Origin of the sequence: Nitrosovibrio sp. Nv6, assembly GCF_900110495.1 — a bacterium.
GTDB lineage: Bacteria > Pseudomonadota > Gammaproteobacteria > Burkholderiales > Nitrosomonadaceae > Nitrosospira.
On record NZ_FODX01000007.1, the window covers coordinates 113,613 to 171,283 of the forward strand.

Here is a 57,671-nt window from a genome sequence, read left to right on the forward strand (position 1 = left end):
CATCGCACGCTGGGTTCGCTCCCATTAGCTGGGTTGGTTGGAGGGGTGGAAGCTGTTACACTCCATAAAAGCGTCCCCCCAAGAGCCCCAAGAGGCGAGCGGGAAGAGGAGGAAGCTGAAACGCACCACTGCGGGGCGAATTCAAACATGACAATAACGCCAGGCAACCTATTCATTATCAGCGCGCCGTCAGGCGCCGGAAAAACCAGCCTGGTCAAGGCACTGCTTCAAACGGGTATCGATCTGAGCCTATCGGTTTCATACACCTCGCGCCCGGCGCGCCCTGAAGAAATCGAGGGGCGTGATTACCATTTTGTGAGCCGGGAAGTTTTTGAGCAGAGATTGAAGCAGGATGAATTTCTGGAAAGCGCCGAGGTTTACGGAAATTTCTATGGAACTTCGAAAAAATGGATTAATGAAACCATAGTGTCGGGGCGTGACATACTGCTGGAAATTGACAGTCAGGGCGCCCGTCAGGTACGGCGTATATTTCCTGGGGCAGTCGGGATTTTTGTCCTTCCGCCATCGCGTGAGGTGTTGGAAATGCGCTTGAGAAACCGGGCCCAGGACTCCCTTGAAGCGATTGGACGCCGCTTGGCTGCGGCGCGCGACGAAATCAGCCATTTGGGCGAATATGACTATGTTATCATCAATGACAAGCTGGACAAGGCATTACAGGATATGAAATGTATCGTACACGCCGAACGCTTGAGAATGACGAAGCAACTCGCCCGCCATCATAGCCTCATAACACAACTCGGCAAGACGCCGGTTTCCTGAATAGCAATAATTCGCGAGCATCTGGCACTCCCTGACGGCGTGCCGTGCATCTTTTATGTAGAGTTGCCTTTATCGGATCGGGCATTCTATACTGATATTTCTTATAGTTTAGGTGGAATGAAAACATGGCACGCATTACTGTTGACGATTGTTTGAAAAGAATTCCCAACCGCTTCGATATGACCCTGGTCGCCACCATTCGAGCAAGGCAGCTTTCAATCGGGGGCAGCCCGATGGTGGAGTCCGCGCGAGACAAGCCCACAGTCATAGCATTACGCGAACTCGCTCAAGGAAAGGTGGGACTGGAAATTCTCACCACCGTGCCACTTTAATCGTCATAAGCGGCTGAGCTTTATAAAAAAGTCTCGTTGAATATGTGTAGTCAACCACCCATTAGCCAAAAAACCGGGTTACATTGGATAGTAGAAGGGGTGTCGGCAACCGTCCTGAAAAACTGATACTGATACAACAGAGAGATGAAGGAAATTACGATGCAAGCAAGAGGTTTGCCGAGTTCTTCTGCTACCTTGCCCGAGGCGAATTTCCTATTTCACGAGCTATCCAGCTACCTTAAGCGCGAGGATGTTTCCGAACTCCAGAACGCATACCTTTTCAGCCAAAGCGCCCATTCCGGGCAATTCCGAAAATCCGGTGAACCTTACATCTCTCATCCGCTGGCGGTAGCCAGCATACTCGGCAAATTGCGTCTGGACAGCCAGACATTGGCTGCTGCGTTATTGCATGACGTGATGGAGGACACACATGTCTCCAAAGCCGAGATCAGTGATAGATTTGGCAAGTCCGTTGCGGAACTGGTGGATGGTGTTTCCAAGCTCGACAAGATCGAGTTCCAAACACATGCCGATGCGCAGGCGGAGAATTTCCGCAAGATGCTGCTGGCGATGGCGCGGGACGTTCGCGTCATACTTATCAAATTGGCAGACCGGCTGCACAACATGCGTACGCTGGAAGCGATGCGACCCGAGAAACGGCGCCGTATCGCGCGCGAGACCATGGAAATTTATGCACCTATCGCCAACCGGCTGGGACTCAACAATATCTACCATGAGTTGCAGGATCTCAGCTTCCGCTATCTGTTTCCGACGCGCTACAGGGTACTGAACAACGCCACCAGAGCGGCGCGCGGAAACCGCCGCGAGATGGTGACAAAAATCCTGGATACGATCAAGCAGCGCTTGAAGGCGGCGGGATTGGATGCGGAGGTGACCGGACGAGAAAAGCAGCTCTACAGTATCTACAAGAAAATGGTGGAGAAGCACCTCACTTTCTCCGAGATTCTCGATATTTACGGTTTCCGTGTCATCGTCAAAGACGTGCCATCCTGTTATATCGCGCTGGGCGCGTTGCACAGTCTTTACAACCCCATTCCCGGAAAATTCAAGGACTATATCGCCATTCCCAAAGCGAACGGCTATCAGTCATTGCACAGCACTTTATGGGGACCGTATGGCACACCCATCGAAGTGCAAATCCGCACCCCCGAAATGCATAGAATTGCAGAGGCCGGTGTCGCCTCACATTGGCTCTACAAGAGTACCGACGCCGATCTGAACGATCTGCATATGAAGACCCATCAGTGGTTGCAGAGTCTGCTGGAGACGCTCAGCGATTCCACTGATTCACTGGAATTTCTGGAACATCTCAAGGTTGATCTGTTCCCAGGCGAAGTCTACGTATTTACGCCCCAGGGCAAAATACTGGCGCTACCCAAAGAATCCACCGCCGTGGATTTTGCCTACGCTGTACATACGGATATCGGCGACTGCTGCGTGGCGGCGAAAATAAACGGTGAAAATGCGCCGTTGCGCACGGTTCTCAGAAGTGGCGACCGTGTGGAAATTGTTACCGCGTCGCATGCAAAACCCAACCCGGCCTGGCTTAATTATGTGGTTACCGGCAAGGCACGCTCGCACATCCGCCGTTTTCTCAAGACCATGCAATACGAAGAATCGGCAAGACTGGGAGAGCGGCTGTTGAACCAGGCTCTAATGTCACTCAGGGTTGATCCCCAGACGATTAGCGAGGCCCAGTGGGATAAACTGGCGCGCGAAAGCGGAGCTAAATCCAAAAAGGATTTGCTGGCGGACATGGGGTTAGGCAAACACCTGCCGGCGGTAATCGCGAGGCGGCTCGCGGCGCCCGGGGAATCCGACTCAGGCCCGAACGGGATTAACGACGTCATTACCATACTCGGCACGGAGGGGATGGCAGTGCAGTTCGCCAAGTGTTGCCGCCCCATTCCGGGAGATCCCGTTATCGGCTTCATCAAGAAAGATCAGGGATTGGTGATTCATATCCATGACTGTCCCGCAGTTTCAAAAAACAAGGGCAACTCCGACAATTGGCTGGATGTAGCCTGGGGTAAAAGTATCGACAAGCAGTTCGAGGTCAGCATCAGGCTGATGGTTGCCAACGAGCGTGGCGTATTGGCGAGAGTGGCGGCGGCAATCGCCGAGGCGGGGTCCAATATCGATAACGTTGCGATGGAAGGAGATGGCGCATACACAACCATGAATTTCATGTTGCATGTCCGCAACCGCCATCATCTCGCACAAGTGATGCGCCGCTTGAGGCGTATTCCTGAGGTAGCGAAAATCAGCCGCCAGAGAGGCTAAGAGGCTGACCGGTTAATCGTTTTGCTTTACTACGGTACACGTACACACCTTGCCTGATAGCTGACGGCTTCTCGACCAGCATTCCACCATCCGCTCCCCCATCCCCAAGCTACGCTACCGTTCATACGCCAGAACCGGCGCCAGCCATTTTTCCGTCTCCTCCAGTGTCCAGCCCTTACGTTTGGCGTAATCTTCCACCTGATCCTTTCCCACCTTGCCCACAGCGAAATAGTCCGCATCGGGATGAGAAAAATAAAAACCCGATACCGCCGCGGTAGGCACCATGGCATATGATTCCGTTATGATGATTCCTGCATTTTCCGGCGCTTTCAGCAATTCAAACAGAGGTCCCTTCTCGGTGTGATCAGGGCAAGCCGGGTAGCCTGGCGCCGGGCGGATGCCGCGATACTCTTCGGCCACCATTTGCTCGCTGCTCAGGTTTTCGTCTTTGACAAAACCCCAGAATTCGCGCCGAACCCGCCAGTGCATATGTTCGGCGAAAGCTTCCGCCAGCCGGTCAGCCAATGCTTTCAGGATAATTGCGCTGTAGTCGTCATGCACCTCCTCGAAAGCTTTTATTCGTGCGTCTATCCCCATTCCCGCGGTCACCGCAAATGCGCCGATGGCGTCCCGGATACCGGTTTCCTTAGGGGCGATAAAATCCGCGAGGCACAGATTCGGCCGGCCAGCCGGTTTCGTGGTCTGCTGCCGGAGGTTGTGGAACGTCATCGCCACCCTCATGCGAGCTTTATCCGTATAGATTTCTATGTCATCGCTGTTTACCGTGTTGGCGGGAAAGAGGCCGAACACTGCATTTGCGGTAAGCCATTTCTGCTCGACAATTTTTTTCAGCATTGCCTGGGCGTCCCGGTAGAGACTACTGGCCGCCTCGCCCACCACCTCGTCTTCAAGAATAGCCGGAAAGCGCCCTGACAACTCCCATGCCTGAAAGAACGGCGTCCAGTCTATGAAAGGCACCAGTTTTTCCAAGGGGTAGTTTCGCAAGGATCTCACGCCGACAAAATCCGGCTCGGGCGGAGTGTAGTTCTCCCAATCCGCTTTAAATGCATTTTTTCGGGCGTCTGCTATGGATAGCATCGGTGCCGGTCCTCTTTTGTTTTTATGCTGTGCGCGGACTTTCTCGTACTCGGCCTGGAGTTTCTGTACGTACTCCGTACGCAACTCCTCCGACAGCAAATTGCTGCATACGCCCACAGCACGGCTCGCATCCGGCACCCATACGGTAATGCCGCTGTAATGAGGCGCTACTTTCACGGCGGTGTGCACTCGCGAAGTGGTGGCGCCGCCGATCAATAACGGGATGGTAAAGCCTTCGCGCTCCATTTCCTTTGCCACATACGCCATTTCCTCCAGGGAAGGCGTAATCAAGCCCGACAAACCGATCATATCGGCCTGCTCCTGTCGCGCCATCTCCAGAATCTTCGCACTGGGTACCATCACACCCATATTTACCACTTCATAATTATTGCACTGAAGCACCACCGTGACGATATTCTTGCCGATATCATGCACATCGCCCTTGACGGTGGCAATGACAATCTTGCCCTTGGGTCTGGAATCGCCCAGCAACTTCTTTTCTGCCTCGATAAATGGCAGCAGGTGCGCCACCGCCTGTTTCATCACCCGGGCCGACTTGACCACCTGGGGCAAAAACATCTTGCCCGAGCCAAACAGGTCACCCACCACGCCCATGCCGTTCATGAGCGGCCCTTCGATCACCTGGATCGGACGCCCGCCCTCTTTAGCTACTTGTAGCCGTGCCTCCTCGGTGTCTTCCACTATATAAGTCGTGATACCTCTTACCAGCGCGTGTGTCAGACGTTGCTGCAGCGGCTCGTCACGCCAGGCAAGGTCTTCAATATTCTCCTTGCTTTGTCCCTTGAAGCTCTCGGCAAATTCCACCAGCCGTTCGGTGGCGGTGGCTTCTCCGCCACCTTTGGGCGTGCGATTGAGCAGCACATCCTCCACCCGTTCCAGCAATTCCTGGGGAATATCCGAATAAACCCCCAGCTGACCGGCATTGACGATGCCCATCGTCATGCCAGCCTTAACCGCGTGGTACAGGAAGGCGGTATGAATAGCTTCCCGCACTGGCTCATTGCCGCGAAAAGAAAACGACACATTGGATACGCCACCGCTTATCTTGGCATATGGCAGGCCTTGCTTGATGAGGCGGGTCGCCTCGATGAAATCCACGCCGTAATTATTATGTTCCTCGATGCCGGTCGCGATCGCGAAAACGTTCGGATCAAAAATGATATCCTCAGGTGGAAACCCTAGCTGATCGACAAGAACGTGATAGCAGCGCTTGCAAATCTCCACTTTTCGTTCCAGCGTATCGGCTTGACCCGTTTCATCGAACGCCATGACGATTACCGCTGCACCATAGCGGCGCGCAAGTTTCGCGTGTTCGATAAACTCCGCTTCGCCTTCTTTCAGGCTGATGGAGTTGATGACAGATTTGCCCTGCACGCATTTCAGCCCCGCTTCGATCACCGACCACTTGCTCGAATCGATCATTATCGGTACGCGGCTTATATCCGGTTCGGCGGCGACCAGGTTCAGGAAGGTTACCATCGCCTTCTGCGAATCCAGCATCGCTTCGTCCATGTTGATGTCGATAATCTGCGCACCGTTTTCCACCTGGCTGCGGGCAACGCTTAGCGCATCCGCATAATTGTTATTCAGTATCAAACGGGCAAAGGCTTTCGAGCCGGTCACATTGGTCCGCTCACCCACATTCACGAATAATGAATCGTCACCGATGGTGAGCGGTTCCAGGCCAGACAGGCGCAATTTTTTTGGAATGTCAGGCACGGCTCTCGGCGGGACATTGCCAATCGCATCAGCGATAGCCTTGATATGCGCAGGCGTCGTACCGCAACAGCCACCGACGATGTTGACAAAACCGGACTGTGCAAAGTCCTTGATCAGGCTGGCTGTGTACTCTGGCGACTCATCGTAGCCGGTCTCGGCCAGGGGATTAGGCAACCCCGCGTTGGGGTGGGCGCTGACATACACCCCTGCAACCCTGGAAAGCTCCTCGATGTATGGGCGCATCAATTCCGCGCCCAAGGCGCAGTTGAGTCCTACCGACAATGGACGCGCGTTACTTACGGAATTCCAGAAAGCTTCCGGCGTTTGCCCGGAAAGCGTTCGCCCGGAAGCATCGGTAATGGTTGCCGAAATCATGATGGGAAGGCGCGCACCGTGCTTCTCGAAATATTGATCTATTGCGAACAGCGCAGCCTTGGCGTTGAGGGTGTCGAAAATCGTTTCCACCAGCAGAATGTCCGCGCCGCCATCGATCAAGCCGCGAATGGATTCAGAATAATCCGCCACCAGTTGATCGAAGGTAATACCTCGAAACCCCGGGTCGTTCACGTCCGGCGAGATAGAGGCGGTTTTAGTGGTCGGCCCCAGTACGCCCGCGACGAAACGGGGCTTCTCCGGCGTTTTTGCCTCCATTGCCTGCGCCGCTTCCCGCGCCAGTTTAGCACCCGCAAAATTGAGTTCGTACACCAGGTCCTGCATGTGATAATCGGACATCGAGGCGGCGTTCGAATTAAAGGTATTTGTCTCGATGATGTCCGAGCCGGCCTCCAGATAGCCGTCATGAATGGACCGGATGACCTGCGGTTGGGTCAGCGTCAGAAGATCGTTATTGCCCCTGAGGTCGTGCGGAAAATCGGCAAAACGGGTTCCGCGGTAATCCGCCTCGTTGAGCTTGTGGCTCTGGATCATGGTGCCCATGGCGCCGTCCAGCATCAGGATGCGCTGGGCGAGGAGGTCTTCCAGTAATTTGGCTCGGGGAATTTCGTTCATGATAACGCTGCGTTTGAGGTGGAGACTGGATTCTATCATGCACCTGCCTGGATTTCCTTTTGACGCCGCGTGAGCAGGGTTTCCGTCGTGGTTCCGATATAGCAGCAGCGGGATTCGATATGGAGTCGGGAAGAGGGATATTATCTACGACTCTTTTCCGCCAGCGGACTTTGCCTGCTTCTCAATAATGCGGAGAACACGTCTTGCGGATCGAAGCGAACCTTCTATGAAGCCCTGATAGTCTGAAAATGCTTCTCCGCAGACATGGATATTTTTTATTCCGTCGACATCCTGAGTCAATGAAAATGCCTCGAGGAACTCAATATGTTTCCAGGACATTACCCCTGGCAGCCATCCATGAGCGGCAGCGCCAAACGGTTTCTTGCCCCAGTCCCGCATACCGCATGCGAGGAGACGGTCCTCGGTAAAATCGTGGTGTTCATAGTCCCTCGCAAACTGTACAAAGCGCTGCCATAATCGAGGATAACCCGGCTCTTTCACAACGAGGGTATTTTCCTCATTAAAATATGATTCCCGGGGTGCATCTGACTGGAAAGATTCCTTTTCCAGCTTCAAAAACCAGGTCCTGGCTATTTCCTGGCTTTCAAGCTGGGGGGCTTCCGATGGCTCTTGATCCGGCTGGGCTTGGTTGGAATCCCTTGTTCTCAGATAGTCGGACCAGAATGTGATTGCCGGGCGATCTGTATAGACCATGATCAGTCCTTTTGTCCCATCGCTGCTTTTTACATATAGCAACTCTCTTGTCGGTATATCCGCAGCGCTGCGGTTAAGCGGTCTGTTGTCTTCCCACCAGGGTCTTTCGATAACGAAGAAGCACTTTAACAGCGGAAGGCAAGCGACGGCGTTCAGCGACTCTTTCAGGGTTCCCTGCGGTGGGCGGCCATTCCAGGACATTTCTTCGAGTGGTTGCTTGGGCAAAGCAAGAATAACCCGCCGTGCCTTGACGACGTTTTCCTCATTCTCGACAATGACATCTATCTCGCCGCCATTTGATTGAAGACCCAGTGCTTTCCTGCCTTTCTGAATGCACAACCCGGGATTATTTTTTCTTTCCTTGTGCAGCCTCTCCAGAAGTTTCCATATAATCCTGCTCATTCCTCCACGAATGCCGCGTAGCGATCCCGTACTCCGAATCGCTTTAAGCCAGAATATTATCCACTCCGCAGCATTCAAATTTTCATGTACGAAGTGATAATAACTTCCCCAGTCTCTGATTTTGATTACCGCGAAATGGCTTAACACATCACTGAGGACATTCCAGAAACCCAAATCCCATAGCGGGTGGCCCCGAAAATGGGCGCGCTCGCGTATTTTCTTGAAATCGGCTTCGGTCAGGTTCTGAATCCATTCGAGCAGCTGCCCCTTCCAATAATGGCGGTAGAAGAACGCTCGACGATGTAAATTTTCCCACTGCTTATTGGCAGCATCGGTACGCCATGGGCCTGAGAGTTTCGGGTCAGGGACGTTTCCAGCGGAAGTCCCTGATTCTTCCACAGCCTTGGAGTTTTTATCTTCGGGTTCAATACCTTCAACGATTTCAAATATGCGCCTGAGAGCCAGTATCATCAAGTCGAAGGGAGTTTTCTGCTGGGCCTCCTCTTCGCGAAGGGTAAACCGGGGCTCCATAGGATCTTCCGACGCATAGGAAGAGAATGGTACTAAATCATCCAGACTTTCTTCTTCGCCAGGGACGGGTTCTTTGATTCCCAGTTCGTCGAGGAGCCCTTGCAATAACGGCTGGTCACGCGGCTCAATTCTCATGGGCCCGAATTCAGCACGAAAATACTCGATCTTCGATAGCTTTTCTACAACATTGCCATCTTCTTCCACTGACTGTTTTTCTGTAGGGCCTCTGTAAGGAGATTGCTTATCGCCTTGCGGTGCAAGAGGATCAGGCTTGCCGCTGGCAAAGTCCCAATTGCAAGGGTCCCATGTATCCTGGAATCCGATGGCTTCCCCATGTTTCTCGTCAGCTCGCAGCAAGGACCAGGTTTCTATGCGACCTCCAAATCGATTCGAAGCTTCGAGAAGGAGAATGCTGTTAATTTTGAGCAATTCATGCTTTTTGATCAGTTCGTGGCAACAATACAAACCGGCAATTCCGCCACCTACAATCACGACATCATATATTTCGGATTCGTGCTTATGAGTTTCATTGTCCGGCATATCTTCTCCCGAAAATCTGGACGTTCTGTAGATTGAGGAAAATTTCATCTATCTCAATGGCTCGGCAATTGCAGCCACGCGATCCTGCTTTGATTCACCCACTCCTTGCCCACCGCGGCGCTTGAGGAATTGCCGGGCTTGAAATGCACGAATTTGTGAAACGAAATGGAGTACCGCGGTCAGGTGCGCTGTCACTTGTTGTAGCTCATCCTGCAAATAACGATAAACCGCCATTCGCGGCTTTACTTTCCGACAAACACACCTTGCCTGACAACGCATTTACCGGCTTTATATACTGAGCGATTCTTGGGGACTGAAACGATGGCTTCAGGTATATGTTCCGCGTTGAGCGTCACGAAGTCGGCACTTGCATTCCTGCGCAATCCGTAATCGACGAGCCCGAGCGCTTTCGCGCCCGCTTCTGTCACCACATCGAAGGCGACGCGGAGGTCCTCGTCGGTATAAAAACCTGAGCGATAGCCAATCATCATTGCCCGGCCCAGCATATCGCCGTCCCCGTAAGGCCACCAGGAATCCCGGATGTTGTCGCTGCCGCTAAAGACGGTAACGCCCGCTCTGCGCAATTCCAGAACGGGCGGAAAGGCGCGGTCACCTGGTGCATTGGTCATGATTGCAATGCCGGCTTCAGCAAGGAGCCGCGCAGTGCGTCTGGCAACATCGATTGGAACCTCGCCAAGCGCATAGGCATGGCTGACCGCGACGTGGCCTTGCATACCCAGCGCGCGGCTTCGGGCAGCTATTTCTTCCAGTTCGAATATGCCCAGCATATCGGGATCGTGAAGGTGAATGTCGATATCTACGCCGCGCTTTTCGGCAATACCGAAAACTACATCGAGATGTGCTTTGGTGTCTCTGTCGAAAGAGGCGGGATCGAGTCCACCGATTACATTACAGCCAGTATCAAAGGCCGCATCCAGCAACTCTGCCGTACCTTGGCAGTCAATAATGCCGTTCTGCGGAAAGGCGACGAGCTGGACATCGATGAAATCTTGATATTCTTCACGGACGGCGACTATGGTTTCAAGAGATTCGAGACCGACCCTTGCATCCACCATGACGTGGCTGCGCATATGCGTCGACCCGTTGGCAATGCAGAGCTCAAGCTGGCTGCGAGCCCGCTCAGCCATCGGTGCAGCCTGAGTCATGTTCCGACGCTGGAATTCGACACGTTCACGCACATCGAACCCGGCTGTGCATAATATGTGGGGCTTCCACGCATCTCCGTAAAAGCTGGTATCAAGATGGATGTGGCCTTCGACGAAACCGGAGACAACAAGCGCCCCGCCGAGATCGACGACATTGTGCGCCGAGATATTCGCACTGCCATCAGGCTCGATGGAAGTGATTTTTCCATCCTTTACCCCAATGGACGAAAGCGTTCCATCAAATAGCCTTGCGCCCCGGAACAGTATGTCAGCGTTATGCATCAAAAAGCCTTGCCATGGATCACAGAATCCCTTCAGTAGTCAGACTGTGGGAGTCAAACACTGTGCTAACCCGAATCCGAGCCATCCGGTAATCGGAGTGCCGTATTTCATGGAATTTTCTTCTGATTTTGTCCTTATTGACGGAGAAAGGAAGCTCATCACATTTATTATCAAGCCAATTCAATGCATTCTATCTTATGTGGGCGAGCTAGCGTCACCCCCTATGGTGCGCGACGAAAGCCGAATCAAACTCCATCCATGAAACCGCAAGGTTGTAACATTTAAATTTCACGATGCCGGTATAACAATAAAAAAGAAAAAACAGCTTGATCAAGATGTAGTTTTAACCTACAAAAAGTAAAGAATAGCCTTTAAATTCTGTTTCGTGGTTGCAAAACCGCCAGTCTGATGAGAAGCAGCTGTATTCATATATTTGATATTTGCAGTGTGAGCGGTAAGGCTCTACAGGTGTGACTGATGCGTAGGCGCATCGGAACTGCCCTGTAAACCAAGCTGCTCCCTGCCGCGACAATGCCTGGACTCTTCAATCATGCGCAATTCAGTCCATTTGCGGGGAACACGCCGGAAGAGGCTGCGTCGCCGTGGCTGGTGCGCGTGATTCATGCGTCGGTGAAGGGCCGCGCCAGACTTGAGGTCAAGGGTTTATATCGCTGCGAGCCGGTCAGGCTCAGGATCGAGTCTGCATTGGCCAGGCATTCTGGAATCAGGCAGGCCTCCGCAAATATTCTTACCGGCCGCTTATTGATTGTTTTCGATCCGGTGCAGGAAGTTGGAGAAATCACGGGTCTGGTGGAGCAAGTGTTGGCGGAGCCCACACTTGCCTCCGAATGGCCGGTTGCTTCTCGTGGCACTAGCCCAGCTCCGGTACAAGAAGGAGGCAACTGGCATGTGCTGCCTGGCAATGCTGTGCTGGCGGACCTGGAAACTTCCAGCGAGCGGGGCCTTAGTCAGGATTCCGTGCAGCTCAAGCTACGGCGCTTTGGCGCCAACAGCCTGCCGCGGATACCGCCCCGCTCCGGGCTGAATATTTTTTTGGGACAGTTCAAGAGCCTGCCGGTAGCTTTGCTGGGCATGTCCGCCGTGCTTTCTGTAGCTACCGGAGGCCTGGCCGACGCCGTCGTGATTCTTGGAGTAGTTCTAATCAACGCAGGCACTGGGTATGTCGCCGAGTCCCAGGCGGAACGAACGATTAATGCGCTCGGAGAAACGGCTTCCCGGAAGGCTTTTGTGATTCGTGACGCCCAGCTTGGCGAAGTAGGGGCTGAAGTTCTGGTGCCGGGCGACATCCTGGTGCTGACGCCAGGGACTCGTGTAGCGGCGGACGCCAGGTTGCTGGAGTCGCGCAATCTGATGATAGACGAGTCAGCGCTGACAGGGGAAAGTCTGCCGGTCATCAAGGCAGTTGAGCCGCTGGAGAAGCCTGATGTGTCACTGGGAGACCGCATCAACATGGTCTACATGGGCACGGTAGTTACTGGAGGCAGCGGACTGGCAGTAGTGGTCGCCACCGGGCGTCAAACCGAGATTGGCGCCGTTCAGGTGCTGATGGGTGAAACCAGGCCTCCGGAAACACCTATGCAACGCCAGCTCGCTACCTTGGGGAAGCAGATGGTGCTGCTATCCGTCAGCATCTGCGGAATGGTGTTTCTGATCGGGCTGGCACGCGGCCTCGGTTGGCTGCAGATGCTGAAGAGCTCAATTTCCCTGGCCGTTGCGGCAGTGCCGGAAGGTCTGCCCACCGTCGCCACAACCACCCTGGCGCTGGGTATCCGCAATATGCGCCGCCACCACGTGCTGGTGCGCCACCTGGACGCCGTGGAAACCTTGGGAGCCATGCAAGTGATCTGCCTCGACAAGACGGGAACGATCACGCTTAACCGCATGTCGGTGCTGACGCTACATAGCGGCGGGCGCCGCATTACACTTGTTAACGATGCGTTTTACGACAACGGGGTAAGAATGGACCCCTATGAGAGCGATGAATTGCTGCGCCTCATGCACGTGGCCGTTCTGTGCAACGAGACGGAGTTGAGCGGCGCCGCAGGCGATTATATGTTCAAGGGGTCCGCAACCGAGACTGCATTGGTGCATCTGGCAATTGCGGCTGGCGTGTCGGTGGACGCGCTGCGGCAGCAATACCCAAGAGTGCAAGTGGAATACCGCACCGAAAAGCATAATTACATGCGCACAATGCACGTTATGGAAGAGGGTGGAAAGTTTATCGCGGTCAAGGGGAGTCCAGCCGAGGTGCTGGAGTTATGCGGCTGGTGGATCAAGGACGGAGTGCGTTTTCCGCTCACGGAAACCGAGCGCGCCGCCATACTGATCGAAAATGATCGCATGGCAGGAGAAGCCCAGCGTGTGCTTGGGTTTGCCTATATGGAGCTGGCGCAAGAAGCGGATGAGACTTCAACACAAGATCTCATCTGGCTCGGATTGACCGGCATGGCGGACCCGGTGCGGCAGGGGGTGAAGGAGCTTATCGCCCTGTTTCATCACGCGGGGATAGATACAGTGATGATTACCGGTGACCAAAGCACTACCGCCTTTGCTATTGGTAAGGAGCTTGGCCTATCCGGCAGCAAGGAACTGAACATTCTCGATTCCACCCGGCTTGAGCAACTGGATCCGGAGGTGCTCACCGGGCTCGCCCAGAAAGTCAACATTTTTTCGCGCGTAAGCCCGGCCAACAAGCTGCAAATCATGCAGGCGCTTCAGCGCGCCGGCAAGGTCGCCGCCATGACCGGTGACGGAATCAACGACGGGCCGGCACTCAAAGTTGCCGACATCGGCGTGGCCATGGGCGGCGTTGGCACGGAGGTGGCACGCGACGTGGCTGACGTCGTGCTGGAGGACGATAATCTGCACACCATGATTGTGGCGGTCTCGGAGGGACGTACGATATATAACAACATCCGCAAATCGGTCCACTTCCTCACTGCCACCAACCTCTCGGAGATCATGATGATGCTGGGTTCCATTGGAACCGGACTGGGTACACCGCTCACCACCATGCAGTTGTTATGGATCAATCTGGTAACCGACATTTTTCCGGCTCTGGCGCTCGCCGTCGAGCCACCCGAGCCGGACATTCTAAGCCGCGCGCCGAGAGATCCCCAGGAACCTATCGTGAGTTCGTCCGATTTCAAGCGCTACGGATTCGAATCGCTTGCTATGACCGCAGGCGCCATGTCCAGTTACGGCTATGCGGTAGCGCGCTACGGCATAGGGCCCCAAGCTGGCACGGTCGCCTTCATGACCCTGACGATGGCGCAACTGCTGCATGCCTACAACTGCCGGTCCGACCAGAGCCGCGCCGTCAGCCATGAACCACTACGTCCCAATTCATACCTCAACCTGGCGCTGGGCACAACGGCTGCACTGCAATTGGCATCGGTCGCTGTACCAGGGCTCAGGAGCCTGCTTGGAAATACCCTGCCGGGCCTCACCGATATGGCGGTGATAAGTGCGGGGTCGATACTGCCCTTTATTATGAATGGAGCGACTAAAGGAAAAGAGTCTGCCTTCGAAGGCAAGCAACATCAGGCGCTTTTACTCCCCGACCCTACAGTGGAAGCCTAGATGATGAAAAAGGATTTCATGTTCACCTCCGAGTCCGTTACCGATGGGCATCCGGATAAACTTTGCGACCAGGTGAGCGATGCACTGATCGACCGGTTCCTTCAACAGGACCCATTTTCAAGGGTGGTGGCGGAATGCGCGGTATCCAAAGGGATACTATTTATCGCAGCACGCTTTGCTTCGCAGGCTTCGGTTGATATTCCCGATGTAGCGCGGCAGGTCATCGGCCAGATCGGCTATGAGCACGGCGCTTTCAACGCAAAGGATTGCACCGTCATGACCAGCCTGATGGAACTGCCGGCGCTGTCTTATCCGCAACCCGATGAGCGGCAGATGGGAGAGGAAGAACTGGAAGCCATAGCCGCCAGGAATCAGGCCAATGTTTTCGGCTTTGCCTGCAACCAGAGCGCAGCCATGATGCCGCTGCCTATCTGGCTCTCCCATAAACTGGCCCGTCGCCTTGCAGCAGCGCGATTCCAAAAGCAACTGCCCTATCTGGCCCCGGATGGAAAAACCCAGGTGGGAGTGGAGTACCGCGACGGCAGGCCGCACCGCATCCACTCCATTACCCTGGTGGCGAGCCAGTGGAGCACTGCTCCACGGGGCCATGACAAGTTGCGGGACGACCTGCATGAGCATGTGATCGAGCCCGCCTTCTTGGCTGAGGAGTTGCGGCCGGATGCTCGTACCCATGTTTTCATCAACCCGGACGGACCGGTTGTCAATGGAGGGCCTTCCCTGCATTCAGGAATGACTGGCCGCAAGAACGCCGTCGATACTTACGGTGAATATTCCCGGCACTCGGAATCTGCCCTATCCGGCAAGGACCCGTCCCGAATTGACCGGGTGGGTGCCTATGCTGCGCGCTACGCTGCCAAGAACGTGGTTGCGGCCGGCCTCGCGCAGGCGTGCGAGGTACACCTGGCGTATTCGATCGGGATAACGAGACCGGTGAGTGTCCAGGTGGACAGCTTCGGTACAGGGTCCATACCTGACGCGGAAATCGCGGACCGCGTTCATGCCCATTTCGATTTCCGCCCAGCAGGAATTGTCCGTGCATTCAACCTGCGATATCAGCCGCAACTGTTTCGTGGAGGGTTTTACCGCAGGCTTTCGGTATACGGTCAGGTAGGAAGGATGGACGTAGGCCTGCCCTGGGAGGCCACGGACAAAGCAGGGTTGCTTCGCTAGCCGGACATTTGCATCGGATAGCGCATGTGGGCGAGTGTAAGATAACCCGCGCTAGATCAGTGCCGAGAACAGAGCGATAGCGGAGCGTTCCACAGCAGTTTCGACCAGTTTTGTCATGAAAATGTCTGCTACGTTCTGCACTGGACGAGCCCCTTGTATAGCCTGGATGACAACGGGATGTGCGTTCTGAATGTAGCCCTGGTCCCGCAGGGAATTGAGGATGGTGGTGGAATTTATCAGGCACGTGTCGTACTTGATCACAACACTGCCAGTGACGATGCTGGTTTCAGCCTGAAGAATGCCACGCATCCCTTCCAGGTAAAACTTCAACTGCCGGGCGCGGGGTTCGTTTTTTTTCAGCGCCGGAGTGTTGACGCGCAGCCGACCGGGGACGTGATGAATATAATTAGCCATGATTTGGCCTCCATTCGGGTTTCTTCCTCATGGCGCGTATTTAACCAGGACTTTGTTACAGCTTGATGAAACGGTCGGGGTTCAGTGAAACGACAGGCTGACAACGGCCGCACCCTATTCGGCGCCGCCGTATCAGGGCAACTGCTGACGCAGCGACACCTGAACCAGCACAACGAACTACCGTGGGGGAATGGCTGCTAAAACGCTGGATCCAAACAGGTCAAACTGTCATGCAGCATCCTTGCCTGGGCGGGGATGTGCCGGAGGTGGGCCGCCCTCCACTCGGGACGACTTGGGCAGTGCAGCACTCGCCACATCTTTGACGCCGCCGACGACGGTGAGGAGGATGTCGCGCACGCTGGCGACCGCGGCTGTGCCAATGCCACCCGCCGCCTCGGCAGCCCCGTTTGCTGCGGCCTTGGCGGTTTCCAGGACATTCCCACCCGTTTCGGTGACCGCCTCGATTACGCCGTCCACGGTTCGCTTCGCCACCAGCGTCGTATCACCTCCTATGTCAGCAGTACCTTTCACTGCCGCTTTTGTGATCTCAGCCGCTGCCGTGACGACATCACCACCGACGTCGGATACGCCCAGCAACACTCCTTTTGCAACACTCTTGGTGGTGACCACCAGCCCAGTCCCGAGCTCATCCGTGGCGGAGAGGGCGCCTTTCACCACATCCCGGGTTACTTCGATTGCTTCCGCACCGACCGCGCCAGTAGCTCTCAGCGTGTTGGATACAGTATTTCGCACTACGCTGACGATTTCCGATTCGATTTCGTCGATGCCTTTCAGACTGGTGGCGATGCCCGTTTTTACGGTATCGCCGGCGGTGCCCATGGTCCGGGCAGCTGTAGCTCGAGAAGCCGCTCGCCCTTCTTCACCGCGGTAAGTTTCTGTGCTGGCGCGTTTTTTCTCATCTGGATGGGTTCCTGCGCTGGCAGGCTTTTTTTTATCGGGGTGCGTTCCCCTGATATGTGATTCTTTACTAGTGTGTTTCCCTTCATCGGGATGTTTTCCGGTTTTCGATGTCGTCATTTCAAAATCCTCCTCGTTATAACTGCAATCCTTCCGTCATGATACTGGAGCGCGTCTTCTGGACGCTTCTACCGCTCGATGCGGTTGCTCACGCCGCTTGACGGCAAGCTTGCGCGTTTTTCTCGCATTGGTTTTGTTCAACCACGGGCCATGTCTTGCTTAAAACAAATTTGTGGGTTTTGGACCCCCTGATCCTGCAGGTCAATGTGGGGAAACGATCAAAGCTTGATCACATTTTTACATTTCAGCGTTCGATAATCCGCCTGGCGGCTCTGCTTCCACGAAACGCCGCTCCAGATTATTAACGTCGTTTGCCCTGGGGAACGCATTGAGCGCATACCAGAATGCCGTTACCGCCGGAACCGCAATATTGCCCTCTATAGCCTGGGCAATGCCCAGTCCGGCCAAGCCCAGGAATATCAAAGATCGCCAATTAAAGTCCCCACTTGAGATTTTCTGGAAATTCCTTTTTTGTGAATTCCGATTCCGTGTGACCGCCTTCCGATCTGAAACGGCTGGCTGGGCCGCGGCAGGCGCGCCGGATTCATCGTTAGTGATATGGAATAATCCCCGCTCCGCCGCATAGCGCCAAACTTGCAGATCATCTGCCGCGTGGCGCACCAGTACGCTCCCTGTGAGAAAGTTTGCATTCACTGCCAGAATGCCAGGACAGTCGGCCAAGCCGTTTTCAAGAGAGGCGAAATACTTCTCGTCCCCCCGTTTTTCCGCAACCCTGATGCGCTTCCTGCCCGGCAGGGCATGTACCAAGCGTGCAGCCGGGATCATCACGCACCTCGATCCGGAGGTGGTGGAGTTTGGGCAGAATCGCTACCCTTACCCTTATTACCCTTACCCGGCTGCGTATCGGCAGCTCCAGGCGCACCGTGGCTTCTATCACGGGTGTGACCGGCTGGGGTAGCGCCTGCCGAGGCCGAACCTGCGGCTGTGTCGCCAGTCTGGCTAGCCTGAGCAGCAACTGCCGCAGCCGGCGCAGCACCGAGACTCATTTCCGACTTGGCCTCCGCCACCAGGTCATCCATCACTTCGCCAAATTCAGCGAAAGATTCAACTCCTTTCTCGTAACAGACAATGCCCGCCTTGATGGCCGCCTTGGTGAGGGGTTTGGCGATATTGGCCAGAATGGGAAGTAACACCGGTGCAAGCAATGTCGCGCCCACGCCCGCCGCCAGTCCCGTCACAACATTGCTTTTGAAAAAATTTTCTGAAGCCATGATTCCACCTTTTTTCCCCGCCCAAAAAATTATTTATAGCCAATATCTTTCAAGATGCAAGTACTGTCATAAAAATTTAACATTCGCAAAAATTACAGAATTCAAACGAATATCGGTACTCGCATATTTCCATGCCGTTGAAATGAAGAGGATTACCGTACCGGGTCGACGGGTTAGCGGGTGGGCGGGTGGGCGGGTCAGCCTGGTCGGGCTCAACCGTAGGCTCAGTCTGAAGGCGCCGGTGCGCCAGATACGTGATTTTTTAAACATCTCTCTTCATGCGGATAACAGTTACCGGTAGGTGTCGCGCCCATCAGGCCGACCCTTGAATATCGCCTTCCCGCTAAAAACATCTTGACTATAAGGCGTTGTAAAGGGTACTTTGAATTTACACAGATTGAAAAAAGTGCTTTGGAAATAAGTGCTTCTAAATTTGATCCATTCATAGGATGCAGCCATTCGAACCACAAGCCGCGGATCAGGACAAACGCTCCCTTAAGCCATCTCTCGCCGATAACCGGATGCGGCGGCTTGCGACCGGGATGCTGGTTGCAATGCTCGTCGTTCTCGTTCTCGCCAATGTGTTTCTCTCAATTCATCCCTCGATTGGCTACCTTCGCGCCTTCGCAGAAGCAGCCGTGGTGGGTGCGCTGGCCGACTGGTTCGCGGTGACGGCTCTCTTCCGCCAACCGCTGGGCCTGCCAATTCCCCACACTGCGATCGTTCCGCGCAACAAGGAGCGCATAGGTGCTTCGCTGGGACGTTTTGTGGAGCTTAACTTCGCCTCCCCCGAGGTGGTCTCGGCAAAACTGGCCGGGGTAGACCTGTCCGGCAACCTGGCCCGATGGCTGTCGACCCCTGAGCGAACTGAAATTTTTGCCGACCGTGTGATCCGCCTGATTCCGCAACTGCTGGATTCGGTGGAGGACCACCACGTGCGGCGCTTCGTTTCCGACAGTTTATCCAAACGGGCACAGCATTTCGATCTAGGCCCGCTGCTTGGCGAAGTGTTAGCGATGCTCATCGCAGAGAAGCGGCATCAGGTGTTGCTCGACAAGCTGTTGCGGGAAGCGGACGAGTACGTCACTGCCAACGAACAGCGCATCCGCGAGCGCGTGCGCGAGAACACGGCCTGGCTCTGGCAGCGACTCTCGATGGACGACAAGGTGGCTGATAGCGTGGTGGCAGTGCTGCGGGAGGTCGTCGCAGAGATTGGGCGCGAGCCCGAGCATCCGCTGCGCCTCAAGCTCGATGCCGCCATCGAGAAATTGATTTCCGAGCTGGCATCATCCCCCAAGTATCGCCAGCAGATTGCTGCGCACACGCGCAAGCTGCTGGATCATCCGGCACTACGCGAATTCGCCGCCGGTTTGTGGCGCGACATCCGTGACAGTCTGCGGGAAGACATCGGTAGCGTAGACTCGGCCATAAAGGCGTGGCTGCGGGAAGCGACGCAATCCGCCACCCGCGCCCTGTTGCGCGAAGAGGAGTTGCGCTGGCGCCTCAATGAATGGATACGCGATGTGGTAGTAGAGGCAGTGCAATCGCACCAACGCGACGTGGGTTTGCTGATTGCGGACACGGTACGTAACTGGGACACCGAGACCGTTACCCGCCGAATCGAGCAGCAGGTAGGCGAAGACCTTCAATATATCCGCATCAACGGCACTTTGATCGGCGGGCTGGTAGGGCTGACGATTTATATCGTGTCGCGAGCCTTCGGTTAATTTTCCGGAAATACGGGGAATCCCGCCGAGATAGAATCAGTCCCGTGCTTCCGCCCTATTTCCGCAGTTCCAGGCTAATTTCTGTCCAGCTTCCGGTACTGTACCGCTTCGGCGATATGCATGCTGCTTATATCCTCGCTTTCCGCGAGGTCGGCGATGGTGCGCGCTACTTTCAGGACGCGATGATAAGCCCGGGCGGAAAAATTCAGGCGGCTGATGGCTTGCTTGAGCAGGTTCTCTCCCTGCGCATCCGGTATACAGTGCTTATCCATATCCTTTACCGTCAACCGCGCATTGGCCTTACCCTGCCGCTCCACTTGCCGATGATGGGCCTTTTCAACGCGTTGCCTGATTCTGCTGCTTGATTCGCCTCGCGCCTGTCGCATCAAGTCTTCCTCGGGTACGGCGGGGACTTCGATCTGGATGTCGATACGATCAAGCAGAGGGCCAGAAATTTTGCCCCGGTAGCGCGTTATCTGATCAGGAGTACAACGGCATCTTCCGCTGTGATGGCCGAGGTAACCGCAAAGGCAAGGGTTCATCGCCGCGATCAGTTGGAATCGGGCGGGAAAGTCAGCCTGGCGCGCCGCGCGCGAAATAGTGATGCGTCCTGATTCCAACGGTTCCCGCAAGACTTCCAGCACCTTGCGATCGAATTCCGGCAGTTCGTCCAGGAACAACACCCCATTCATCGCCAGCGAAATCTCGCCAGGGCGCGGATTACTCCCGCCGCCGACCAACGCGACACCCGATGCGGTATGGTGAGGCGAACGATAAGGGCGCCGTTTCCAGTTGGCGACGTTGAATCCGCCGCTGCTCAGGGACTGCATCGCTGCGGATTCGAGTGCCTCATCCTCCGTCATTGATGGCAAAATGCCCGGAAGGCGGGCGGCCAGCATGGATTTTCCCGTGCCAGGCGGACCCACCATCAGCATACTGTGACCCCCTGCCGCTGCAATTTCCAGCGCGCGCTTTGCATGGCCCTGTCCTTTCACCTCTTCCATGCCGGGGTACTGAGACGTGTTTGTTTCGGCGTCTCCATCCGCGCCTGCTCCGCCGTAGGTGTAAAGCTGCAGGGATTCGCGGTTGGCAAGGTGGGCACAAATCTGAAGCAAGGATGACGCGGGATAAACCGCGGCTTCCTTGACCAGCGCAGCTTCAGCCGCGTTTTGTAGAGGCAGCACGAAACTCCGCCCCGAGCGCGACGCGCCGTAAGTCATTGCCAAGGCCCCGCGGATTGTGCGCAATTCTCCCGTCAGTGCGAGTTCGCCAGCCCATTCATATTTATCGAGTTTGTCCGACGGGATTTGACTGGTGGCGGCTAATATGCCCAATGCGATCGGCAGGTCGAAACGGCCGCTCTCCTTGGGCAAGTCGGCGGGGGCAAGATTGACAGTGATGCGCCTGGCGGGAAATTCGAATTGCGCGTTTTGCAGCGCCGCCCGCACCCTGTCTTTACTCTCCTTCACCTCCGCTTCCGGCAGTCCGACGATGGTAAAGCTGGGCAGGCCATTGGCAATATGAACTTCCACTGTGACCAGTGGCGCCTCCATGCCCGAAATAGCGCGGCTATATAGAATAGCTAAGGGCATGCGAAAAAATTCTCAATCAAGGCTGGATACGAGCAATACAAATCGGCGGCTGATAGGATCAGCTATCCCCTGCATTTTTTAAAAAGCGGACATGGTAAGCAGCGGGTTAGCGATCGGTTAGTAGCATGTGCCGCTTTCCGGCTAACTGCGTTACTCCGTCTCCGACAGATCGTCCAGCGTCTCCGGTGGAACATCCAACGTGTTTGATAAATCTGCTTTCGCGGCAGCTTCGAGTGCGGCCACCCGCGTTTCCAGCGCGGTCAATTTCTCACGCGTGCGCTGCAGCACTTCCTGCTGCACCTCGAATTCTTCGCGCGTGACCAGATCCAGGCGGGTGAATAACCCTCCGAGCATAACACGCAGGTTCTTCTCCACATCCTTCACGGGACTCTGTGCCAGCAGTTCGTTGACCTTGGTTACAACTTCGTCCAGTACCTTTTGATTAGCCATGATTCTCTCCCATAAATTTCGGCTCCACCATCCGGTCGGATGAGGAGTGACGCATGCATGCTAAAATCTCACACTTCTGCCAAATAGGCAATCAGCGCAGTATTCAGCGCCATATTATGGAACGTTTCCGCCTTCTCGAAAACTGGATCAAGGCACAGCTTTCCGATAAGAGTTTTACGTTGTCGCCTGCTTCTGCAGACGCCAGTTTCCGGCGTTATTTTCGCGTGACTTTTAGCGATGGGACATTAATCGCGATGGATGCGCCACCCCAGCATGAAGACAGCGCGCCATTCCTGCAGGTGGCAGACTTGTTCGGCTCAGCCGGCGCGCATGTACCGTGCATACTTGCGCAGGATCTGACACAAGGCTTTCTGCTGCTTTCCGACCTCGGCAGCACAACCTATCTTCAGGCGCTGAACGATTACCTCATCGGTGTCGATAACGTCGGCGGCAGGGATGATAAGGAAGACAAGGCGGACCTTTTATATCGCGAAGCGGTCGCTGTGCTCCTTAAAATTCAAGCTGCGAGCCGCCCAGGTGCGTTACCCGATTACGACGAAGCGTTGCTGCTCAGGGAGCTAAGCCTTTTTCCGGACTGGTATCTGTCCAGGCATTTGCAGATAACGCCTGGCGCAACCCAGAAAGCGGAACTGGATGGGATTTTTCGGCGCATTGTGCAGAACAATCTGGCGCAACCGAAGGTGTTTGTGCATCGGGACTATCACTCGCGTAACCTGATGGTCACTACTCCCAATCCAGGCATTATCGATTTTCAGGATGCGGTTTATGGTCCCATTACCTACGATCTGGTCTCGCTGTTCAAGGATGCGTACATACGCTGGGACGAAGAACGTATCCTGGACTGGCTGATCCGCTATTGGGAGCAGGCCCGAAAACTCGGTTTGCCGGTAGCCACTGATTTCGGCGATTTTTATCGTGATTTTGAATGGATGGGCGTGCAACGCCATCTCAAGGTGTTGGGCATTTTTGCACGTCTGAATTATCGCGATGGCAAAAGCGACTACCTCGCAGCCCTGCCGTTGGTAGAGGATTATTTGCGCAAGGCTTGCGAGCGCTATGCCGAACTTAATCCTCTGCTAACACTGCTGGATGAGTGGCGGATCAATGAGAGGGCGGAAGCAAAAGTTGGTTATACCTTCTGAAATGGTTCAGTTCAAGGCTATGATTCTGGCCGCTGGACGCGGCGAGCGCATGCGTCCCCTGACTGATACGTTGCCCAAGCCGCTGCTGCGCGCCGGCACCAAAGCACTGATCGAATATCACCTGGAAAATCTTGCGCGTGCTGGTTTTGGTGACATTGTCATCAACCATGCTCATCTGGGGCACATGATCGAGGCGGCGCTCGGCAACGGCAAACGTTACGGCGTGAACATCCGCTATTCGCATGAGCCGGTAGCGTTGGAAACCGCTGGGGGTATTGCCCGGGCCCTGCCCATTCTGGGAGGTGAGCCTGGAAATAGCCCGACAGAAAAACCGTTTCTGACGGTGAACGCCGATATTTATTGCGAATTGGATTTTTCCACCCTTTTGCCGGTTATGGAACATATGGAGGCCAGTCCCGATAAGGATCTGGCGCATCTCGTGCTGGTGGATAACCCCGGCCATCATCCGGCGGGCGATTTTGCGCTCGATTCCGATAGAGTGGCACTTTCAGGAGAAAACAAGCTTACGTTCAGCGGCATTGGCGTCTATCAGCCAAAACTCTTTAAAAACGTAATGCCCGGTTCCATGGCCCGGCTTGCCCCGCTGCTGCGCGAGGCAACCGCGGCGGGGAAGGTTGGTGGTCAATATTATCGGGGAGCATGGGTGGACGTAGGCACACCGGAGCGCCTTCGCCTGCTCGACCTTCAGCTCGATAGCGCTGGAGCACGTAGCGCACGCGGCAGCGGATGGAGCGTAGCGCAATCCACGGATTGACTTTGCTTTATCGGCGAAATACTGTAAGAATCTTCCTCATGATATCTGTCAAATCCTTCAGCGAACGGCGACGCTACCTGGCATCCCAAATGCAGAAGGGCGTTGCCATCGTTCCCACCGCACCGGAGCAGGTGCGAAATCGGGATGCGCACTTCCCCTATCGTTTCGATAGCTACTTTTACTACCTGACAGGCTTCGGCGAGCCTGAGGCGGTATTGGTGATAGTGGCAGAGGCTGATAAAGGGACGTCGAAACACATTCTGTTCTGCCGCGAGAAGAATACCGAGCGCGAAATATGGGATGGTTTCCGCTATGGCCCCGAAGCTGCGCGCGAAGCATTCGATTTTGATGAAACATATCCCCTTGCCAAGCTCGACGAAATACTGCCACGGTTGCTGGCCGATCAGTCCGCCGTATATTGCGCACTGGGCCATGATACGGCATGGGATACGCGCATGATCGGCTGGGTCAGCCAGGTACGGCAACAATCGCGTTGCGGCGTTACCGCGCCCGCCGAAATTCATGACATCCGGCTTCTGCTGGATGAGATGCGCCTCTCCAAAAGCGCAGAAGAGCTGCAGGTCATGCGCCGTGCGGCAGAGATTTCATGCGGCGCTCATCGTCGCGCCATGCAGAAAACCCGGCCGGGCATGAATGAGTACGAAGTGGAGGCCGAACTGCTGCACGAGTTCCGGCGCCATGGTGCGCAGGCCCCGGCCTACACCTCTATCGTCGCCGGCGGCGCTAATGCCTGCGTGCTGCACTATGTTGAAAATAATGCCCCGTTGAAGGCTGGTGATTTATTATTGATCGATGCAGGCTGCGAGCTGGACGGCTATGCGTCTGACATTACGCGAACATTTCCGGTCGATGGTAAATTCAGTCCGGCACAACGGGACCTCTATCAATTGGTACTGGCGGCGCAAGCGGCAGCAATAGCGGAGGTAAGGCCGGGTAATTCCTGGGATGCGCCGCATAACGCCGCATTGCGGGTACTGGCTCAAGGTTTCGTGGATCTTGGGCTGTGCCATGGCAGCGTAGACGAGGTCATCCAATCGGAAGATTACAAGCGTTTCTATATGCACCGCACCGGCCACTGGTTGGGGCTGGACGTGCACGACGCCGGCGAATACAAGCTTGGCGGGGAATGGCGCCCATTGCAGCCAGGCATGACCCTGACAGTGGAACCGGGGTGTTACATCCGCCCCGCCGATAACGTTCCCCCGCATTTCTGGAACATCGGAATAAGGATCGAGGACGATGTAACAGTAACGGAGACTGGCTGCGAAGTGTTGACATCGGCTGCTCCCAAAGGCGTTGCCGAAATTGAAGAACTGATGGCGGAGCGGGACAAACCGGGAAGAAACCGAAGTAATGGACGATAACCATAAAATAACCATCAGGCACATATCCCGGGATGGGAAAACGGGCGCCGGCCCGGCCAGCCGCTGGCTGGCTTACCTGCTCCTTGTGCCGTCATTCATCATCATGGCGGTTCTGGCCATTTTCTTCTTTACCGCATTTCTTGCGCTGTTTGCAGTTATTGCCATTGGCCTGGGGTTTCGGTTATGGTGGCTGCGACGAAAGTTGCGCCAATCCGCGGACGCAGCGGATGCAGCGGATGCAGCGGAAGGACAATACATCGTTATCGAGGATGCCGAAATTATTGAAGAAAGCACTGACAAAGCGCGCAAAACGGATCCACAGGAGCGAGAATAAAGCATAAGCGAGCGGATAAAGCTGTAAACGAGGAATGAGGAGTTGGGCAAACCATTTGGAAATAGTCCGGCTGAAACAAATGAACATCCATCAATACGACTACGACCTGATCATCATCGGCGGCGGCCCCGTGGGCATGGCATTGGCCCTGGCACTGCGCGGCAGTGGCGTGTCCGTACTGTTGCTGGAGGCGCGCGGACTGCCCGGTAAAACCGAAGATCCTCGGCCGCTGGCGTTGTCTTACGGCAGCCGGCTCATCCTGCAGCGTCTGGGCGTATGGAAGGGGTTACCGGAAGTCACTCCCATCTATACCATTCATATTTCCAATCAGGGCGGACTGGGCCGCGCCGTATTGACCGCCGCGGAAACTGGCGTGCCGGCATTGGGCTACGTGATAAATTATCACGATGTGTTTCGAGCCATGCACAAGGCGCTGAAAAACTGTGATGCCGACTATCTTACCGGGGCGCAGGTAACCCGGCTGGAAACCCATGCCGGGCTGGGACAGGTTGAATTTCAGCACGATGGAGTAGAAAAAAAAGCGACGGCCAGGCTGTTGGTAGTGGCAGACGGAGGCCGCCTCATTGATCAAGTTGAAGGCGTAACACAACACGCGCACGACTATCAACAGTGGGCGGTGGTTGCACGCGTCAAGACTGAACACTTCGCGGAGCCCTTCCCAAAGCACTTCGCGAACACGGCGTCGGCGCCAGCGGCGAAACTGCCCGCAAAAGCATCGGTCTCCAAGCGCGGATCTGCGGCGCGTTCCTCCAAAACAACGGAATCTGCGAGCGACGCTGCTGCGCAGGTCCAGCCCGGTGTTGCTTATGAGCGCTTTACGCCCGACGGTCCGGTTGCACTACTGCCGTCCGGGGAGCACTTTTCCCTCGTGTGGACAGTTTCTCCTTCAGCTGCCCAGGAAATTCTTGCATTGGATGAGACGGAATTTCTTGCCCGGTTACACGGTCATTTCGGCGACCGCCTCGGCAAATTTGTCGAGGCCGGCAAGCGATCCGGTTTTCCCCTTGCGCTTAAATACGCCACTCCTGTCACGGCCTGCCGGGTTGTACTGGTTGGCAACGCGGCACAAACCCTGCATCCGGTTGCGGGACAAGGTTTCAATCTGGGCCTGCGTGATGCCTGGGAGCTGGCTGAAGAAATTATCGCATCTCCCACTCAGACAGGCACACCGGCCATGCTTGCAAGATATCGCGATAAGCGTCAACTGGACAGCAGCGTCGGTCGCATATTCACCGATTCTCTGGTGAAACTCTTTTCCAATAATGATCTCCTATTGGGAACCGTGCGCAGCATGGGGCTCAGCGCACTGGATTGTCTGCCCCAAGCCAAGCGTTTTGTTGCACGCCGCATGATGTTCGGCGCGAGAGGTTAACCGGACTGTAAAAACGACAAAAAAGGTACTGCCTGGAGTAGAAGGGCATGAGATTTTAATCAAATAGCGTATTTGGGCGGCTGTAATTACTTACAGTTAATATGATCCATTGTCTACCTGTAAAATCTTGCATCTATTTATTGATGCGCCAAGGGCGTACGCTAGCATCCTGTTTTACAATAAAAAAAGTGGAACGATCAATTGCTGGATAGCAGCGCTTTGCCGAAATTTAACGAGGCATGAATTGTGGCGGTCATAGGCGGTTTCGAAAGTCGTGACCATTTCCTGTTAAGATTGCACTATTTTGTCTTCCAGCGGCCTTGCCGCTGGTATCGCCATTCGAGTTAAATCATGCAGATCGGTTCTCACATTCTCAAAAATAAGCTAATCGTCGCCCCCATGGCTGGGGTGACCGATCGCCCCTTCCGGCAGTTGTGCAAGAGTATGGGCGCGGGCATGGCGGTGTCGGAAATGGTCTCCAGCAACTCGCTGCTATGGGGTTCCGAAAAAACGCGGCGTCGTGCAAATCATGAAGGCGAAGTGGATCCAATTTCTGTGCAGATCGCAGGCGCCGATCCGGCAATGATGGCTGAAGCTGCACGCTACAATGTAGCGCAAGGGGCGCAAATCATAGACATCAATATGGGCTGCCCGGCCAAGAAAATCTGCAACGTGATGGCGGGCTCCGCATTGCTGCAGGATCAGCCGCTGGTAGCGCGAATACTTGATGCCGTGGTTGGAGCGGTACGTGTTCCCGTCACCCTGAAGATCCGCACCGGCTGGGATAAGCAGCATAAAAACGCACTTGCCGTGGCCCGCATCGCTGAGAGCGCTGGGGTCCAGGCGCTAGCTATTCATGGGCGTACCCGTGCTTGCGCCTATACGGGTCATGCGGAATACGACACCATTGCTGCGGTAAAGGCGGCGGTCGGAATTCCGGTCGTCGCCAATGGCGATATCACTACACCCGAAAAAGCAAAAGAGGTGCTCGACTATACCAAGGCGGACGCCATCATGATCGGCCGTGCCGCCCAGGGACGGCCGTGGATATTCCGGGAGATCGATCACTATCTGGCCACGGGTACGCATCTCCAATTACCCGAAGTCGCTGAGATTCACCGTGTGCTCATCAAGCATCTGTATGATCTTTATAGCTTCTATGGCGAATATTCGGGCGTGCGCATTGCCCGCAAGCACATCTCCTGGTACACGAAAGGGCTGGTTGGTTCTGCAGGGTTCCGTCATGCGATGAACCAGTTGCAAAGCACTGACCAGCAGTTGTCGGCAGTTAACGAATTTTTCAGTCAACTCGCCGGCTACGGGCGGCGGTTGACTTACGTTGAGGCTGAGGAGTTGGTTGCATGAGCATTATTAACGAAAACGACATTGCCCGATGCGTACGCACGGCGGTGAAAGATTATTTCAACGATCTGGACGGGGAAAAGCCCCATGCCATTCATGATATGGTTATACGCAGCGTAGAGAAGCCGCTGATCGAGCTGATGATGGAGCACGCCGGCGGCAATCAGACCCGCGCCGCCGAATTGCTCGGTATTAACCGCAATACCCTACGCAATAAGATGAAGCAGTATCAGATCAAATAGCCCGGTTAAGCCTGATTAGCCGATCCGCCGGCGTTCCCCCAGGTGGTTCAGCTGCTGAGATGCGGAGCCGCCAGGTTAGATCAGGTTAGAATAAGCGGCTGCGAAAGTAGCGCCACATATAAGGCGGTTCCAATAATAATCCCGAATGTCCCATTAAGAATGTTCATTAAACAAGCCCTGATCAGTGTTTCCGACAAGACCGGCATTGTCGAATTTGCGAGGGAATTGCATGAACTAGGGGTCGCTATCCTGTCTACCGGCGGCACCGCCAGGCTGCTTCAGAATGCCGGCCTGGCGGTTACCGAAGTTGGCGACTACACCGGGTTTCCTGAAATGCTCGACGGGCGGGTGAAAACCCTGCACCCCAAGATTCATGCGGGCATCCTGGCCCGGACGGACTTGCCCGAGCATATGTCAGCCATGGAAAGGGCGGCAATCCCGACTATCGAACTGGTGGTTGTGAACCTTTACCCTTTCAGCCAGACCATCGCCCGGCCTGAATGCAGTCTGGAAGAGGCTATTGAAAATATCGATATCGGCGGCCCCACGATGGTGCGGGCTGCGGCAAAGAATTATAAAAGCGTGGCAGTTATCACCGATCCGGACGATTACGCAGCACTATTGGCGGAAATGAAGTCGGGCGAGGGCGCTGTCGCACAGGATTTCCGTTTCCGGCTGGCCCGCAAGGCTTTTTCTCATACCGCTGCCTACGACAGCGCCATCGGTAATTACCTAACCTCGATGGAGGGCGACAGTGGAGAGCGCCAGGCCTTTCCCGAGCGGCTTAATCTCAATTTCAGTATCGCCCAGCATTTACGCTACGGCGAAAATCCTCACCAGCAGGCAGTCTTCTATCGCGATCTGGCGCCTGCCCCTGGCAGTCTTGCCAGCTATAACCAGTTGCAGGGCAAGGAGCTGTCATACAACAACATTGCCGATGCGGATGCCGCATGGGAGTGCGTCAAGACATTTGATTTGCCTGCTTGCGTCATCCTCAAGCATGCCAATCCCTGCGGTGTAGCAGTGGCCGATACGCCGCTTGCAGCTTACGAGCTTGCGTTTGCCACCGATCCCACTTCCGCTTTCGGCGGAATCATCGCCTTCAATCGCGTGCTGGACGGCGCCGCGGCTGAGTCAGTGATTAAACAGTTCGTTGAAGTGATCATTGCGCCGCAGTTAACTGACGAGGCACAACAAATACTTGCCCGGAAGACCAACGTGCGCGTGCTGATATTGCCGTTTCAGAGCGGAAGCAATACTTTTGACTTCAGGCGAGTGGGTGGCGGGTTATTGGTACAGACACCGGACAACCTCAACGTTACCGCCGCACAACTAAAGATCGTGACGAAGGTGCAGCCGACACCGCAACAATTGCAGGATTTGCTGTTTGCCTGGCGCGTAGCGAAGTTCGTCAAATCCAATGCTATTGTATTTTGCGCCAATGGTCAGACGCTGGGCGTGGGTGCGGGACAAATGAGCCGGGTGGATAGCGCACGCATTGCGTCGATCAAGGCACAGAATGCCGGGCTCAATCTCGCCAGTTCAGTCGTGGCCTCTGACGCATTTTTCCCGTTTCGCGATGGATTGGACGTGGTCGTCGAGGCGGGCGCCAGCGCGGTTATCCAGCCTGGCGGCAGTGTACGCGACGAAGAGGTAATTGCTGCTGCGGATGAGCGGGGGGTGGCGATGGCATTCACCGGGGCGCGGCATTTCAGGCATTGATTATGTTGAAGATACCGTTTCACGGCGATATCAATTGGTATTTTGTTCTGCTTTCTTCCTTGGTTATCCAAATGGAGTGCCGTTTTTCTTACGGTATCTATTAAACTTTTGGTGGCTAAGCAACAAGTGCGAAAAGCGGCGCCCCGGGACGTGGGCTAACTTGAATCTAGAAAAATGAAACTACTGAAACTGCTTGTAATCGGTTCGGGCGCGAGGGAACACGCTTTGGCGTGGAAACTCCTTCAATCGCCCGGAAATGTAAAGGTCTTTGTTGCGCCCGGCAATGCCGGCACCGCGCTGGAAGACGGCCTGGAGAACCTTCCTGTCACAGCGATTCCGGAGTTGGTGGACTTTGCCAAAAAGGAATCCATCGCCTTTACCATCGTCGGGCCGGAAGCGCCCTTGGCGGAAGGCATCGTGGATGCCTTCCGCGCAGCCGGACAGAAAATTTTTGGCCCCATCAAACAGGCTGCGCGGCTGGAAACCTCGAAGGATTTTGCCAAGGCCTTCATGCAGCGTCATGGCATTCCCACCGCCGCCTATGCCACCTTCGCTTCCGCTGCCGAGGCCCATAGTTACCTGGACGAGAAGGCCGCGCCCATCGTCATCAAGGCCGATGGATTGGCGGCAGGCAAAGGCGTAGTTGTCGCGATGACGCTGGCTGAAGCCCATGATGCAGTTGACGCGATGATGGTCGCGAATCAGTTGGGCGATGCCGGGGCTCGCGTCGTGATCGAGGAATTTCTGGAAGGCGAAGAAGTCAGTTTTATTGTCATGGCCGATGGCCGCCATGTCCTGCCGCTCGCGACGAGCCAGGATCACAAGCGCCTGAAAGACGGTGACCAGGGACCCAACACTGGCGGCATGGGGGCCTATTCTCCCGCGCCCGTCATTACACCGGCCCTGCACGCAAGGATTATGCGCGAAGTGATCCATCCAGCCATGAATGGTATGGACCAGGAAGCCGAGCCCTATACGGGTTTTCTCTATGCCGGACTGATGGTTATGCCGAATGGCGGCATCAAGGTGCTCGAGTTCAATTGCCGCATGGGGGACCCGGAAACTGAAGCCGTCCTGTTCCGTCTGAAGAGTAATCTCGTGACATTGATGGAGCATGCCGTTAATGGAACCCTCGACAAGGTGGAAGCCGAATGGGACCGCCGCACAGCCTTGAGTGTGGTGATGGCTGCCCACGGTTATCCCGATTCGCCGCGCAAGGGCGATGTGATCCATGGCTTGCCGAACCCCGCGTCAGTGGAAGCATCGGAAACATCAGAAAAAGATTTTTACGTTTTCCATGCGGGCACGGCGCTGGATGGCGAAAATGGCAGGGAAATCGTGACGGCAGGCGGACGTGTACTGTGCGTCACCGTGCTGGGGGATAGCGTAAAACTTGCCCAGCGCCGGGCCTACGAAGTCGCCGAGCAAATCCGCTTCGATGGCTGTCAGATGCGGCACGACATTGGCCATTGGGCCATCAATCACCATCGAAGATAGATTTGTAGCCAAGCCGTCGGAACCAGAATTGGAACGGCATCCGGAGATTGAATGGACACCATTCAGCAAGCAAAAGAATTTTTCATCGGGCTTCAGGAACGTATAGTCGAGCGCCTGGAGGAGGTGGACGGCAAACGCTTTCACCGCGACAAATGGGAACGCCCGGAAGGAGGCGGTGGTTTAAGCTGCGTAATGGAAGAGGGTAACGTGTTCGAGCGGGGTGGAGTGAACTACTCGCACGTATTCGGTGGTGGGCTGCCCACCTCCGCCACTGCCGCACGGCCGGAATTGTCGGGACGGGGATTCGAGGCAATGGGCGTATCCATCGTATTGCATCCCCGTAACCCCTACGCCCCCACCGTACATCTGAACGTGCGTTATCTGGAAGCGCGAAAAGCGGACGCTGATCCGGTATGGTGGTTCGGCGGCGGCATGGACCTGACCCCGTATTACGGGTTTGAAGAAGACGCCATACATTTTCATCAGACCTGCAAAAATGCACTGCAACCGTTCAGGGGCGATTATCATCCGCGCTTCAAAAAATGGTGTGACGACTATTTTTACCTGAAGCACCGCAAGGAGCCGCGAGGCATCGGTGGCATCTTCTTCGATGATCTAGGTAAGCCGGATTTCGACAGCTGCTTCAATCTCACCAAAAGTGTCGGCAATCACTTCCTGACCGCCTATGTGCCGGTCCTCGAACGCCGCGTGAACACGCCTTATGGCGAGCGTGAGCGCGACTTCCAGGCTTACCGTCGGGGCCGTTATGTGGAATTCAATCTGGTCTGGGACCGTGGAACACTGTTCGGTCTGCAATCGGGCGGGCGCACCGAATCTATTCTAATGTCGCTACCGCCTATCGTGAAATGGCGTTATGACTGGAAACCCGAGGCTGGCAGTGCTGAGGAGAAGCTCTATACGGATTTCCTGATTGGCAAGGACTGGGTGTGAGGAGTTTCAAATTTTTCCGGCCATCGCACGCGAGATATCTGTGATAGCTTATCCTTTGTCAACTTCATATTAAGCCGCAGATTTTTGTTATAAAATACGCGCACCAATCGGGGACGTAGCTCAGCTGGGAGAGCGTCGCGTTCGCAATGCGAAGGTCGGGAGTTCGATCCTCCTCGTCTCCACCACTATACAATCCACAGCAGTCCGATGGCATCCATAAAACCCACATGATTAAACTCTTGTGGGTTTTTTCTTGTCCGAAGCAGTCCTAACAAATTCTTTGCAATCCACCCTCAAGTGGGGGTATCTTTGGGGGGATGAAGTAAAACAAGTGAACGCGATACCCCCAAAACGAATAGAAGGGCTGTAAATGGCACTGACTGACCTGGAAGTTAAAAAGACGAGAACGATCGAAAAACCTTAGAAACTATCGGACGATGGCGGTTTGTATCTGCTGGTACAACCTCACCGTGCCAAGTATTGGCGGCTCAAATATCGCTTTGCGGGGGTAGAAAAGGTTTTAGCTTTGGGGGTATATCCAGACGTAAGTCTATCGGGCGCACGGGAGCGGCGTGAAAGTGCGCGCAAACTATTGGCCAATAATGCAGATCCTAGTGCGGTAAAGAAGGCGCAAAAAGCGGCGAGTGTGGCGCTGACAGAAAATAGCTTTGGGTTGTCGCTCGTGAGTGGTTTATTAAACATGCTCCTAATTGGGCTGGTACACAGTCAAGCAAGGTGATTAGACGGCTGGAAGTTGACGCATTTCCGTGGATAGGTGGGCGCCCTATCGGCGAGATAACCGCGCCTGAGTTGCTGGCCATGCTGCGCCGCATTGAAAGCCGAGGTGCACTAAATACCGCGCACCGTGTTCATCAAAATTGTGGCCAAGTCCTCCGCTATGCCATAGCCACCGGACGGGCGCAACGTGATCCGTCTGCCGATTTGCGGGGCGCACTACCGCCAGCCAATAGGAAACATTACCCCACCATTACAGACCCGAAGGCAATAGGCGAATTACTGCGCGCCATTGATGGGTATAGCGGGACATATTCCACACGCTACGCCTTACGACTGGCCCCATGTTGTTTGTGAGGCCCAGTGAGCTCCGTAAAGCGGAGTGGTCCGAGTTTGGCTTGGATAAAGCAGAATGGCGCATACCTCCTACGCGCATGAAAATGAAGGCGCTGCATATAGTCGTCCCACTGTCCACCCTGAATGGCCGTTAAGGCCGATGTTGAGGCTTCCGGGAGTCGAGTTTTGAAAGTCTGCTTGTGGCACGGATCTGCCGGTCGCTATGGTCTGTTCCCGACACTAAAGGATATCGGTGTTGCAAAAAGCGGCATTCAACGTCAAAGCCAACGGAGCGCGCGTCCAAGTTGAGCGACGGGTTATATAAGCCGTGCTTTCAGAAGCGCAATGTCTCTGAGGTGCTTGTCTTTCACTGCTTCCGCAGAAGCAACAGCGAGTTCCTTCATCCGAAGGAGTGATGCGACAGACGCTACCTGAACGGGGATATCGAACAATTTTGCGTCTACGGCGTCCTCGGCAAGTTCTGAATACATTGGGTCGTTTTTTCTCGGGGTGAGAATTTCGCAGTAGTACATTCCCTTCAACTGTACCTGCAGCCCAGGCTTTGCGAATCGCTCGTTATGACCGTCCAGGCGCAAACTGGCGAAGGCCTGAAAGATACGCAGTGAATTCTCGGGTGTAGGGTTTACAAGAAGATCCATGTCATCCGCTTGCCGGGTGGCGCAATACCAAGCCACAGCCAGACCTCCAATAACGATGTATTCTACGGCTTTATGTGAAAAAGCACGGACGATTTCTTCATTGGCTCCGGCGCAGAGGAGGTTGTCACCGATTCGGTTCATGTCGTATACCGTTTGAGCAGCGGCTGCCAAAGGCAGTCCACTGGAAAGAAGGTTAGCCGCGTAATCGAGTCGGCGGTCGCAAATTGCCTGAAAGTCTCTCAGAAAGGTTTATTGTGAATCAAGTGCTTTATGGGAGCGAGTTGAGAGCCATCCCGTTGCTAGCGCTGCGGTGTGGCTGGGTCATTGTCGTTTCGCGAAACTTCCGACCAATGCGCAGCTAATAGGCGCTTGGCATCGGCAAAAAAAGACGCGCGGCGAGCTGCGGTGGTAAAACGAACGACGAACTCGCCGCCATGCGACTTCCAGTCGTCTTGGTTTGTGCCGCCCCATCCAATTTGTGGATATGGACCACCAGCCCAATACTGGCAAAGCGCTCGAAGGCAGTGCAGTACTGCGACGTCATCGGTCTGAAGTGTGGCGCTGAAGTGGTATTGAGAATGTGACGTCGCCATGTTTCCCCTAGGTGGCTAACTTTGTTATAGGAAGACAGTTTTGCGCCCTACTTTATCACCTGGCCTCCAACTTTGTGTCGCGAATCCGACTGAAGTCTCTTTTCCCCTGGCCTTTCATCATACGTTTGCTTTTCATTTATCGTATTATGATTAGGTGAAAGAAGGTATGTCGAATGCAAGCCACGTTTGTGATCTAGTCTGAGATTTTTAGAAGGAGCTCAAATTGAGCGCTAAATTACCCAGTCTTGGTTTTCTCGCGGTAGCTGCGTTGCTGGCATTGCAAGCCAGTGCCGCCGATTACAGCGTTGTCGGTGATTTTTCCAATACAGTCAACCGGAATAGTGTTTGGACGTATGGCCGTATGGATGCGCCTTCGTATTTTTTTCATTTTGCCGCCTAAATGTCTGTTCCTGACACGTTGCTGCCTATAGCAGAGAGCATTATAACGACATGGAAGAATGTCATTGTCCTGAAATTGGTGACGATTTACTACTAAGACTGACTCCTCTCATGCTAGCCCTAATCTGGTTTCTATATTTGAACCTCTACCGTCTCTTCTTGGCACATTTCTGCCGGATGGAGCCCGTTGGATTTCGATTATGCTGAGATGGAAAGGGTGGCAATATTGCCACTCGGTAGGTATCACCTATAGCAGTTACATTCAGCGCGTTGGTGGGGACGAACGGATGAGTATAGTTGGTGGAAGCAAGAATCTAATGGGTTTAGCGCTCATGATGTTCAGCTGATGTCCACGAACGGCAGTTCTCCCAAACAACTCGAGCCTCCCTTACTGTCGACGTATACGCGGGCATTACGTCTATATCGAAAGAAGGTACAGAGGTTTCCGACAGTCTTCGAGCAGGGAAAACTAATGATTCATTCGAAGCCGCATCGGCCCTTGTCCCGAATCAATGCTGAATGTTATGCATATATACCTGGCACTTAAACCAGGGATGTACTCGGGATATAAAGTATAAGTCATGCGAAATACCAAATACCAACAGCCTAGCTACCCCATCCATGGGATCGCTACGAATATCGAACGCACTGTAAGTACGATACTTTTCTAGCAACGACGAAAAACGACGGCGGTGCATGAGGTTATAAACGATAGTTATCGCGGAGAAACAAATACATATCGGTGAGCAATGGTTTGATAATGATCAGTCTGACAGTTGGTGGAACGGGCAGTAGCAGTTAGTATTTATAGTGAAATTGGATATCACGAGAAATGACTAAGCCAAATTTCATATTCAAGCTGAACCGCAATATCGCGTTAACCGGGAAAGAACTATAACTGGTGTTAAACAAAATAGCTCGTTTCATCGAGCTGTGAATGGTCCGAATCGAGAACTGGAAAGAGCGAGTGGCAATGTTGCCAGTAACGAAAGAACTGGACGGTGTACCTCGTAGACAAGTATATCTTAAGTGTCTTTTTCAGTGGAGAACTAGTGGATATTGCGCTGAGGCATGCTAAAGGTGATATGAAACATGTAAAGAAGCGAATCCTTTATACGAATCTGGATGAAGCGGCGAAGATGCTTCCCGGTATTTCTGCGACCCCCCTCAAATGGAGATTTTGGTAAAAGGTATGACTAAAAGATTGGTCCCCATAGCCAGAGTTAATGACAGTGATTGGATTGGGCAGTATGTTGCTTTTGACTGCGTCCCGTAAGTGGGGCTGGCCGACTCGTAAAAGGGCACCGATCGAAGTAACGATATCAATTACTCACAAGTCCGAGATGTCAAAATGATAAAAAGCGGCAATATTGCCAGTAATGGAAATCTTACCACTGCATTTCTGGACCGACTGACGCACTATTGCCATATCGTTGAGACCAGCAATGAGTCCTCTTGCTTCAAGCAGTAGCGCCACCGCAAGAATCGATGGGGACGGTTTTACCTTGGCACCCCTTTAGAAGTGACGTAAATCAGAAAGTGAGCTGTTAATGCGGGAACAACGGTTTATGCAGAACAGGAAATTTTGGTGAGCGTTGGAGGTTTAATAGAATACACTTAGCCTATCAGGCTAAGCCCCTAGTCGCTAATAATTGGGGGTATTTCTGGGGGTATATAGAAAATACAAAAAAAGTCCAGCAAGCATAGACGAGGCTTTCAGGACATGATGTGATTGTCCTCGTCCCACCAATTAGATGTTCTAGCAAGTCCAAAGAAGTCCACAAAGCCCGCATCTAGCGGGCTTTTTCATTGGTTATCTGTCCTTCCCCATCCATTCCCGTTCTATTGAATCCAGTGCATAAAGGGGCATAATTTAACCCTCAAATGCCCTCAATGCGAATTTGATACCTCCAAACAGGTATTTCCCATGAAACTAAATGACATGGCAGCGGGGAAAGCGAAGCCTAGGGCCAAGCCGTACAAAATGGCGGATGGTGGGGGAATGTACTTGAAGTAATGCCCAACGGCTCGAAATACTGGCGATTCAAGTACAGGTTTGGCGGCAAGGAAAAGCGTCTCGCGTTTGGAGTTTACCCTGATGTGCCCCTGACCTGGCAGGAAGTCCAGTATATAGCCCATGGGTTCCATTTATGGTGGTGGATTTTCACGTGCCGCGCTGCCAAATTTAAACTGGTTTTTGAGACGGGCAGTGTGACAAATAATGTCGATGTGTCAGTTTTGACCGTACACGTTAAGGAAGCTGTGTAGAACGTCGATCGAGCCGGTCCCCAAACTCCCCCAGCCGCTCAGATAGGGGAACTCCATCGCTGCAGGCGCACACATGGGCAGTGGAACTGAATCGGGCATGCGACGAGCTGGAGAAGCGGATTAAGGAACGAGCAAAATGAAAAACATCCTCACCTACGCTACTGTTGCCCTCGCCGTCTTGCTGGCGCGACTGATCAGGATAGTTGCGCGGATGCATGAAAAGAAGTGATATGATTTCGCTTTAACTCAACAATAAGGAAAGCAATGAAAGGTATCTTAATCGTCGCGTGCGCCGTCCTGGTGCTAAGCGGATGTGTCACCGCTGGAAACGAGCGAATGAAAGGTCAGACGCAATCATCCGTGGCTCAGAAAATAACAGAAGGGAAAAGCACAAAAGCTGATGTATTGGCTGCGTACGGCGACGCAACTCAAGTTAGTTTTACGGATAGCGGTAACGAAATCTGGACATACGAATACACCAGGGCAGTACCAACACCACAATCTTTTATCCCGATAGTTGGCCTTTTTACAGCCGGCGCAGATACGACCACAACCGGATTAGTGGTGTTATTTGATAAAGGCGGGGTCGTTTCAAAATATACGATGCGCGAAACGCAGGGTGTAGTGAAACACGGAATTGCTCATTAAATAGATCGCCGGGATTCAGCTCTAACAAACCCGCTTCGGCGGGTTTTTGTTGACTTGTTTTATTAATACCCACACTGAAGCTCAGGTGTACCTTGGTACAGTAGGCCGGACGGTTAAAGCCCGTAAAATATGATCTGGAATGTGCAGAAACAATAAAATTTGATCAGGGTAAATATGAGCAAAAATACAGACGTTACCGGCAATGATTCTATTCAGCCCAATGCTTCAGGCCCCACCCTTAAACTCAATAAAAACACGAAGTAGACTCCAAAAACCGGGATTTAGTCCCACCCCACCTCAAGGCGCCCTTTTTCATGTTGAGAAACAAATCGAAATCGATGGCGTGGAAATGGTCGTTCTCGAAAATGGCGTCCCTTATCTAACTGAAAGGGGCCTCGCGAGAATGTGCGGGATTGATAGGAAAGTACTCAACAGGCTTGCTATAAACTGGAAGGAGGAGCAATCAAAGCCTCGTGGCAAGCAAATTTCTGATCTGTTATTGCAGTCAAACTACGCTGAAGATTCACTATATTTAAAATCCGATCACAATGGTATCGAAAGTTAACGCGTATACCGAACCGGTATGTTTAGCCCTGCTCGAGTATTACGCGTTTTTAGCAGAGGAAAAAAGAGAGGAGGCAATAAGAGCGTTTAGAGCCTTGGCTCGAACTACTTTTCAGGGTATTTATATACGATGCCGTAGGATACTCTCCCGATCAGAAAATTATTGATAGTTGGAAGCACTTTCATGATCGGGTGGATATGACATTAGATGCGGTCCCATTAGGATTTTTCAGTGTTTGGAGAGAAATAGCATCAATGATTGTTCCGATGATCAGAACAGGAATAATGATTAGCGATAGAGTAGTCCCTGATATTTCTGTAGGCAAGGTTTGGAGCTCATATTGGAAAGAAAATGACCTTGAAAGCGCGCACGGAGATCGCATGCAGTACGATCATGAATATCCATTATATTACCCTCAATCGAAAAGCAATCCTCAGCCCGCTTATGCTTATCCAGATTCCTGCCTCGGTTTATTCAGGGCATGGCTGCGTCAAACTTATATTACTACTAAATTTCCTAATTATCTTTTGGGGCAAACGAAGAGAGATACGGTGCCGGTTGTTATAGCAAACAAAGCGCTGGAGGCTTTTGTTCCAAAATCAGTAGAGGATCGATCAAAAAAAGACACTCAGGTCCGAGAAGCTTAGAAGGTTTGTCTTGCCCCAACCCGCTTCAGGGTTTATTGCCCAACGCAATAACCTAGCCCAGCTAGATATAGAGAAACGTCCATGCGGGTCCCGTACTTGCGCACTACAAAAAGGAGAAGAAAATGGCGTCGATTCCAAAGAGGGTAGCAGAACGACTAATTGCGGGACTTAAGCGATACCAGCCTATACTTGCAACAGCAAAATCAAGAGATGTAGGTGAAGCAGATACCGTGACGATAATCAAAGACATGCTTGCGGATATATTCGGATATGACAAATACACTGAGGTCACATCGGAACACTCTATACGCGGCACTTATTGCGACCTTGCCGTTAAGATTGATGGGACGTTACAGACACTTATTGAAGTGAAATCAATCGGGATTGATCTGAAAGATAATCACGTAAAACAAGCTATCGACTATGCCGCGAACCAGGGAGTAGATTGGGTATTGCTGACTAACGGCATGTGTTGGCGTGTATATCGTCTAATTTTTGCAAAACCGATCGATCAAGAGCTTGTAGTTGATATTGATTTTTCAGTCATGAGCCCGCGTTCAGTGAATGACCTGGAACTCCTCTACCTCTGGTGCAAAGAAGGCTGGCAGCGTTCTGTTCTTGGGGAGTACCATACGCAAAAACAGGCGTTGTCCCGGTTCTTCATTGGTGCCATGCTTCAAACCGATCCTGTACTGGATGTTATACGACGGGAACTTCGGCGCGTTTCTCCGGATGTGCGCATCGATATTGAACAAATTAAGGCTGTGCTAACTAGCGAAGTGATTAAGCGTGAAGTGATGGAAGGCGATAAAGCTAATGAGGCTCGCAAGAAAGTAACCCGAGCCGCATCTAAAGCACGTCGTGTAGCTAATCAGCGTGCCGCCAGCAAAGAGCTAGAAGCAACGGAGGAACTGGAATAGGAAGCCAGCTAAATGGGTATTATTGTTAAATTACCTGAGCATAATATCATCCTTGAGTGATTTAAAAGCGAGCTATTTAACTTTCAAAGATATTGCCAGGGAGCTGCAGGTATCGGTCCGGACGGTATCGCGCATGGTGGCCGAGGGGTTAGAGAAACTGGATTCATGATAAGATAAGTTTTAATTGCTAATGTGCTGGGGGCATAATTGGGGGCATATTTCTCATAAAATCTTACGGCTCCCCTATCCATGCGGTATCTGAGCCTTATTCGATCCTCCTCGTCCCACCAATAATCAGTATCAAGCAATTCAAGCAAGGCAGGCATGCAACTCTAAGTAGTAGTGTTGCCAAATACTGCGACGATAACTACCGATACGGTTGATCTGTCTATTGGTAAACCGTCGCATAATAATCTCGCAAAAATGTCTTGCACATGATTCGCCATCGGTGGGCGGGGATTTACTCCTCTCAACAGCCCCATAACAATAAGAATAATCCCAAGCATGTAGCTGTTTTTTAAGAGGAAAATTTAATGAATTCTAAATATACTGTGTTTATTATTGCCCTTAGTGCCGTTTTGACTAGTTGTGGTGGCGGGGCTCCCGAAGTAAATGCAACAAATTGTTCTGGCACAGGAATGCAGGCGGCGCTTCCAACTTTCGACACTGAAGCTGAGCGGCAAGCATTTATTGATAAATGCCAAGCTCTGGCAGAAAAATAAAGATCGGGACAAGCTGTCGAGTTAAGTACGATTGATATTCGCGAAGCAAGTATTGAGCAAATTCGGTTTACCGCCGGAAAAGTCGGGTTTACTCAGACACTGATATTTATACAGCCGCGCTGTCGGCGTCGTGGTCAACGGATTCCCTATTTCAATCCCCATTGAAGGAAGCGCGGGGCCCGTAAGGAGCGGGAAGAGGTAGTCTGACTTCCGCGTAAGCGATCGTAATCTCTAGTTTCTAACTGCTATAAGCTCCTGGAAGAGCCTGGCCCATCGCCCGATGGTGGCATGGTCGAATGCGCTGGCACCCCTTTTGAGGGCCTGTTCCTTACTCCGCTTCGCAACTTCAACTCTCCACCCGTCGCTTAGTGCTACGTCCTGGGTTTCCGCCCAGGCTTCGACTTGGCCCACAAGCGGCTTACCGCTGGCTACCACATCCGCAAACGGTATCTCGGTATTTCTTTCCCAACGGTCTATCACTTGAGCAAAGAAAGAAGCAGGTATCAAATCTTCTACTTCAGAGCCGGTAAAGCCGGCATAAGTATCCGTTGATAGAATCTTCTCTTCCGCGGCGTTATACAGACCCGATTTCAATTCCTCACTAACCTGTTTTGCTGTCTCATTACTGCCCAGAAGTATTTTGGGCAGCGGTTCGTCCCGTCCCGCAAGGACACCCGCGATCACTTCCGCCGTTCTGCTTTCACCTGAGGGAGGAAAGACCAATTCACGCTTTGGCGATATTTTGTTTGCACCAATAAGAAGCGTTTTGATAGCCGAGAGATAATATTGATCCGATGGACCCTGGACGATAACTGGCTGGCAGCCCAGCAGCAGGCTCTCGCCGATATTCAGGTTTAACGCAGAGTGAACAACATATGCAGCGCCTGCTTGCCGAGGATCCTTTTCCACATGCCGAAGGTCCGGCGTAGCCCTGGTAGTACCGTTTTCGGATACATACACCTTACGCGCACGTTCCAGGTGCTCCGCGTCGATCAAAAACGGCGAGTGGGTTGTATAGAGAATTTTATTGAAATTTGCGAGATTTTCAAAGAAGGCCGACAGGTTTTTTTGGGCCAGCGGATGCAATGATAATCCGGGCTCATCCAGCAGTAAAACGGCGTTTTGGTGTTCACCCTCGCTTTCCACCAGGAATACGAGATAAAAGCTCAAGAACCACTGCAGGCCGGTACTTCTGCTCTCAAGCTCAACTTCCTCCGGGCGACGATCATCTGATACCCATATCCGGAAATGGCTTCCATCCGCTTCGAAGCGGAATTTGTAATCTCCCTGTTTCCACCAGTTTCTGAATTTCTCTGTCAAGCTGGCGCCCGCGGATTGAAGCAATATCGAACGCTCCCTTTTTTTCAGCGCAATTTCTCTGATTTCTTCTGGCGTGGGTTCATGATGGTTGTTGTGTGAATCTCTCAGGTCCTGGCCCAGTTCCAGAATTTCGTTCGGCTCGAGCCGTACGAACTTGAAAAGGACGCGCAGGGTTCGCGCTTTCGCTGCTTCTTTCGAACCGAGATCGTTTCTTTGAAGATTTTGTACAACGTGAGGAAGATAGATTTCAGAATCCAGGTTCCCGAATTCAGAGTAATAAACGAATTTCGGCAACGCAGCGATTACCATATCCTTTACATTACTGATGCTTTCGGGCGAGGGCTTCGTAATCTCGGCGGTTATCCGTTCAATTGCGTCCAACAGCTCGGCTACTTGGCCATAAACGGATGTAGTTCTTCTATCGGGCTCGGGAATGAGAAATTGCAGTTCTTTCTTCAAGCGGGACGCTTCGGCCTCCGAAAGCTGCGGCCCCGTGAGGTTATCGCCCATTTCATTCAACTTTGCGATGACACTTTGTTTCAACTCTTCTTCTTGCCCAGATAGTACCAGGTCGCTAATGTTTCCAATGGTAGCGGCGACCCGCTTTTTTACCTCTGAATTGGCCTCTGCCGCATCAATATCGGTCTTCCCTTCGAGCCGGGGGAAAGAAATCGCAAACTCCCCATTAAAGTACCGTTTGACAGACACAAGAGAGGCATCTTCCACTGAAATTCCCGCTTTGTCGGAAAGCTCTCTCGCAAGTGTTCCGGCCTCGAACTCCGCTGTTATAAAGCAGTAGTCTCCCGGGGCCTGGCGTATCGCGCCAAAATTTTTTTTCGGGTAGTCAGAGGCGGGTTGAATTTCTCCCTCAACCGCTGGATTCAGCTTCCAAAGTGGAATCAGAAGATTGGTTTTGCCGGATTCATTCACGCCGATCAGGGCGGTGACGTTATCCACGTCCACCCACCCGCTATTCTCGACAGAGCGAAAATTTGTGACCAGAAATCGAGTAAGGTTCATACGTTCTGTTTGTCCTGCTTCTCTTTCAGTCTGTGGAACACGTCCGCCAATTCTTGCTGCTGTTCCAACATTAAAGGGACATCGGGAGGAAAAGGAGCAGTCAGGTTTCTCCGTTGATTGCTTTGCTCCTAAGACCGCTCTGCTTACCTTGCCGCCTCGGATACTCAAAGCAAAATACGTGCCGCCTCTTTATAGTGCTGATTATACGATACGTTTAGTTGCAAGATTCTGGCCAGCCCGTCATATGTAATACTTTCCGACAAGTGAGTCGTAGAGAGGTTAAACAAAAGGCATAGAACGCCGTACTTCGCATCCTTGCGCTCTTTGGCATAAACGGCGCTGTGAATAGCAGTGTTTCAAACTCTTGATGGGATTTGTTGACGGGGTTGGATCGAGTATTTCTCGGATCACCTCCATCGCTGGAATTGTCGTCAATTGCAGACGGGCAAGAGGGAAGTTTTGGAAATAGTCATGGCTGGAATCAAGGCCATTGACCGCTATCCCGCCGAAGAAAGAAGCCGATGCACCACAAGCACAAGAGCATCGGCCCATTGAATCGTTAATTCTGAGTTTCTGCGTGTTGTAGTCCGATGATATTACCTCTCAGCAGATCTACTCAGGGCTTAAGATCGGTATTATTCTTTCCGTCCGTCCTTTGACATAAAGAACCAAAGAGCGACGGCGCCTATACCTACGACGAGAATTACCATTTCCATGATTGTCTCCTTAAGGATTTAACCGTTCAAGAAAATGACCGAACTCGCTGACACCACTACCGTATTTCTCTCAGTGGCGTCAGCACCACCTTCAAAACAACATCGCTTGCGAACAGAAACGCACGTCCGCAAAAATTTTGACTCCAGTCGGAATAAAAAATTCACACAATATTAATGCTGGTATTAATTTTTTTTGCTCCGTTTTAAAAAGTCAAATAAGGAGACCGGACAAAAGCGCCGGTCTAGTAGAAATGCCTTGTGATACGAATAGAAATGAAGGCCTTCCTGAATTCTTCCTTTTGTAAACGCAAATGTTTCAAAAGGACTATCCGTTGTGGCTCTAACTGAAGGTCACCGCCGCGTCACCACCCCGTCATAAATGCTGAGCTACCGGTCAGCTACCTGACCGCAAGTGCGGTGGAGACATCAGTGGCCCAAACGCGGGCTCTGACCATTATCAGAATGGCGGCACAAGGCACCCGTCTTTTGCTTTTCCACATCGCCGTGACCAGCCTTACCTCCCTTACCGCCTTTATCTCAAAAGAGAATCGAAGGCAGAAAAGCACCCGAGGGCTGGTTATAAAGACCAAGGCTCATCAACGTAGCAGGCTGGACGACGCGAAGCCCATGCTGCAAACACCAGCGGAACAGTTCCCCATTGCGGGAGGGGAGGAGAAATCCGGGTCCCGCAAATGCGTCCGCGGCACCGATGAGGGCCTTGAGATCTTCATTGCTTTCTCCCACAGCATGCCCCATGAAGCCGATTAATGTAGCGTAGCCGGTGATGCGTCCGGCATGTTCAACCACCATCGCGGTGCCCTGTTCAATAGCGCGGCTCAGCTCTTGACCTCGATTGTGACCATGGATTTTATGGCAGAGATGATTGCAGGCTTCCATATCGCTGCCATGCGCCAAGCGGACCGGATAGCCGGGTATATCAAGCTGAAGCGCCGGTCCTTGCAGGTTTACAAGCGGTTCTCGTACGTCGAACCCCAGTTTGGTATAGAGGGCGAGCGACCGGTTATGATATGCCGCTTGCACCAGGCGTACGCCAGCGCACCGTTTCTGTCGCGCATGCTCCAATACATTTTCCATCAGGCGCCGGCCAAGCGTGCTATTTTGGACGTCAGGCGCGATGGTCAGCGGACCAACACCGGCAATGGCTGCATCTTCCCAAAGGAAATTGCTTCCGACTATTCGCCCCTCACTCTCGGCGATTACGGAATACACGTCTTGACGGGACAACAGCGAGGAAAAGAGGTCGCGCGCCAACTCAGGCGAGGGAAAATCCGGAGGAAAATTGTGTTGCCCCGAAATCGTCTTGAAGGCCTCATAGCAGATCATCCCGCCTATCTCCGCATCTGCAGGGTTGCCTGCCCGTAAATTGCAATTCATATTAACCCTTTGTTCATAATTGCCTCCCTAACCCTCGTCTGCGACCAATTGGACTCAGCGATGACGAGATGGTGCTGGCGCAGAAAAAGAACTGCCTACAAGTCCGGATAGTTTATTTGCTCCTTACGCTTTCTCAAAGGGTGTTGACGGTCTAATCGGGATGACTACAAAAAAGGATCAGGACGGAAATTCCTGGCGCGTTCCACTGATGACCAGATGGGGCCGCCGCGTAGTGAGAATCAAGCTCCTCATCGATGCAAGCACGTTGTAGAAAACGACCCAGAAATGGGCGACGGTGCCGATGAAATTTAAATTGATTTCATAGGGTGAGCGGGGCGACCGTCCCGCCAATTTTCTGTTACCTCGGAGTTCAGCGCCATTCCTAATTTCCGCGCCTCCGGATTGCCGCTACCCCGAGCATCTCCTGCTGAAAAGTGCAATACTTTCTCCATGGTCACCGCAACGTTCCGCTTCTACGAGGAGCTCAACGATTTCCTTGCGCCCGAAAGGCGCAGGCGCGAATTCGCCTGTTCTTGCGCGCGAGCAGCAACGACCAAGCACATGATCGAGGCACTGGGCGTACCGCACACCGAAGTAGAATTGATACTAGTCAACGGCGAGTCCGTAGGATTCGACCGATTGTTGAAAGACGGCGACCGCGTTGCCGTCTTCCCCAAATTCGAGATGGCCGACATCACGCCCTTGCTGCGCGTGCGCGAGCATCCTTTGCGCGTGATGCGCTTTGTCGCGGATGCTCATCTTGGCGGGTTGGCGCATCTGCTGCGCATGGCAGGTTTTGATACCCTTTACGATAACCGCTATCACGATAGCGAAATCGAGGCTATCGTCATGAATGACGGACGCATTGTTCTTACCCGCGACCGGGAACTGCTCAAGCGCCGCTCGATCACGCATGGATGCTACGTACGTACGTTGAAGCCGCCGCAACAGTTATGCGAAATATTCGACCGGCTGGACCTCGCACGAAGTGTGAGGCCTTTCACCTTATGCCTCAATTGCAATGCACCTTTACGGGCGATTGAAAAAGCCCAAGTGCTGACGCGCTTGCCGCCTTCGGTGCGCGAGCGTTTCGATCACTTCAGTACCTGCGATGTCTGCCGGCGCGTTTTCTGGGAGGGTTCCCACTGGCACCGGATGCGTGCCGTGCTGGAGGATTGCATGCGGTCAGACTAATCCTGGTGACCAGCATCTCGAAGAGTAGTAGTAACTGTTCAATACCGGGCAGCGGCATTGGGAGCAATGATTCTGACTATCTGTGTTCGACCATACCTTTTCCGCCACATCTCATCGTTCCATTCGAATTTTTCCCCGAATGTGGTACGATTAACACTCTCAAAGTCGAGCAGGGAATGCAGGGTCAAAGCGTTTTCTTCTCGATCGGCAACTGAAAAATTCCGGTTCATCCGATCCGGGTCGTTAGCTCAGCTGGTAGAGCAGCGGACTCTTAATCCGTAGGTCGACAGTTCGATCCTGTCACGACCCACCAATAATAAGGGAATATGGGCAGACGCCTGTAATCCCTTTTTCTTTTTCTCATTTTTGTAACCAATTTGTAACCGGATTTACTCAATTACCTTTAAAAAAGTGAGTATGCGCTTTTTTGGCAGCCCCTCGGAGAAAGCACCTACTGCCGCGTATAAGCGAAAGTGCCTAATCAGTGTTGTTTTTGCCTTTTCGTATTTCCGCAAAATTTTCCAATCTCCATTTCAAGGAAGGACACAAACGCTCAGCTGAACGACGCTGGCGAGTCGGTATCTAAAAAGGTCGGCATTGATTTAAAAAGGTAAGACCATGAAAGCTGTATTCGCTGCTCTAATCGCATGCGCGCTGACTGGCCAAGCTGACGCATACGACCGCAATCAGAGTATAGGGGAAGAATGGCAGCGACAACGCGAAACAACAGAGTTCCAAAGAATAGATGAGGCGGCCAGACAGCGGGAAAGCGACCATAATAGCCGGATGCAGCAGCTTGATCAGCAGCTGAAAACCCAACAGCAGGAAAACGAATGGCGGCAAAGACAGCTTGAACTGGAGCAATACCGCCCATGGCTTTTGACTCGTTAAATGTGTAGACAAACTTCATGCAGGCGCACAGCGCCTGTACGGTTCTGAGCGATTGTCGCGCTTATCCTAGCGGGGTAAAGCATGGTTGCGCGCTTTCTAGAGTCTTGTATCTTCGTTGGCGCTACGAACGGGTACTTTGTTGTTCAGGGAAGCGGGGATTCAGGGGCGGGAATGATTGACGTTCATGACCGTAGACCGGTTGTTCGAGAGCCGAGAGGTGGATGGAGTTGGATCGCCCCGATATGCCCATTGAGGAAGCCGCGTATATAGCGCCAACAAGATCAATACCGACAGAAGAGTTTATGGAGTGAAGGATCGAGATCGTAGTAAACCGATCTGCTCCCCGAAACAACGGGAGGCATTTGTTGGTGCCGCCGGTGGGATTTAAGGGGAACGAGGTAGAGGTGCTTAATCGTTAGCAATATTGTCAAGCGAGTTAATCGTCGGACCTTGGGATATTGCGCCGCGAAAAAGGTAAATATTTTCTAGTTGTAACCTGATCTCTCCAGACACTAGTGAAATGCAAGACGAACGATGTATGCAGTGTCGGGTAAATATCATTTAGCTTAAAAATACAATTATTTCTGCTCTGCTGATATTTGCTCACCACACCGTTGTAGATCGTATTATCTACAATAAAGCTGATTTGAGTCGGAAAGTCATCATAAACTCGTATTTCCACGGTTTCATTATTTCTGAACGTTTTATATAACTCGTAAAGGGCGGAATGAAGCTCGTCTCGGAATTCAGAAACCTCGTGACCCAGTTGCCGAGCGCGTACGGCGGCAAAATAGCTTTCCGGATCAAGAGCAAGAAAAGAAACCCTAAGACTAGGCTTTTTATCTAACGCTGTTTTGATTGAATCAACGTACTCGGAGACCACCGTCGTCAAATTACTTTGGAGGATTTTTATATCTCTTTCTGCGCCAGCGAATACGGTTTTTAAGTTTGCTTCATCTCTATTTACGTAACACTTAACCTCGAAGGACGATTTTACGATGTGAGTTTTTTCCTCTAATAGGAGTTTTTCACGATCGCTTCGAATACGTTTGAGTTCTTCTCTTAATCGATTTCTCAACTCAATTTTAAACTGATCACCTGACCCGTCCGTATAGGTCAAAAAAATATACGACCTGAGGTCGGTAGGCAGGCTTTCTATTTCGCCTTTAGTGATTGGTACTATGTATTTCTCTCTTGCGGCAGCGTATCCGAATTCGAAAAGCACATTTGAATTAAGATCGCTGACGTCTATGACAGTAATGTCACTTTCATCAATATGTCGGAAAATATTGTCCTGTAGTTTTGGACGTAGGTTTCGAATATCCGCCCGTGCAATCTCTAGCTCGCAATCCCTGACGCAAACCTCCTGAATACTTTCCCAGGTATCATTAATCCGTCCGCAAATGGCATGATTACAAAGCATCTGATTTTACGTTCGCTTCCATCTTGATTATCGTCATCAACCATATCGTTCCCTTAGCTCTTTGCCCCCACTTAATTGCATACTGAGTAAAACACCTCTTGAAGTAACATTATCGCGCTCTTCTTTCGTGAAACCAAACAATTTACCTCTACAAGAAGTCCTGTGAACAGCTGACGACCCTCTCCCCATCCCTTCTGTATGCTAATTTGCATTGCCTGGGGATTTTAGTAAAAACGGTCGTTTTATAGGAGATAGATAAAAAATAGAGCGAACAGCTTTTGCTGGTTTTTACCCTACGAACGTTCTCCGGAAACTGTATCTTGAAAACCATTCCGATCTCTGAATTCGTCCTGAAAATTTGCTGCTCGTGAACACCTCCTTTGACCGCTCGTTGAAACCGATAGGTGTCCGCTAATTCAGAAGCGATTCGTACAAGCAGCGATATTAATGAACATCTTGCATGGCTGAGGTGATAATACTGTATGTGTTAACGTTATCTGCACACTCCGGCCAAATTGCCTTTAAACATGACTGGTCTTGCCAGCAGCACCAAACTAACGCTTCTTACCTTGGCGAGCGGCCGTTCTGGCACAAGCTACCTGGCTGACTTTTTTGCCAGGAACGTGCAACAGTGTTATAGCACGCACGAACCTTATTTCATTCCCGGCAATCCTGTTCTGTTTGGCAAGCCCATCTATTGGAATACGCGTGGTAACGATAACGTGTTAGTGCCAGTCCTAAAGCGTAAATGCCGTTTCATCGCAAACTGTAAAGCACCGGTGTATTTTGAATCCAATCATGCCTTCCTGAAGGCGTTCAACCGTCACGCCGGCGCGTTACTCAAAAATCCCGGTTTTATTCACCTTGTTCGTCATCCCGGCAAAGTGGCCAAAAGCGAACTCCTGCGCGAGCAGCTGGCGCGGAGGATGCATATCCCGTTTGTGGATTACACCAGTGACACGGGCGAGCGTTATTTTCGCTGGGCACTAACCGGGAAGGAAGAGATTTTTCAGTATTATGAGGGGCACACTTTAAGCCGATTCCAGTTTTACCTGCTGCAATGGATAGAAATTGAATATCGGGCAATGCAGCTGATCAACCAGAACGGGTGGCAGGACCGTGTATTTTTTATAGATGTGGACGCACAATTAAAAGATGAAGCAGTTTTAAGACGAATGCTCGGTTTTTTTGATTTACGTCACAAGCCTCGTTTCAATATGGATTTACGCAGAAACAAAACGCCGTTTGTAGGCCCCACGATAATGACTACTCAGGATGAGCTGGAAATGCGATGGGTAATGGAAAGCCTGCCTGATGTTTACAGGGTATTGCTTAAAGGCGAACCCTATTCAGAATGTTCGAGCTGGGCGATAAGTGATTGGTTGAACGCGGACACGAAGTGATAACGGGTGCTACTCCTTCCGTTTGTAACACGTTTTTAAATCTTGAGAGGTTTGAAGGGATAAACCGCTTCGCTCACGCGAATCTCCGCAATGCGATGGCGGCCAACCCATAGATCAGAACGGCGAGCAGAATCACCGCGGCAAAACCCAGGTGAATAGCCAGCAAGGTGGCGAGTACTGCGCCCACTACCGAGGCAAAACCATTGATTGCCCACGCCCAGGGAATGGAGTCCTGAGCTGTTGAGGCGAGCCGCATCGTTCCGGTAGGAAAGGGCATTCCCATACAAACTGCCAGTGGTGCGATCAGCACTACGGAAACAGCTATTTTTGCCGCATCAGGCAAATGGGTGAGCGCCTGGAACAAGCCCGGCAGGATGGCGAGATAAAGCAGCGATAACACACCCATCGTCATTACCGCCAGGGTCAGGTGCCTGCTACCTCTAGCCATTGCTTTCTTTTGCCATCGTCCGGTAAGCCAGCTCCCCATGGCAGCGAATACCAGAAATGCGCACAACACAACCGCTACGGCATAGAGCGGATGGGCGAGAAACAGGATAAATTTCTGGATGAAGGCGATTTCCATGAACATGAAGGCGAAGCCGATAGCGAGAAAGTACAGGGCTACGGGTGCAGTGGGCAGCGCACGTCGAGCCCGCGCGGCAGCCAGCGGCGCCAGAATCAGAACAATGCTGGCAATAAATGCCTGCACCAGTGCCGCCACCAGCAGCGGATAGCTCCAGTCGAGCAGCGGCATACCTCCCTGCTCGCGCAGGGCGAACAGTTCAGCGGCTGCCGCCCATTTGAAGAAACGGAAAAAATAAGGCCGATCGTCAGTCGCAGGCTCGATGTAGAACTTGTAGCGGTTGATGAAGACCTCCCGCTGTGGACCCAGCAGCGCAGTCGCTCCTTTGAAGAAGTACGGCTGCTCCAGCAGGTTGTAGCGGTTTGCCTCCTCTGGGAGCATCCCGGGATAATAAGCCACATCAAAAGAACGCGTGCGGCCGAACTCCTTGATCGCCTCGATTTCCTCAGCGGTGAAATCGCTGTTCTTTACTAGCAGCGTGACGGTTTTCCAGCCTCGTATCATCACCAGCCGCCCGCCTGGATTGGGGATACCGTTTTGCTCCAACGCAAACACCGCCGTAGCAAATAATTTCAGTGCGTCGCGCGGCGGCAGGGTCAGCCAGCGGGTAACGGCCAGCATGCCGTCCGGCGTCAATCGGCTCAGGTACGTCTGGAGTGCCTCCACCGTGTAGAGATAACTCTCGCTCAGACCGTATAGCCCTGCCGAAGCGACGCCAAATGAATCCATCAGCGCCACCTGGACAAGATCGTAGCGGTCCGGGCTGGCATTGACAAAGCCGCGCGCCTCGGCTGCAAACACGCGTACCCCTGGCTGTGCATAAAGGCTCCCCCCAAAGTCGCGAAAACGCTGCTGGACCAGATCGATAACATTGCGGTCGAGCTCCACCGCATCGACCGCGGCTGCCCCGTGGTAAAGTGCCTGTAGCACATCGCTGCCTGCTCCTGCGCCCAGCACCAGCACCCGGGGCTTTTCCAGCACGTGATAAGGCAGCGCCGAGGTAAGCTGGTCGAGATACGCCAGCGGCGCGAACTTGCCGTCGAACCTTGTCAACACCAATGGTCCTTCTCCGTCCACGAACACAGCCAGTTGGGGCGGCGGCTCGTCCGTGGCATTGAGACTCATCCCTGGCGCATGACGGAATGGGATCAGGGTATTTTCCACTACCGTGATCTGCCCCAATGGACTGGAACGCTCCTCTACTACCTGTGCCCCGGCAATATTCAGGGTTTGGCTCAAATCCTTATAGGGGGAGGGCTGTGCTTGCAACCAACTGCCGGGTAGTGCCACGAATACCGCCAAACCCAACCCAAGAAATATTCCGGCGAGCCATTTTGGCCGCATCCCCAGTTCGATGACGGCAATGGCGGCAGCCAGCAGGGCCAGTGCGGTGAGGACGACGAGCGCATTGTGGGGCGGCATGAGAAAAAGCACGCCGATAACGCCAAGGCTGCCTATCCCCGCCCCTAGTATGTCGAATGCATAGACTCGCCCTGCCTGGCTGCCGAAGTGCCACATGACGAGGCCAATACCCAGCCCTCCGCAAAAGAAAGGCAGCATCATCAGCAGATAAATGGCGAGCAGTCTGGTTAGCTGGGTTTGATCCCACAGGAGCTGCAGCGGATTGAACGGAACCTGCTGTGCCAGCAGAAACGCTGCGGGCATGAGAAACGCCATTGCCATGGCAACCATGACGTAGACCCAACCGACGCGCGGAGCAATTTTTTCCTTTAGCAATGCCAGCGCCGTGCCGCTTGCTCCATAGCCCAGCATTGCCGCACTGATGATCATGTAGGCGAAATGGTGCCACAGCACAATGCTGAACAAGCGGGTCAGCAGTACTTCATATGCCAGAACGCAAGCTGAGAGCAGGCCGATGGCGATTAATGGCGGACGCGGTATGGACATAGCGGGTTCCGCAGTTCAATGTCCACCGCTGAGCGGAACGAACCGCACTGGCACAATTTGACGGGTGGTCACCGAGCCGTCCTGCTGTTTCTCCACCAGCATCAAATACTGGGTCATGAAACTTGCGCCAAGCGGAATCACCATGCGACCGCCCAGTTTCAGCTGCTTGAGCAGAGGTGGGGGTACATGGCTTGCGGCAGCCGTTACGATGATGGCGTCGAATGGCGCAGCTTCCGGCCAGCCATAGTAGCCATCGCCCACCCTTGTTTCTACATTTTCATAACCAAGGGATTTGAGCCGTTCCGCCGCCTGTTTTCCCAGCGGCTCGATAATTTCAATGCTGTAAACGGATTTGGCCATTTCCGCAAGAACAGCGGCTTGATAACCTGAACCGGTGCCGATTTCTAGTACGGTATCGCCCTCTTTGATGTTCAGCAGGTCGGTCATTCGCGCGACGATTAGAGGCTGCGAAATGGTCTGTCCATACCCTATGGGAAGGGGGTGGTTGCGATAAGCGAACGGCGCCAGCCACCCAGGCACAAAACGGTGCCGCTCCACTTTTCCCATTGCTGCCATGACGCTGGGATCGGGAGGAGTACTACCGGATGAAGCGACTACCTCCTCCACCATTTTTTGGCGCAACGCGTCGAATTCCGCTGCTTGCGACGGTAAAGCACAACAGAAATAAAGGAATGCGCCTAAAGCGCTGGCAGCGCCGGCAGCGAATTGGCATTTCATAACCTCATTAAAGCAAATTCCCGGCAGACTGCTGGCGAAAAATTGAGGAGCGCGCCGGACATCATTGGCACAAAATCCGACGCCGATGTCCGTCACCGTATTTCGCGATGCGGTAATGAGGAAACTACGCCCTAAGCTTACTGCGGTGGAGGTGGGGGTGGAATGCCTGGAGGCGGTGGCGGCGGAGGTGGCAGCGAACTCCTCCGTACGCTTCGGACAGGTGGATAGGATGGATAAGGAGCACCTGTATACTGGTTGCCACTGTTCATATTAGAGCCGCTCGTGACTTGGCCGTGTACCGGAACGCGGTGACCTTTCCCGTACATGCATTGGGTATAGCCCATGTCGTAACGTTGCTGACCGGCATATCCCGACGCGCCGGCAGTTCGGATTCCAGCAAGACTCCCGGCCAACAGACCGGCGCCGGCCCCGATAGCTGCGCCGCGCCCGCCTCCTAAAGCCGCGCCTGCTGCCGCGCCCAACCCTGTACCTACTGCGGCACTCCCTATTCCGCTGGATATGGAGGCCTGATCCGGCGTCCGGCCACCGATTTGCTCGTGGGCGAATTGCCTGCAGTAATGATCGTCGTAACGAAACTGGTCGAAGCTTCTGCCGGAACCTGGCAAAGCCATCATGCTGGGTCCTGTAGGCATGCTTGTGCACGCAGTCAGCGAGCACAATGAAGATAGCGCCAGCAGAGCGGATAACGTAAGTGTTTTGCGCATGTCGGCGGTTATCCCGCTACTCCCCGGGCTGGGGCGCGACCCGCAGCCATCCGTCAGGACATTTTTTCACATAGGGATAATAGCCCTCAGGACTTCGGCAGTAGTGCCAATAGTTGGCCGCTTGAGCTTGCGGCTGGATTTGCACGACCTCCCGCTGCTGGATGTATACGGGCGGCGCGGAGGGAGCCGCAACAACAGGCGCATAGCCATAACCTGGTCCATACCCGTAATTGGGCGCGTACCCGACAGGAGGATACCCATAGGAAGGAGGATAATAAGGGGCGCGACTGCTATACGAGCCCAGGCCGTAACCCAATAATCCCAGTCCCAGTGCCAACCCATATCCCCCGTAACCTCCACGATGGTGGTGGTGGCCATGATGATGGCCGTGGTGACCATGGTGACCATGGCCCCCACCCGCTAATGCCGGAGCTGCCGGAATCGACCCGAGCAACATAAGAGCTGTGGCGCACATCAATTTCATGATTTTCATTTACGTCTCCATACCGTAGCAATGGTTGCGCTTTAATCAAAAAAACGAACAGCTCCTTTATCGCCATCCCTGCTGGATATAAACCGGCGGCGCAGGAGGTACGGCAACGGGCGCATAGCCATAACCCGGCGCATAACCTGCGGAAGGATAGCCATATGCAGGTGGATAGGAAGGTGCTCTATTACTCAGATAGCCCAGACCGTAACCCAGCAGTCCCATCCCCATTCCTATTGCGAGTCCATATCCCCCGTGTCCTCCTCCGTGGTGATGGTGGCCGTGGCCATGGTGGTTACGATGATGACCATGGTTATGATGACCGTGCTTGTGATGCCCGTGGCCTTTTCCCGCCCATGCCGAACTCGCGGGGACCAACCCAAGCATGATTAGAGCAACACATGTAAATTTTATTTTTGTCATGAAAGTCTCCATTTCAGTAATGATCATAGTTACAAGGGGACATCGACCAGGAGCAGTTTCTATCGCGCCATGATGGATATAACGCTCCAATGGAGAATCGGTTGTCTTTTTTTCACATAAATTTCACATAAACTTCACAAAAATGGTAATTTACGGATCGCGTGGTTCAGAATTAGATAGTTCGCAGCTAGCACGCTTGTAACTGGATGGCCCCATTCACATTATTTGTTATGAAATATCCGCGCAGACTGATTGTCGACCGGGAGAGTGACCAGCTCTGTAATAGGTGTACTTAAGTCCAATGGTCATTGTTATCGAAATGTGTAAGATGCCGGGCTATATCAACGGGCGGACTTCCATGCGCCGCCGAAAGGCGGATCAGTTGGTTGTCTGGAAAGCGCTAAAAAGGGAATCTGGTTTTTCGTACACACTGTACGGCCAGAATTCCGGCCCATGGGTGAATATGTTTCCGATGATTGCGATTGACAGTGTCGCGTGAAGAGCTGTGCGGGAAGGTTTGTATCTGTAACTGAAAAATATGGGATTACTATTTCATCCAGCCATCCTGGTCTGGAAGGCATCAACCACAAGAGGAGATCGGACATGCGCAAAGGTTTAGTGATAATGCTGGCGGGTTTTCTGGTGTATGGCGCTCCAGTACTTGCCCGTGAAGGGGATGGCGGCAATGGCGGACATGGCGGACATCATGAAGGCATGGGTGGTCATGGTCAGCATGGTAGTCCTGGCGGTTCGGCATCCGGACACATGAGCGAACGGGGAATCGAGAATACAAACGCGCAGTGGTCCGCCGGGGCAGCCAAGGGTGACGATCGTTCCGATCTGAGAAATCATGACGGCCGCGGGCATGGCCACGAAGCTGGGGAAGGCGGCCGCAACCATGGGAAGGGCAAGCATCAAGGTCATGAAAACAGGGGAAACAAGGCTGATAAGGATAAAGCCATCAAGGGTAAAGGCGGCAAAGGCGGCAAAGGCGATAAAAATGGCAAAGGGAAACACGGCATGCACAATGGTTCGCACTGACGTTGGTAGAAAGCTATAGGTCGAAGGCGCGGCAAAAAAAGCAATACCTTTTCATAAGGAGACACAATGTCAAACGAATCCGTTAATTATTGGAAGCTGGCCACGATTGGAATACTGCTGGTTGGCGCAACCGTGGCGGCAACGCTGATGGTCGCCGGGCCGGACTCCAAGACCGAGGAATCAGGCACGCCGTCATCCACGGCCCAGTCCGGGGATATTCCGGGCGCCGAGCACGAAAAGAAGGCCGTATCTACCTCGCCCATCGAGGAAACGCCAGAGGAGCGTCCCCGGAGTGTCCGCGCCGCACAGCCAAACAGGAGCGCTTCAGCAGCGGTTCCACCTCCTCCCCAAGCTGCATATCCCCCCCAGCCGGCCTATCCTTCTCAATCTGTCATGGATGCGTGCAACAGATACGCGAATGAGCAGGTCAATAGCAAAGCCCAGGAAGTACTCACGAGTGCCGCGCTAGGCGCTGCTATCGGCGCAGCCGTGGGTGCGGCGGGCGGCGCGATTGCAGGGGGCGGAAAAGGCGCGGGAAAGGGTGCCGCGATAGGTGGAGTAACAGGCGCGGCGGGCGGGACGCTTTACGGACTCAACGAAACCAAGTCGCACGATGCGCAATATCAGGCGGCTTATTCCTCCTGCATGCGATCGAAGGGTTTTTAAATCCAGTTGTTGTTCATATGTCCCAGGCATTTCCAGCAGCAGGCTTTCTGCGGATAATTGGCTGTGGTAATCGGCCGGTAAAGTATGGTAAATGCCTGGGGCGATAACGGATCTCCGCCGTTCCTTATTCCATCACGGCCGGCAAATGTGCGGCAAGCGCGTTCTTTTCCTTGGTTGACATACCCAGCAAGGCGTAGCCCAGCAGTTTATCTTCCACACTTTTAAACAGCGCCTTGACACCGTTTTCATCTTCCTCGACCAGCCATTCGCCCTGCATA

The 57,671-nt window shown here is 53.2% G+C and carries 51 protein-coding genes and 2 tRNA genes (2 of these 53 cut by a window edge); 32 read left to right on the plus strand and 21 right to left on the minus strand.

What is annotated here, in order from left to right; all coding sequences use genetic code 11:
* The 4 genes from trxC to BMX66_RS13350 all read left to right on the plus strand — a co-directional run.
* Window positions 1-28, plus strand: partial view of a thioredoxin TrxC gene (trxC, locus tag BMX66_RS13335; protein WP_090883001.1) — the 3' end only. 407 nt of this gene lie to the left of the window's left edge; only the last 28 of its 435 coding nucleotides appear in the window; its start codon lies beyond the left edge, outside the window; the stop codon is at window positions 26-28.
* Window positions 29-147: 119 nt separating this feature from the next.
* Window positions 148-780 (plus strand): guanylate kinase, encoded by a 633-nt coding sequence (gmk, locus tag BMX66_RS13340; RefSeq protein ID WP_090883003.1) that lies wholly within the window; start codon window positions 148-150, stop codon window positions 778-780.
* Between the two features lie 125 nt (window positions 781-905).
* Window positions 906-1,112: a DNA-directed RNA polymerase subunit omega gene (gene rpoZ, locus BMX66_RS13345; RefSeq protein ID WP_090883005.1), complete on the plus strand. Its 207-nt coding sequence runs from the start codon at window positions 906-908 to the stop codon at window positions 1,110-1,112.
* A 159-nt stretch (window positions 1,113-1,271) separates the two neighbouring features.
* The gene (locus tag BMX66_RS13350) at window positions 1,272-3,416 is read left to right on the plus strand and encodes a RelA/SpoT family protein (protein ID WP_090883111.1); all 2,145 of its coding nucleotides are present in this window, start codon (window positions 1,272-1,274) and stop codon (window positions 3,414-3,416) included.
* A 114-nt stretch (window positions 3,417-3,530) separates the two neighbouring features.
* Here the strand turns inward: BMX66_RS13350 and metH are convergent, their stop codons facing one another.
* The 3 genes from metH to BMX66_RS13370 form a co-directional block, all read right to left on the minus strand.
* A complete protein-coding gene (metH, locus tag BMX66_RS13355; RefSeq protein ID WP_090883113.1) occupies window positions 3,531-7,262 on the minus strand; it encodes a methionine synthase in 3,732 nt (1,243 codons plus the stop codon).
* A 144-nt stretch (window positions 7,263-7,406) separates the two neighbouring features.
* A complete protein-coding gene (locus BMX66_RS13360; protein WP_090883115.1) occupies window positions 7,407-9,449 on the minus strand; it encodes an FAD-dependent oxidoreductase in 2,043 nt (680 codons plus the stop codon).
* A gap of 242 nt (window positions 9,450-9,691) precedes the next feature.
* The gene (locus BMX66_RS13370; RefSeq protein ID WP_090883009.1) at window positions 9,692-10,897 is read right to left on the minus strand and encodes an amidohydrolase family protein; all 1,206 of its coding nucleotides are present in this window, start codon (window positions 10,895-10,897) and stop codon (window positions 9,692-9,694) included.
* Between the two features lie 531 nt (window positions 10,898-11,428).
* Here BMX66_RS13370 and BMX66_RS13375 point away from each other — a divergent pair.
* Both BMX66_RS13375 and metK read left to right on the plus strand, forming a co-directional pair.
* Complete coding sequence (locus tag BMX66_RS13375) at window positions 11,429-14,500, plus strand: cation-translocating P-type ATPase (RefSeq protein WP_090883011.1); 3,072 nt, start codon at window positions 11,429-11,431, stop codon at window positions 14,498-14,500.
* Window positions 14,501-15,691 carry a methionine adenosyltransferase gene (gene metK / locus BMX66_RS13380; protein ID WP_199679328.1) on the plus strand — a complete coding sequence of 397 codons (1,191 nt, stop codon included), beginning with the start codon at window positions 14,501-14,503 and terminating at the stop codon, window positions 15,689-15,691.
* A 51-nt stretch (window positions 15,692-15,742) separates the two neighbouring features.
* Here the strand turns inward: metK and BMX66_RS13385 are convergent, their stop codons facing one another.
* The 4 genes from BMX66_RS13385 to BMX66_RS13400 all read right to left on the minus strand — a co-directional run bounded on the left by BMX66_RS13385 (window position 15,743) and on the right by BMX66_RS13400 (window position 18,375).
* On the minus strand, window positions 15,743-16,105 hold the full coding sequence (locus BMX66_RS13385) for an HMA2 domain-containing protein (RefSeq protein WP_090883013.1): 363 nt from the start codon (window positions 16,103-16,105) through the stop codon (window positions 15,743-15,745).
* A 228-nt stretch (window positions 16,106-16,333) separates the two neighbouring features.
* Window positions 16,334-17,143 carry a hypothetical protein gene (locus BMX66_RS13390; protein ID WP_090883014.1) on the minus strand — a complete coding sequence of 270 codons (810 nt, stop codon included), beginning with the start codon at window positions 17,141-17,143 and terminating at the stop codon, window positions 16,334-16,336.
* A 237-nt stretch (window positions 17,144-17,380) separates the two neighbouring features.
* Window positions 17,381-17,929, minus strand: coding sequence for an HMA2 domain-containing protein (locus BMX66_RS13395; RefSeq protein ID WP_090883016.1), 549 nt, complete (start codon window positions 17,927-17,929; stop codon window positions 17,381-17,383).
* A complete protein-coding gene (locus BMX66_RS13400; protein ID WP_177168792.1) occupies window positions 17,929-18,375 on the minus strand; it encodes a DUF5132 domain-containing protein in 447 nt (148 codons plus the stop codon). The genes BMX66_RS13395 and BMX66_RS13400 overlap by 1 nt, the downstream gene beginning before the upstream one ends.
* A 449-nt stretch (window positions 18,376-18,824) precedes the next feature.
* On the opposite strand from BMX66_RS13400, the gene BMX66_RS13410 reads away from it, so the two are divergent.
* Complete coding sequence (locus BMX66_RS13410) at window positions 18,825-20,102, plus strand: DUF445 domain-containing protein (protein WP_090883022.1); 1,278 nt, start codon at window positions 18,825-18,827, stop codon at window positions 20,100-20,102.
* A 74-nt stretch (window positions 20,103-20,176) separates the two neighbouring features.
* On the opposite strand, the gene BMX66_RS13415 is transcribed toward BMX66_RS13410, so the two are convergent.
* Entirely contained in the window at window positions 20,177-21,694 is a 1,518-nt protein-coding gene (locus BMX66_RS13415; protein WP_090883024.1) for a YifB family Mg chelatase-like AAA ATPase, read from the minus strand.
* Between the two features lie 150 nt (window positions 21,695-21,844).
* Window positions 21,845-22,144: an accessory factor UbiK family protein gene (locus tag BMX66_RS13420; RefSeq protein ID WP_090883026.1), complete on the minus strand. Its 300-nt coding sequence runs from the start codon at window positions 22,142-22,144 to the stop codon at window positions 21,845-21,847.
* A gap of 116 nt (window positions 22,145-22,260) precedes the next feature.
* On the opposite strand from BMX66_RS13420, the gene BMX66_RS13425 reads away from it, so the two are divergent.
* The 13 genes from BMX66_RS13425 (at window position 22,261) to BMX66_RS15835 (ending at window position 34,060) form a co-directional block, all read left to right on the plus strand.
* Window positions 22,261-23,307: an aminoglycoside phosphotransferase family protein gene (locus BMX66_RS13425; RefSeq protein WP_090883119.1), complete on the plus strand. Its 1,047-nt coding sequence runs from the start codon at window positions 22,261-22,263 to the stop codon at window positions 23,305-23,307.
* 19 nt (window positions 23,308-23,326) lie between these two features.
* Window positions 23,327-24,082, plus strand: coding sequence for an N-acetylmuramate alpha-1-phosphate uridylyltransferase MurU (gene murU, locus BMX66_RS13430; RefSeq protein ID WP_090883121.1), 756 nt, complete (start codon window positions 23,327-23,329; stop codon window positions 24,080-24,082).
* A gap of 38 nt (window positions 24,083-24,120) precedes the next feature.
* Window positions 24,121-25,467, plus strand: a complete 1,347-nt coding sequence (gene pepP, locus BMX66_RS13435; protein WP_090883028.1) for a Xaa-Pro aminopeptidase — start codon at window positions 24,121-24,123, stop codon at window positions 25,465-25,467.
* Entirely contained in the window at window positions 25,457-25,801 is a 345-nt protein-coding gene (locus BMX66_RS13440; RefSeq protein WP_090883030.1) for a hypothetical protein, read from the plus strand. Before pepP ends, BMX66_RS13440 begins: the two co-directional genes overlap by 11 nt.
* Window positions 25,802-25,880: 79 nt before the next feature.
* Window positions 25,881-27,194, plus strand: a complete 1,314-nt coding sequence (locus tag BMX66_RS13445; RefSeq protein ID WP_090883123.1) for an FAD-dependent monooxygenase — start codon at window positions 25,881-25,883, stop codon at window positions 27,192-27,194.
* Between the two features lie 351 nt (window positions 27,195-27,545).
* On the plus strand, window positions 27,546-28,559 hold the full coding sequence (gene dusB, locus BMX66_RS13450) for a tRNA dihydrouridine synthase DusB (protein WP_090883032.1): 1,014 nt from the start codon (window positions 27,546-27,548) through the stop codon (window positions 28,557-28,559).
* The gene (locus BMX66_RS13455; RefSeq protein WP_090883034.1) at window positions 28,556-28,798 is read left to right on the plus strand and encodes a helix-turn-helix domain-containing protein; all 243 of its coding nucleotides are present in this window, start codon (window positions 28,556-28,558) and stop codon (window positions 28,796-28,798) included. Before dusB ends, BMX66_RS13455 begins: the two co-directional genes overlap by 4 nt.
* A 159-nt stretch (window positions 28,799-28,957) precedes the next feature.
* Window positions 28,958-30,520, plus strand: a complete 1,563-nt coding sequence (gene purH, locus BMX66_RS13460) for a bifunctional phosphoribosylaminoimidazolecarboxamide formyltransferase/IMP cyclohydrolase (RefSeq protein WP_090883036.1) — start codon at window positions 28,958-28,960, stop codon at window positions 30,518-30,520.
* A 183-nt stretch (window positions 30,521-30,703) separates the two neighbouring features.
* Complete coding sequence (gene purD, locus BMX66_RS13465; RefSeq protein WP_090883125.1) at window positions 30,704-32,017, plus strand: phosphoribosylamine--glycine ligase; 1,314 nt, start codon at window positions 30,704-30,706, stop codon at window positions 32,015-32,017.
* A 51-nt stretch (window positions 32,018-32,068) separates the two neighbouring features.
* Window positions 32,069-32,968, plus strand: coding sequence for an oxygen-dependent coproporphyrinogen oxidase (hemF, locus tag BMX66_RS13470; RefSeq protein ID WP_090883038.1), 900 nt, complete (start codon window positions 32,069-32,071; stop codon window positions 32,966-32,968).
* A gap of 109 nt (window positions 32,969-33,077) precedes the next feature.
* Window positions 33,078-33,153, plus strand: a tRNA-Ala gene (locus BMX66_RS13475).
* Between the two features lie 260 nt (window positions 33,154-33,413).
* Window positions 33,414-33,707, plus strand: coding sequence for an Arm DNA-binding domain-containing protein (locus tag BMX66_RS15830; protein WP_199679327.1), 294 nt, complete (start codon window positions 33,414-33,416; stop codon window positions 33,705-33,707).
* Window positions 33,704-34,060, plus strand: coding sequence for a tyrosine-type recombinase/integrase (locus BMX66_RS15835; protein ID WP_199679326.1), 357 nt, complete (start codon window positions 33,704-33,706; stop codon window positions 34,058-34,060). The genes BMX66_RS15830 and BMX66_RS15835 overlap by 4 nt, the downstream gene beginning before the upstream one ends.
* Before the next feature lie 296 nt (window positions 34,061-34,356).
* Here the strand turns inward: BMX66_RS15835 and BMX66_RS13485 are convergent, their stop codons facing one another.
* A complete protein-coding gene (locus BMX66_RS13485) occupies window positions 34,357-34,839 on the minus strand; it encodes a hypothetical protein (protein ID WP_143058245.1) in 483 nt (160 codons plus the stop codon).
* Between the two features lie 158 nt (window positions 34,840-34,997).
* A complete protein-coding gene (locus tag BMX66_RS15430) occupies window positions 34,998-35,291 on the minus strand; it encodes a hypothetical protein (RefSeq protein ID WP_143058246.1) in 294 nt (97 codons plus the stop codon).
* Between the two features lie 223 nt (window positions 35,292-35,514).
* On the opposite strand from BMX66_RS15430, the gene BMX66_RS15720 reads away from it, so the two are divergent.
* The 7 genes from BMX66_RS15720 (at window position 35,515) to trbK (ending at window position 41,460) form a co-directional block, all read left to right on the plus strand.
* Window positions 35,515-35,691 (plus strand): hypothetical protein, encoded by a 177-nt coding sequence (locus BMX66_RS15720; protein ID WP_158593424.1) that lies wholly within the window; start codon window positions 35,515-35,517, stop codon window positions 35,689-35,691.
* 1,350 nt (window positions 35,692-37,041) lie between these two features.
* Complete coding sequence (locus BMX66_RS16170; protein WP_369826989.1) at window positions 37,042-37,161, plus strand: ATP-binding protein; 120 nt, start codon at window positions 37,042-37,044, stop codon at window positions 37,159-37,161.
* Window positions 37,162-37,706: 545 nt separating this feature from the next.
* Window positions 37,707-37,958: an Arm DNA-binding domain-containing protein gene (locus BMX66_RS16175; protein WP_369826990.1), complete on the plus strand. Its 252-nt coding sequence runs from the start codon at window positions 37,707-37,709 to the stop codon at window positions 37,956-37,958.
* A gap of 264 nt (window positions 37,959-38,222) precedes the next feature.
* The gene (locus tag BMX66_RS13500; protein ID WP_090883041.1) at window positions 38,223-38,606 is read left to right on the plus strand and encodes a hypothetical protein; all 384 of its coding nucleotides are present in this window, start codon (window positions 38,223-38,225) and stop codon (window positions 38,604-38,606) included.
* 762 nt (window positions 38,607-39,368) lie between these two features.
* The gene (locus tag BMX66_RS13510; RefSeq protein ID WP_143058247.1) at window positions 39,369-39,818 is read left to right on the plus strand and encodes a hypothetical protein; all 450 of its coding nucleotides are present in this window, start codon (window positions 39,369-39,371) and stop codon (window positions 39,816-39,818) included.
* Window positions 39,819-39,940: 122 nt separating this feature from the next.
* Window positions 39,941-40,738 (plus strand): type I restriction enzyme HsdR N-terminal domain-containing protein, encoded by a 798-nt coding sequence (locus BMX66_RS13515; RefSeq protein WP_090883048.1) that lies wholly within the window; start codon window positions 39,941-39,943, stop codon window positions 40,736-40,738.
* 533 nt (window positions 40,739-41,271) lie between these two features.
* Window positions 41,272-41,460, plus strand: a complete 189-nt coding sequence (gene trbK / locus BMX66_RS13520; protein ID WP_090883050.1) for an entry exclusion lipoprotein TrbK — start codon at window positions 41,272-41,274, stop codon at window positions 41,458-41,460.
* Window positions 41,461-41,691: 231 nt separating this feature from the next.
* Here trbK and BMX66_RS13525 read toward each other — a convergent pair whose 3' ends face one another.
* Together BMX66_RS13525 and BMX66_RS13530 are read right to left on the minus strand one after the other, a co-directional pair.
* Entirely contained in the window at window positions 41,692-43,800 is a 2,109-nt protein-coding gene (locus BMX66_RS13525; RefSeq protein ID WP_090883052.1) for an AAA family ATPase, read from the minus strand.
* A 1,253-nt stretch (window positions 43,801-45,053) separates the two neighbouring features.
* Window positions 45,054-45,860 (minus strand): GNAT family N-acetyltransferase, encoded by an 807-nt coding sequence (locus tag BMX66_RS13530; protein WP_255398961.1) that lies wholly within the window; start codon window positions 45,858-45,860, stop codon window positions 45,054-45,056.
* A gap of 501 nt (window positions 45,861-46,361) precedes the next feature.
* Between BMX66_RS13530 and BMX66_RS13535 the strand changes: the two genes are divergently transcribed.
* Together BMX66_RS13535 and BMX66_RS13545 are read left to right on the plus strand one after the other, a co-directional pair.
* Window positions 46,362-47,105 (plus strand): Mut7-C RNAse domain-containing protein, encoded by a 744-nt coding sequence (locus BMX66_RS13535; RefSeq protein ID WP_090883056.1) that lies wholly within the window; start codon window positions 46,362-46,364, stop codon window positions 47,103-47,105.
* A 237-nt stretch (window positions 47,106-47,342) separates the two neighbouring features.
* Window positions 47,343-47,418, plus strand: a tRNA-Lys gene (locus tag BMX66_RS13545).
* A gap of 240 nt (window positions 47,419-47,658) precedes the next feature.
* Here BMX66_RS13545 and BMX66_RS15440 read toward each other — a convergent pair.
* Window positions 47,659-48,015: a hypothetical protein gene (locus tag BMX66_RS15440; protein ID WP_143058248.1), complete on the minus strand. Its 357-nt coding sequence runs from the start codon at window positions 48,013-48,015 to the stop codon at window positions 47,659-47,661.
* Window positions 48,016-48,432: 417 nt separating this feature from the next.
* Window positions 48,433-49,419, minus strand: coding sequence for a hypothetical protein (locus BMX66_RS13555; RefSeq protein WP_090883062.1), 987 nt, complete (start codon window positions 49,417-49,419; stop codon window positions 48,433-48,435).
* Window positions 49,420-49,946: 527 nt separating this feature from the next.
* Here BMX66_RS13555 and BMX66_RS13560 point away from each other — a divergent pair.
* On the plus strand, window positions 49,947-50,822 hold the full coding sequence (locus BMX66_RS13560) for a hypothetical protein (protein ID WP_090883064.1): 876 nt from the start codon (window positions 49,947-49,949) through the stop codon (window positions 50,820-50,822).
* Between the two features lie 73 nt (window positions 50,823-50,895).
* Here BMX66_RS13560 and BMX66_RS13565 read toward each other — a convergent pair whose 3' ends face one another.
* The 5 genes from BMX66_RS13565 to BMX66_RS13585 form a co-directional block, all read right to left on the minus strand.
* Entirely contained in the window at window positions 50,896-53,313 is a 2,418-nt protein-coding gene (locus tag BMX66_RS13565) for a spermine/spermidine synthase domain-containing protein (protein WP_090883066.1), read from the minus strand.
* A gap of 15 nt (window positions 53,314-53,328) precedes the next feature.
* A complete protein-coding gene (locus tag BMX66_RS13570; RefSeq protein ID WP_090883127.1) occupies window positions 53,329-54,051 on the minus strand; it encodes a protein-L-isoaspartate(D-aspartate) O-methyltransferase in 723 nt (240 codons plus the stop codon).
* 137 nt (window positions 54,052-54,188) lie between these two features.
* Window positions 54,189-54,776, minus strand: coding sequence for a YMGG-like glycine zipper-containing protein (locus BMX66_RS13575; protein ID WP_090883068.1), 588 nt, complete (start codon window positions 54,774-54,776; stop codon window positions 54,189-54,191).
* 16 nt (window positions 54,777-54,792) lie between these two features.
* A complete protein-coding gene (locus tag BMX66_RS13580; RefSeq protein WP_090883070.1) occupies window positions 54,793-55,269 on the minus strand; it encodes a hypothetical protein in 477 nt (158 codons plus the stop codon).
* A gap of 57 nt (window positions 55,270-55,326) precedes the next feature.
* Window positions 55,327-55,686: a hypothetical protein gene (locus BMX66_RS13585; protein ID WP_090883072.1), complete on the minus strand. Its 360-nt coding sequence runs from the start codon at window positions 55,684-55,686 to the stop codon at window positions 55,327-55,329.
* 603 nt (window positions 55,687-56,289) lie between these two features.
* Between BMX66_RS13585 and BMX66_RS13595 the strand changes: the two genes are divergently transcribed.
* Window positions 56,290-56,727, plus strand: coding sequence for a hypothetical protein (locus BMX66_RS13595; protein ID WP_090883076.1), 438 nt, complete (start codon window positions 56,290-56,292; stop codon window positions 56,725-56,727).
* A gap of 66 nt (window positions 56,728-56,793) precedes the next feature.
* Window positions 56,794-57,393, plus strand: coding sequence for a hypothetical protein (locus tag BMX66_RS13600; protein ID WP_090883078.1), 600 nt, complete (start codon window positions 56,794-56,796; stop codon window positions 57,391-57,393).
* Window positions 57,394-57,517: 124 nt separating this feature from the next.
* Here the strand turns inward: BMX66_RS13600 and BMX66_RS13605 are convergent, their stop codons facing one another.
* Window positions 57,518-57,671, minus strand: partial view of an NAD(P)/FAD-dependent oxidoreductase gene (locus BMX66_RS13605; RefSeq protein WP_090883080.1) — the end only. Its footprint extends 1,001 nt past the window's final position; only the last 154 of its 1,155 coding nucleotides appear in the window; the start codon falls outside the window, past its right edge; its stop codon occupies window positions 57,518-57,520.

Excerpts from the sequence above, each read along its gene's own strand:
- gmk (WP_090883003.1), top strand. The coding sequence starts at position 148 with ATGACAATAACGCCAGGCAACCTATTCATTATCAGCGCGCCGTCAGGC.
- rpoZ (WP_090883005.1), top strand. The coding sequence starts at position 906 with ATGGCACGCATTACTGTTGACGATTGTTTGAAAAGAATTCCCAACCGC.
- BMX66_RS13350 (WP_090883111.1), top strand. The coding sequence starts at position 1,272 with ATGCAAGCAAGAGGTTTGCCGAGTTCTTCTGCTACCTTGCCCGAGGCG.
- metH (WP_090883113.1), bottom strand. The coding sequence starts at position 7,262 with ATGAACGAAATTCCCCGAGCCAAATTACTGGAAGACCTCCTCGCCCAG.
- BMX66_RS13360 (WP_090883115.1), bottom strand. The coding sequence starts at position 9,449 with ATGCCGGACAATGAAACTCATAAGCACGAATCCGAAATATATGATGTC.
- BMX66_RS13370 (WP_090883009.1), bottom strand. The coding sequence starts at position 10,897 with ATGCATAACGCTGACATACTGTTCCGGGGCGCAAGGCTATTTGATGGA.
- BMX66_RS13375 (WP_090883011.1), top strand. The coding sequence starts at position 11,429 with ATGCCTGGACTCTTCAATCATGCGCAATTCAGTCCATTTGCGGGGAAC.
- metK (WP_199679328.1), top strand. The coding sequence starts at position 14,501 with ATGATGAAAAAGGATTTCATGTTCACCTCCGAGTCCGTTACCGATGGG.
- BMX66_RS13385 (WP_090883013.1), bottom strand. The coding sequence starts at position 16,105 with ATGGCTAATTATATTCATCACGTCCCCGGTCGGCTGCGCGTCAACACT.
- BMX66_RS13390 (WP_090883014.1), bottom strand. The coding sequence starts at position 17,143 with ATGACGACATCGAAAACCGGAAAACATCCCGATGAAGGGAAACACACT.
- BMX66_RS13395 (WP_090883016.1), bottom strand. The coding sequence starts at position 17,929 with ATGATCCCGGCTGCACGCTTGGTACATGCCCTGCCGGGCAGGAAGCGC.
- BMX66_RS13400 (WP_177168792.1), bottom strand. The coding sequence starts at position 18,375 with ATGGCTTCAGAAAATTTTTTCAAAAGCAATGTTGTGACGGGACTGGCG.
- BMX66_RS13410 (WP_090883022.1), top strand. The coding sequence starts at position 18,825 with ATGCAGCCATTCGAACCACAAGCCGCGGATCAGGACAAACGCTCCCTT.
- BMX66_RS13415 (WP_090883024.1), bottom strand. The coding sequence starts at position 21,694 with ATGCCCTTAGCTATTCTATATAGCCGCGCTATTTCGGGCATGGAGGCG.
- BMX66_RS13420 (WP_090883026.1), bottom strand. The coding sequence starts at position 22,144 with ATGGCTAATCAAAAGGTACTGGACGAAGTTGTAACCAAGGTCAACGAA.
- BMX66_RS13425 (WP_090883119.1), top strand. The coding sequence starts at position 22,261 with ATGGAACGTTTCCGCCTTCTCGAAAACTGGATCAAGGCACAGCTTTCC.
- murU (WP_090883121.1), top strand. The coding sequence starts at position 23,327 with ATGATTCTGGCCGCTGGACGCGGCGAGCGCATGCGTCCCCTGACTGAT.
- pepP (WP_090883028.1), top strand. The coding sequence starts at position 24,121 with ATGATATCTGTCAAATCCTTCAGCGAACGGCGACGCTACCTGGCATCC.
- BMX66_RS13440 (WP_090883030.1), top strand. The coding sequence starts at position 25,457 with ATGGACGATAACCATAAAATAACCATCAGGCACATATCCCGGGATGGG.
- BMX66_RS13445 (WP_090883123.1), top strand. The coding sequence starts at position 25,881 with ATGAACATCCATCAATACGACTACGACCTGATCATCATCGGCGGCGGC.
- dusB (WP_090883032.1), top strand. The coding sequence starts at position 27,546 with ATGCAGATCGGTTCTCACATTCTCAAAAATAAGCTAATCGTCGCCCCC.
- BMX66_RS13455 (WP_090883034.1), top strand. The coding sequence starts at position 28,556 with ATGAGCATTATTAACGAAAACGACATTGCCCGATGCGTACGCACGGCG.
- purH (WP_090883036.1), top strand. The coding sequence starts at position 28,958 with ATGTTCATTAAACAAGCCCTGATCAGTGTTTCCGACAAGACCGGCATT.
- hemF (WP_090883038.1), top strand. The coding sequence starts at position 32,069 with ATGGACACCATTCAGCAAGCAAAAGAATTTTTCATCGGGCTTCAGGAA.
- BMX66_RS13485 (WP_143058245.1), bottom strand. The coding sequence starts at position 34,839 with ATGAACCGAATCGGTGACAACCTCCTCTGCGCCGGAGCCAATGAAGAA.
- BMX66_RS15430 (WP_143058246.1), bottom strand. The coding sequence starts at position 35,291 with ATGGCGACGTCACATTCTCAATACCACTTCAGCGCCACACTTCAGACC.
- BMX66_RS16170 (WP_369826989.1), top strand. The coding sequence starts at position 37,042 with ATGATAAAAAGCGGCAATATTGCCAGTAATGGAAATCTTACCACTGCA.
- BMX66_RS16175 (WP_369826990.1), top strand. The coding sequence starts at position 37,707 with ATGCCCAACGGCTCGAAATACTGGCGATTCAAGTACAGGTTTGGCGGC.
- BMX66_RS13500 (WP_090883041.1), top strand. The coding sequence starts at position 38,223 with ATGAAAGGTATCTTAATCGTCGCGTGCGCCGTCCTGGTGCTAAGCGGA.
- BMX66_RS13510 (WP_143058247.1), top strand. The coding sequence starts at position 39,369 with ATGACATTAGATGCGGTCCCATTAGGATTTTTCAGTGTTTGGAGAGAA.
- BMX66_RS13515 (WP_090883048.1), top strand. The coding sequence starts at position 39,941 with ATGGCGTCGATTCCAAAGAGGGTAGCAGAACGACTAATTGCGGGACTT.
- trbK (WP_090883050.1), top strand. The coding sequence starts at position 41,272 with ATGAATTCTAAATATACTGTGTTTATTATTGCCCTTAGTGCCGTTTTG.
- BMX66_RS13525 (WP_090883052.1), bottom strand. The coding sequence starts at position 43,800 with ATGAACCTTACTCGATTTCTGGTCACAAATTTTCGCTCTGTCGAGAAT.
- BMX66_RS13530 (WP_255398961.1), bottom strand. The coding sequence starts at position 45,860 with ATGATCTGCTATGAGGCCTTCAAGACGATTTCGGGGCAACACAATTTT.
- BMX66_RS13535 (WP_090883056.1), top strand. The coding sequence starts at position 46,362 with ATGGTCACCGCAACGTTCCGCTTCTACGAGGAGCTCAACGATTTCCTT.
- BMX66_RS15440 (WP_143058248.1), bottom strand. The coding sequence starts at position 48,015 with ATGAAGTTTGTCTACACATTTAACGAGTCAAAAGCCATGGGCGGTATT.
- BMX66_RS13555 (WP_090883062.1), bottom strand. The coding sequence starts at position 49,419 with ATGCTTTGTAATCATGCCATTTGCGGACGGATTAATGATACCTGGGAA.
- BMX66_RS13560 (WP_090883064.1), top strand. The coding sequence starts at position 49,947 with ATGACTGGTCTTGCCAGCAGCACCAAACTAACGCTTCTTACCTTGGCG.
- BMX66_RS13565 (WP_090883066.1), bottom strand. The coding sequence starts at position 53,313 with ATGTCCATACCGCGTCCGCCATTAATCGCCATCGGCCTGCTCTCAGCT.
- BMX66_RS13570 (WP_090883127.1), bottom strand. The coding sequence starts at position 54,051 with ATGAAATGCCAATTCGCTGCCGGCGCTGCCAGCGCTTTAGGCGCATTC.
- BMX66_RS13575 (WP_090883068.1), bottom strand. The coding sequence starts at position 54,776 with ATGCGCAAAACACTTACGTTATCCGCTCTGCTGGCGCTATCTTCATTG.
- BMX66_RS13580 (WP_090883070.1), bottom strand. The coding sequence starts at position 55,269 with ATGAAAATCATGAAATTGATGTGCGCCACAGCTCTTATGTTGCTCGGG.
- BMX66_RS13585 (WP_090883072.1), bottom strand. The coding sequence starts at position 55,686 with ATGACAAAAATAAAATTTACATGTGTTGCTCTAATCATGCTTGGGTTG.
- BMX66_RS13595 (WP_090883076.1), top strand. The coding sequence starts at position 56,290 with ATGCGCAAAGGTTTAGTGATAATGCTGGCGGGTTTTCTGGTGTATGGC.
- BMX66_RS13600 (WP_090883078.1), top strand. The coding sequence starts at position 56,794 with ATGTCAAACGAATCCGTTAATTATTGGAAGCTGGCCACGATTGGAATA.